At 55.7% G+C, this 57,372-nt stretch carries 54 protein-coding genes and 4 tRNA genes (1 of these 58 cut by a window edge); 35 read left to right on the forward strand and 23 right to left on the reverse strand.

The window, feature by feature from the left end; genetic code table 11:
- The first annotated feature begins 259 nt into the window (after positions 1-259).
- Both OEU85_RS09875 and OEU85_RS09880 read left to right on the forward strand, forming a co-directional pair.
- A complete protein-coding gene (locus OEU85_RS09875; protein WP_262691822.1) occupies positions 260-1,447 on the forward strand; it encodes an aminotransferase class V-fold PLP-dependent enzyme in 1,188 nt (395 codons plus the stop codon).
- The gene (locus OEU85_RS09880) at positions 1,444-2,013 is read left to right on the forward strand and encodes a regulatory protein RecX (RefSeq protein ID WP_262691309.1); all 570 of its coding nucleotides are present in this window, start codon (positions 1,444-1,446) and stop codon (positions 2,011-2,013) included. The genes OEU85_RS09875 and OEU85_RS09880 overlap by 4 nt, the downstream gene beginning before the upstream one ends.
- Here the strand turns inward: OEU85_RS09880 and OEU85_RS09885 are convergent.
- Positions 2,010-3,593 carry a molybdopterin-binding/glycosyltransferase family 2 protein gene (locus OEU85_RS09885; RefSeq protein ID WP_262691310.1) on the reverse strand — a complete coding sequence of 528 codons (1,584 nt, stop codon included), beginning with the start codon at positions 3,591-3,593 and terminating at the stop codon, positions 2,010-2,012. The two genes, OEU85_RS09880 and OEU85_RS09885, sit on opposite strands and share 4 nt — an antisense overlap.
- Positions 3,583-4,530, reverse strand: a complete 948-nt coding sequence (locus OEU85_RS09890) for an XdhC family protein (RefSeq protein ID WP_262691311.1) — start codon at positions 4,528-4,530, stop codon at positions 3,583-3,585. The genes OEU85_RS09885 and OEU85_RS09890 overlap by 11 nt, the downstream gene beginning before the upstream one ends.
- Before the next feature lie 188 nt (positions 4,531-4,718).
- Between OEU85_RS09890 and nhaB the strand changes: the two genes are divergently transcribed.
- The 8 genes from nhaB to OEU85_RS09930 all read left to right on the forward strand — a co-directional run bounded on the left by nhaB (position 4,719) and on the right by OEU85_RS09930 (position 9,199).
- The gene (nhaB, locus tag OEU85_RS09895; protein WP_262691312.1) at positions 4,719-6,308 is read left to right on the forward strand and encodes a sodium/proton antiporter NhaB; all 1,590 of its coding nucleotides are present in this window, start codon (positions 4,719-4,721) and stop codon (positions 6,306-6,308) included.
- Between the two features lie 137 nt (positions 6,309-6,445).
- Positions 6,446-6,997, forward strand: a complete 552-nt coding sequence (locus OEU85_RS09900; protein ID WP_262691313.1) for a cold-shock protein — start codon at positions 6,446-6,448, stop codon at positions 6,995-6,997.
- A 40-nt stretch (positions 6,998-7,037) separates the two neighbouring features.
- Positions 7,038-7,505 carry a DUF192 domain-containing protein gene (locus OEU85_RS09905; protein ID WP_262691314.1) on the forward strand — a complete coding sequence of 156 codons (468 nt, stop codon included), beginning with the start codon at positions 7,038-7,040 and terminating at the stop codon, positions 7,503-7,505.
- 10 nt (positions 7,506-7,515) lie between these two features.
- Positions 7,516-7,965 (forward strand): PaaI family thioesterase, encoded by a 450-nt coding sequence (locus OEU85_RS09910; protein WP_262691315.1) that lies wholly within the window; start codon positions 7,516-7,518, stop codon positions 7,963-7,965.
- A gap of 31 nt (positions 7,966-7,996) precedes the next feature.
- Positions 7,997-8,425, forward strand: coding sequence for a hypothetical protein (locus tag OEU85_RS09915; RefSeq protein WP_262691316.1), 429 nt, complete (start codon positions 7,997-7,999; stop codon positions 8,423-8,425).
- An 82-nt stretch (positions 8,426-8,507) separates the two neighbouring features.
- A tRNA-Pro gene (locus tag OEU85_RS09920) sits at positions 8,508-8,584 on the forward strand.
- Between the two features lie 232 nt (positions 8,585-8,816).
- Positions 8,817-9,095 (forward strand): ETC complex I subunit, encoded by a 279-nt coding sequence (locus OEU85_RS09925; protein ID WP_262691317.1) that lies wholly within the window; start codon positions 8,817-8,819, stop codon positions 9,093-9,095.
- A 27-nt stretch (positions 9,096-9,122) separates the two neighbouring features.
- Positions 9,123-9,199 (forward strand) — tRNA-Arg (locus OEU85_RS09930).
- Here the strand turns inward: OEU85_RS09930 and OEU85_RS18620 are convergent.
- Positions 9,158-10,324, reverse strand: a complete 1,167-nt coding sequence (locus OEU85_RS18620; RefSeq protein ID WP_394805411.1) for an ATP-binding protein — start codon at positions 10,322-10,324, stop codon at positions 9,158-9,160. The two genes, OEU85_RS09930 and OEU85_RS18620, sit on opposite strands and share 42 nt — an antisense overlap.
- Before the next feature lie 21 nt (positions 10,325-10,345).
- Between OEU85_RS18620 and OEU85_RS09945 the strand changes: the two genes are divergently transcribed.
- The 3 genes from OEU85_RS09945 (at position 10,346) to OEU85_RS09955 (ending at position 11,641) form a co-directional block, all read left to right on the forward strand.
- On the forward strand, positions 10,346-10,675 hold the full coding sequence (locus OEU85_RS09945; protein WP_262691320.1) for a hypothetical protein: 330 nt from the start codon (positions 10,346-10,348) through the stop codon (positions 10,673-10,675).
- Between the two features lie 21 nt (positions 10,676-10,696).
- Positions 10,697-10,981 (forward strand): hypothetical protein, encoded by a 285-nt coding sequence (locus tag OEU85_RS09950; RefSeq protein WP_262691321.1) that lies wholly within the window; start codon positions 10,697-10,699, stop codon positions 10,979-10,981.
- A gap of 423 nt (positions 10,982-11,404) precedes the next feature.
- Positions 11,405-11,641: a hypothetical protein gene (locus OEU85_RS09955; RefSeq protein WP_262691322.1), complete on the forward strand. Its 237-nt coding sequence runs from the start codon at positions 11,405-11,407 to the stop codon at positions 11,639-11,641.
- 200 nt (positions 11,642-11,841) lie between these two features.
- Here the strand turns inward: OEU85_RS09955 and OEU85_RS09960 are convergent, their stop codons facing one another.
- The gene (locus tag OEU85_RS09960) at positions 11,842-13,362 is read right to left on the reverse strand and encodes a bifunctional metallophosphatase/5'-nucleotidase (protein WP_262691323.1); all 1,521 of its coding nucleotides are present in this window, start codon (positions 13,360-13,362) and stop codon (positions 11,842-11,844) included.
- Positions 13,363-13,576: 214 nt separating this feature from the next.
- On the opposite strand from OEU85_RS09960, the gene OEU85_RS09965 reads away from it, so the two are divergent.
- From OEU85_RS09965 to OEU85_RS09980, 4 genes are all read left to right on the forward strand, one after another.
- Complete coding sequence (locus OEU85_RS09965) at positions 13,577-14,770, forward strand: amino acid aminotransferase (protein ID WP_262691324.1); 1,194 nt, start codon at positions 13,577-13,579, stop codon at positions 14,768-14,770.
- Between the two features lie 47 nt (positions 14,771-14,817).
- Complete coding sequence (locus tag OEU85_RS09970; protein WP_262691325.1) at positions 14,818-15,114, forward strand: DUF4031 domain-containing protein; 297 nt, start codon at positions 14,818-14,820, stop codon at positions 15,112-15,114.
- Positions 15,115-15,404: 290 nt separating this feature from the next.
- Positions 15,405-16,205 carry a DUF599 domain-containing protein gene (locus OEU85_RS09975; RefSeq protein ID WP_262691326.1) on the forward strand — a complete coding sequence of 267 codons (801 nt, stop codon included), beginning with the start codon at positions 15,405-15,407 and terminating at the stop codon, positions 16,203-16,205.
- Positions 16,206-16,379: 174 nt separating this feature from the next.
- The gene (locus tag OEU85_RS09980; RefSeq protein ID WP_262691327.1) at positions 16,380-19,283 is read left to right on the forward strand and encodes a TonB-dependent receptor; all 2,904 of its coding nucleotides are present in this window, start codon (positions 16,380-16,382) and stop codon (positions 19,281-19,283) included.
- A gap of 71 nt (positions 19,284-19,354) precedes the next feature.
- Here the strand turns inward: OEU85_RS09980 and pepF are convergent, their stop codons facing one another.
- Positions 19,355-21,247: an oligoendopeptidase F gene (gene pepF, locus OEU85_RS09985; protein ID WP_262691328.1), complete on the reverse strand. Its 1,893-nt coding sequence runs from the start codon at positions 21,245-21,247 to the stop codon at positions 19,355-19,357.
- 187 nt (positions 21,248-21,434) lie between these two features.
- Here pepF and OEU85_RS09990 point away from each other — a divergent pair, with 187 nt between their 5' ends.
- Genes OEU85_RS09990 through OEU85_RS10000 form a run of 3 tightly spaced genes read left to right on the forward strand, consistent with a single transcriptional unit; the run spans position 21,435 to position 25,664 of the window.
- Positions 21,435-22,076: a carboxypeptidase regulatory-like domain-containing protein gene (locus OEU85_RS09990; protein WP_262691329.1), complete on the forward strand. Its 642-nt coding sequence runs from the start codon at positions 21,435-21,437 to the stop codon at positions 22,074-22,076.
- 2 nt (positions 22,077-22,078) lie between these two features.
- Positions 22,079-24,409 carry a putative bifunctional diguanylate cyclase/phosphodiesterase gene (locus OEU85_RS09995; protein ID WP_262691330.1) on the forward strand — a complete coding sequence of 777 codons (2,331 nt, stop codon included), beginning with the start codon at positions 22,079-22,081 and terminating at the stop codon, positions 24,407-24,409.
- Positions 24,396-25,664, forward strand: coding sequence for a hypothetical protein (locus OEU85_RS10000; protein WP_262691331.1), 1,269 nt, complete (start codon positions 24,396-24,398; stop codon positions 25,662-25,664). The genes OEU85_RS09995 and OEU85_RS10000 overlap by 14 nt, the downstream gene beginning before the upstream one ends.
- Here OEU85_RS10000 and OEU85_RS10005 read toward each other — a convergent pair.
- From OEU85_RS10005 to hspQ, 5 genes are all read right to left on the reverse strand, one after another.
- Positions 25,661-26,779 carry a molybdenum ABC transporter ATP-binding protein gene (locus tag OEU85_RS10005; protein WP_262691332.1) on the reverse strand — a complete coding sequence of 373 codons (1,119 nt, stop codon included), beginning with the start codon at positions 26,777-26,779 and terminating at the stop codon, positions 25,661-25,663. The genes OEU85_RS10000 and OEU85_RS10005 overlap by 4 nt on opposite strands.
- Complete coding sequence (gene modB / locus OEU85_RS10010) at positions 26,737-27,423, reverse strand: molybdate ABC transporter permease subunit (protein ID WP_262691333.1); 687 nt, start codon at positions 27,421-27,423, stop codon at positions 26,737-26,739. The genes OEU85_RS10005 and modB overlap by 43 nt, the downstream gene beginning before the upstream one ends.
- Positions 27,420-28,619, reverse strand: coding sequence for a cystathionine beta-lyase (gene metC / locus OEU85_RS10015; RefSeq protein WP_262691334.1), 1,200 nt, complete (start codon positions 28,617-28,619; stop codon positions 27,420-27,422). Before metC ends, modB begins: the two co-directional genes overlap by 4 nt.
- Positions 28,616-29,491: a 3-mercaptopyruvate sulfurtransferase gene (gene sseA / locus OEU85_RS10020; RefSeq protein WP_262691335.1), complete on the reverse strand. Its 876-nt coding sequence runs from the start codon at positions 29,489-29,491 to the stop codon at positions 28,616-28,618. Before sseA ends, metC begins: the two co-directional genes overlap by 4 nt.
- Before the next feature lie 239 nt (positions 29,492-29,730).
- Entirely contained in the window at positions 29,731-30,051 is a 321-nt protein-coding gene (gene hspQ, locus OEU85_RS10025; protein WP_262691336.1) for a heat shock protein HspQ, read from the reverse strand.
- Positions 30,052-30,336: 285 nt separating this feature from the next.
- Between hspQ and queF the strand changes: the two genes are divergently transcribed.
- Both queF and OEU85_RS10035 read left to right on the forward strand, forming a co-directional pair.
- Positions 30,337-30,801 (forward strand): preQ(1) synthase, encoded by a 465-nt coding sequence (gene queF / locus OEU85_RS10030; protein ID WP_262691337.1) that lies wholly within the window; start codon positions 30,337-30,339, stop codon positions 30,799-30,801.
- Between the two features lie 13 nt (positions 30,802-30,814).
- On the forward strand, positions 30,815-31,681 hold the full coding sequence (locus tag OEU85_RS10035) for an ATP-grasp domain-containing protein (RefSeq protein ID WP_262691338.1): 867 nt from the start codon (positions 30,815-30,817) through the stop codon (positions 31,679-31,681).
- On the opposite strand, the gene queE is transcribed toward OEU85_RS10035, so the two are convergent.
- From queE to OEU85_RS10050, 3 genes are all read right to left on the reverse strand, one after another.
- Entirely contained in the window at positions 31,678-32,313 is a 636-nt protein-coding gene (gene queE, locus OEU85_RS10040) for a 7-carboxy-7-deazaguanine synthase (protein WP_262691339.1), read from the reverse strand. The two genes, OEU85_RS10035 and queE, sit on opposite strands and share 4 nt — an antisense overlap.
- 2 nt (positions 32,314-32,315) lie before the next feature.
- Positions 32,316-33,014 (reverse strand): 7-cyano-7-deazaguanine synthase QueC, encoded by a 699-nt coding sequence (gene queC / locus OEU85_RS10045; RefSeq protein ID WP_262691340.1) that lies wholly within the window; start codon positions 33,012-33,014, stop codon positions 32,316-32,318.
- A 90-nt stretch (positions 33,015-33,104) separates the two neighbouring features.
- Positions 33,105-34,349 (reverse strand): dicarboxylate/amino acid:cation symporter, encoded by a 1,245-nt coding sequence (locus OEU85_RS10050; protein WP_262691341.1) that lies wholly within the window; start codon positions 34,347-34,349, stop codon positions 33,105-33,107.
- Positions 34,350-34,592: 243 nt separating this feature from the next.
- On the opposite strand from OEU85_RS10050, the gene OEU85_RS10055 reads away from it, so the two are divergent.
- Both OEU85_RS10055 and OEU85_RS10060 read left to right on the forward strand, forming a co-directional pair.
- On the forward strand, positions 34,593-36,101 hold the full coding sequence (locus OEU85_RS10055) for a S10 family peptidase (protein WP_262691342.1): 1,509 nt from the start codon (positions 34,593-34,595) through the stop codon (positions 36,099-36,101).
- Between the two features lie 265 nt (positions 36,102-36,366).
- Entirely contained in the window at positions 36,367-36,870 is a 504-nt protein-coding gene (locus OEU85_RS10060; RefSeq protein WP_262691343.1) for a hypothetical protein, read from the forward strand.
- Positions 36,871-36,985: 115 nt separating this feature from the next.
- On the opposite strand, the gene OEU85_RS10065 is transcribed toward OEU85_RS10060, so the two are convergent.
- The 6 genes from OEU85_RS10065 to OEU85_RS10090 form a co-directional block, all read right to left on the reverse strand.
- The gene (locus OEU85_RS10065; RefSeq protein WP_262691344.1) at positions 36,986-38,095 is read right to left on the reverse strand and encodes an OmpA family protein; all 1,110 of its coding nucleotides are present in this window, start codon (positions 38,093-38,095) and stop codon (positions 36,986-36,988) included.
- Between the two features lie 209 nt (positions 38,096-38,304).
- Positions 38,305-38,730 carry a DUF2336 domain-containing protein gene (locus OEU85_RS10070; protein WP_262691345.1) on the reverse strand — a complete coding sequence of 142 codons (426 nt, stop codon included), beginning with the start codon at positions 38,728-38,730 and terminating at the stop codon, positions 38,305-38,307.
- A gap of 201 nt (positions 38,731-38,931) precedes the next feature.
- A tRNA-Asn gene (locus OEU85_RS10075) sits at positions 38,932-39,006 on the reverse strand.
- Between the two features lie 325 nt (positions 39,007-39,331).
- Entirely contained in the window at positions 39,332-40,480 is a 1,149-nt protein-coding gene (locus OEU85_RS10080) for a serine hydrolase domain-containing protein (protein WP_262691346.1), read from the reverse strand.
- Positions 40,481-40,660: 180 nt separating this feature from the next.
- Positions 40,661-40,909 (reverse strand): ParB N-terminal domain-containing protein, encoded by a 249-nt coding sequence (locus OEU85_RS10085; RefSeq protein ID WP_262691347.1) that lies wholly within the window; start codon positions 40,907-40,909, stop codon positions 40,661-40,663.
- Positions 40,910-41,036: 127 nt separating this feature from the next.
- Positions 41,037-41,110: transfer RNA gene (locus OEU85_RS10090), tRNA-Cys, on the reverse strand.
- Between the two features lie 166 nt (positions 41,111-41,276).
- Between OEU85_RS10090 and OEU85_RS10095 the strand changes: the two genes are divergently transcribed.
- The 5 genes from OEU85_RS10095 (at position 41,277) to OEU85_RS10115 (ending at position 46,427) form a co-directional block, all read left to right on the forward strand.
- Positions 41,277-42,194 (forward strand): GGDEF domain-containing response regulator, encoded by a 918-nt coding sequence (locus tag OEU85_RS10095; protein WP_262691348.1) that lies wholly within the window; start codon positions 41,277-41,279, stop codon positions 42,192-42,194.
- Positions 42,195-42,287: 93 nt separating this feature from the next.
- Positions 42,288-43,265: a diguanylate cyclase gene (locus OEU85_RS10100; RefSeq protein ID WP_262691349.1), complete on the forward strand. Its 978-nt coding sequence runs from the start codon at positions 42,288-42,290 to the stop codon at positions 43,263-43,265.
- A gap of 200 nt (positions 43,266-43,465) precedes the next feature.
- Entirely contained in the window at positions 43,466-44,119 is a 654-nt protein-coding gene (locus OEU85_RS10105) for a protein-L-isoaspartate O-methyltransferase family protein (protein WP_262691350.1), read from the forward strand.
- A gap of 157 nt (positions 44,120-44,276) precedes the next feature.
- Entirely contained in the window at positions 44,277-45,644 is a 1,368-nt protein-coding gene (locus OEU85_RS10110) for a TolC family outer membrane protein (RefSeq protein ID WP_262691351.1), read from the forward strand.
- 186 nt (positions 45,645-45,830) lie between these two features.
- The gene (locus OEU85_RS10115) at positions 45,831-46,427 is read left to right on the forward strand and encodes a DUF2497 domain-containing protein (protein WP_262691352.1); all 597 of its coding nucleotides are present in this window, start codon (positions 45,831-45,833) and stop codon (positions 46,425-46,427) included.
- A 34-nt stretch (positions 46,428-46,461) separates the two neighbouring features.
- Here the strand turns inward: OEU85_RS10115 and OEU85_RS10120 are convergent, their stop codons facing one another.
- Positions 46,462-47,499 (reverse strand): pepsin/retropepsin-like aspartic protease family protein, encoded by a 1,038-nt coding sequence (locus OEU85_RS10120; protein ID WP_262691353.1) that lies wholly within the window; start codon positions 47,497-47,499, stop codon positions 46,462-46,464.
- Positions 47,500-47,738: 239 nt separating this feature from the next.
- Between OEU85_RS10120 and OEU85_RS10125 the strand changes: the two genes are divergently transcribed.
- Positions 47,739-50,405, forward strand: coding sequence for a valine--tRNA ligase (locus OEU85_RS10125; protein WP_262691354.1), 2,667 nt, complete (start codon positions 47,739-47,741; stop codon positions 50,403-50,405).
- Between the two features lie 240 nt (positions 50,406-50,645).
- Complete coding sequence (locus OEU85_RS10130) at positions 50,646-51,404, forward strand: type 2 periplasmic-binding domain-containing protein (RefSeq protein WP_262691355.1); 759 nt, start codon at positions 50,646-50,648, stop codon at positions 51,402-51,404.
- 46 nt (positions 51,405-51,450) lie between these two features.
- Here OEU85_RS10130 and speB read toward each other — a convergent pair whose 3' ends face one another.
- Positions 51,451-52,359, reverse strand: a complete 909-nt coding sequence (gene speB, locus OEU85_RS10135; protein ID WP_262691356.1) for an agmatinase — start codon at positions 52,357-52,359, stop codon at positions 51,451-51,453.
- A 306-nt stretch (positions 52,360-52,665) separates the two neighbouring features.
- Here speB and ilvD point away from each other — a divergent pair, with 306 nt between their 5' ends.
- From ilvD to panD, 4 genes are all read left to right on the forward strand, one after another.
- Complete coding sequence (gene ilvD / locus OEU85_RS10140) at positions 52,666-54,516, forward strand: dihydroxy-acid dehydratase (protein ID WP_262691357.1); 1,851 nt, start codon at positions 52,666-52,668, stop codon at positions 54,514-54,516.
- 5 nt (positions 54,517-54,521) lie between these two features.
- The gene (locus OEU85_RS10145; protein ID WP_262691358.1) at positions 54,522-54,959 is read left to right on the forward strand and encodes an acetyltransferase; all 438 of its coding nucleotides are present in this window, start codon (positions 54,522-54,524) and stop codon (positions 54,957-54,959) included.
- A gap of 72 nt (positions 54,960-55,031) precedes the next feature.
- Complete coding sequence (locus OEU85_RS10150) at positions 55,032-55,910, forward strand: hypothetical protein (RefSeq protein ID WP_262691359.1); 879 nt, start codon at positions 55,032-55,034, stop codon at positions 55,908-55,910.
- 122 nt (positions 55,911-56,032) lie between these two features.
- Entirely contained in the window at positions 56,033-56,494 is a 462-nt protein-coding gene (gene panD, locus OEU85_RS10155; protein WP_262691360.1) for an aspartate 1-decarboxylase, read from the forward strand.
- A gap of 3 nt (positions 56,495-56,497) precedes the next feature.
- On the opposite strand, the gene xth is transcribed toward panD, so the two are convergent.
- On the reverse strand, positions 56,498-57,286 hold the full coding sequence (gene xth, locus OEU85_RS10160) for an exodeoxyribonuclease III (protein WP_262691361.1): 789 nt from the start codon (positions 57,284-57,286) through the stop codon (positions 56,498-56,500).
- 42 nt (positions 57,287-57,328) lie between these two features.
- Positions 57,329-57,372: the 3' end of an iron-sulfur cluster insertion protein ErpA gene (erpA, locus tag OEU85_RS10165; protein ID WP_262691362.1), read on the reverse strand. Its footprint extends 298 nt past the window's final position; the window shows 44 of its 342 coding nt (coding positions 299-342); its start codon lies off the right edge, out of view; the stop codon is at positions 57,329-57,331.

Genomic DNA, 57,372 nt, shown 5'->3' on the forward strand with positions numbered 1-57,372 from the left:
TAGCAAGCCTTGGAACGTCCGAGGCTATGACTAAAACTCAAACCGGCACGGTAAGCCTATGGCCAAAAAACTCTTGCTTTCGACCAGCTTTACCCTGTTCACTCACGAACGGTCGCGTGCCTGGATATTAGGGCTGAATTACATTCTGTATGCGGGCTGCGCAAGTTAATTCTGGCCTAAATCGCACGCGGCAGGGCTGGATAGGGTAGGATTGCGGCCAAAAAATGACAACTGAAAGTGCGAGGATACAGTGGTGGATATGGGGTTTGGCGAAGATGCGCTAAATTGTGTGAGAGCGGAAACACCGGGTGTTTTGAGGCGGTTACACTTGGATAACTGCGGTTCCTCTCTAATGCCCACACCTGTCCTTGCGACGCTAAGGCAGCATCTGGAACTTGAGCAAAATGTTGGCGGATATGTGGCTCATGAGCAACAGTCTGTTGCGCATGAGCAAGTATATGCCTCTCTCGCCAAACTTTTGGGGGGCACTTCCGATAATTACGCGCTGACAAGTAGCGCGGTTGACGCCTGGAATAAGGCTTTTTACAGCGTGCCTTTTGAGACAGGCGACAATCTGGTCACCGCATTTAACGAATATTGCAGCAACTATGTCGCGTTCCTGCAGTTGTCGAAGCGACTTGGTATTGAAGTACGGGTTGCAAAAGCTGGCCCCGATGGCAAACTGGACCTCAAACACCTCGAAAATCTTGTCGACAAGCGAACAAGGCTTATTGCTGTCGCACAGACTCCGTCTTCCAGTGGGCAGATCAACCCGGTCGCCCGGATTGGCCGCATCGCGCAGGCTCATAACATCCTTTATCTGTTGGACGCCTGCCAGGCAGTGGGGCAGTTGCCAGTAAATGTGCATGAGATTGGCTGTGATATGCTCACCGGTACTTCGCGAAAATTTATGCGGGGCCCACGAGGTGTTGGCTTCCTTTATGCCAGTGATAAAGCGCTTTCAAGGCTTGAGCCTGCCATGTTGACAAACCAGTCCGCAGCGTGGGTAGCAAATGATCGTTATGAACTGCGCCGCGACGCCCGGATGTTTGAAGATTGGGAGCGCGGTGTCGGGAACCAGCTTGGTTTTGGTGCTGCGGTTGATTATCTCCTCCATCTGGGGCCAGCGCGCGTGTTTGAACGCACACAGTCTGTGGCTGCTGATTTGCGATCGAAGCTCTATTCTATAAAGGACGTTGCGGCGACATGTCCGGCGGATGCATCAGCCGCCATTATCACTTTCAATAAAAAAGGCCTGACAGCCGCTGAGGTCAAAAAACGGCTTGAGGAGCAGGATATCGCTGTTCAGGTGGCAAGTGTGGTGCACACCCGGCTTGACCTTGGCGCGCGCGGCGTTGAGACAACAGTGCGGGTTTCCCCACACTATTATAATACCCATGAAGAAATAGACCGTTTTGTTGGGGCGGTTGACGCGCTCACCGCATGAAAAAGCAGGGCAAGAGTTATAAACCAAAGAAAGTAAGTGCCGGATATCTTGAACGCGCGGCCCTTCACTATCTGGGGCGCTTTGCGAGCTCGGAAGAAAACCTGCGCCGGGTGCTGGAGCGTAAGGTGAGGCGCCGCAATGAAGAGAATGCCCCGCCGACGGATGAACAGGTGGGCTGGATTGATGATGTAGTCAAAAAATGTGCTGGGTATGGCTATGTGAATGACGAGAGCTATGCCCGACAACGCGCAGAAGGATTGCTCAGGAAAGGCAAACCCACCCGCCAGATTATGCAGGACCTCCGTTACAAAGGGGTGGAGCAAGAGGTGGCTGAAACCACCGTCAATAACCTTGTCGACGAAGAGAGAGACGCTAAAGCAGATGAACTGGCCGCGGCGGCCTATGTGCGGCGGCGCCGCTTTGGGCCATACAGGCGGCAGGGGCATGATATTGAGGGCAGGCGAGAGAAAGAGATCGCGTCCATGATGCGTGCTGGTTTTTCTTATGGCTTGACGACACGCACCCTTGATTCCAGCCAGGATGAACTTGAAGCGTTGCAGCCCTAGTCGTCCTTAATGCCAAACTGTGCCATTGCCGACGGGGTGTCGAGATCAATCAGGATGCCCGGGTCGGTGACGGGAACCTCGCAGACAAGACTTTCGTTTGCGTGGATGACCTCGCGCCCGCCTTTGTCTCCTGAAATGGCCATCAGATCGGGGAACAGGGAGCGATGCCAGAGTATAGGGTGGCCACGTTTGCCATTGAATGTCGGGATGAATATACGCGCCTCGCTCATTTGGGCGGCGGTGTTCACCAGCGCGGAGACCGTTTCGGACCGCACAAATGGCATGTCCCCCAAGCAGATAAGACCGAATGTTGGTTCGGCCCCAAGTGTCTCAAGGCCGCATTTGAGACTTGAGGCCATACCATGTGTATAAAAAGGGTTGTTGGTGATAGCGACGGTATAGCCGCTGAGCGCTTTTTCAATATCAGCCTGATTGTGGCCGGTAACGACGATGGGAGGCATGTCTGTGGCGGCACTGATGACCGACACAGTTTCCATGATCACCGTCTTACCATTGAGGGTGCGGAGCAGCTTGTTTGTTCCACCAGCCCGGCTTGAACGACCTGCAGCAAGGATAACAGCCTGCACGCCCGTATTGTTTTTATGTCTGGGCGCTCGGGGCTCAGGCCGTTGAAGCGCCTCTTTTAAAAGGCCTCCAAGCCCCATGTTCCTGATAACGCGCGGGCCAAGCGGCAGGCGTGCGGCGAAACGCTGCAGTACCCAGTCAAGCCCATTCAGGGCCGGGGACCGGGCGCAGCCGGGCAGGCCCAGGACTGTTTTCTCGTCCAGACGCCCCAGCATCAGCAGATTCCCGGGGTCAACCGGCATGCCAAGCTGGGTCACTTCGCCACCCGCTTTTTCGAGTGCTGCGGGTAATACGTCCCGCCGGTCACTGATGGCGGACATGCCAAGCAACAAAATCAGGGACCCCGGCCGGGAGGCCAATCCGCACAGGGCTTTGCTGACATCATCCACCGTATGTGTACATTGTTGATAGCTGTCTATCCTGCCTTTCACCTTCGCCAGCCGTTGTTCGGTAAGCCTGCGGAGCTTATCGGGCAACTCCGAGCCACTGAGCAGAAAGTGTGCGGTGAAGGGTGTGAATGGCGCGACCGATATATGGGCACGGTTTTGTTGGGCCTGGTCGAGCAGGCGGCGCGTGACCGCGTAAGGGATAACCTTCGTCGTGGCAACAAGTTGGCCTTCGAGAACGGGGTTGAAATTCGCGAGGGTCGCGACAGTCAGCGTTTCGTCAATCTCGTTGAGAGAATTGATCTCGTCGTTCACAAGCAATAGGCCATCCGACTTGGAATGCAAGTTACAGCGTCCTCTGTGGGTGTGACCCACGCGTATATTCTTGCCCGCCAGATGATTGGCCAGTTCGCCCGCGGCTGTGTCTTCTTTTACATCTCCCGGTTCAAGACAAAAAACATGGACCGATCCGATGTGGTGCTGCTGCAGGATTGTCAGGTCTTCCACATCAAGTGTTGTTCCCTTGGCAATGCGGCGTTCTCCGGCCTCGACGCTGTGTGCGAGCGTCCAACCTTGGGCGTCAGGTGTCGGGCGTTCTTCAAATCGCATCTGGATAAACCTTAGACCGCCGGACGTGAATCACTTGCGACAAGATGGAGACGGCGATTTCCGCCGGAGATTTTGATCCGATATCAAGCCCCACCGGGCCATATATCCGCGCGAGACTGTCAGCCTTTATGCCTGTCTCGCGCAAGCGCGTCAGCCGGGAAGCATGAGTTTTTTTACTGCCCAAGCAACCAATATAAAAGGCCGGGCTATTAAGGGCGGGGATAAGGCCGGCATCATCAAGTTTAGGGTCATGCGTCATGGTGACAACTGCTGTGGCTTGATCGGGCATCTTGCGGTTAAAGTATTCGTCAGGCCAGTCGTTGACCACGGAAGCTCCGTCGAACCGGCGCGCCTCTGTAAAAGCCTGTCTTGGGTCGATCACAGTGACATCGAAACCGCATAGCGTTGCCATTGGCGCCAGCGCCTGCGCAATATGGACTGCTCCTAAAATGTCCAGGCGTGGTCTCGGCCGGACCGGCAGGCGTAGCGAACCTTCTTCATCGACCAAGTTGCGGCACGAGGTTGACAGGAACTGTGTACTGCCGGTTTTGTAGAAGAGCTCAAGGCAGCCACTGCACCTTGCCTGAATAGCGTTCGCTGTTGAGGCTATTTGTTTTGCGTTTTCGGGGCGGATCGCAAACAAGGAGACGGCAATAGTGCCGCCGCAAGCGAGGCCAACAGCAAACGCATCGTCGTTGGAGACGGAAAAATTGAGACGCTTGCTACTGCCCTTGTGGAGGAGGGTGCCTGCCTCCGCTATGACGCTGCCCTCTACACAGCCGCCGGAAACCGAGCCTTCGAAGCTGCCGTCCGCCCGGACAAGCATCAAGCTGCCCGCTTGCCTCGGCGCAGACCCCCATGTCCCGGTTACCACAGCCAGTATGGCAGACCGCCCAGCGTGAAGTTCCTCAAGAAGGGGATTTAGGATATCATTCATGCGCTTATTCTTTGTTCGCTGCCGGATAGTTTTAAAAACGGTAACCGGTGCGTCACATAGTTGCAAGCATCGGGCAATTCGTCGCAGTGCGCTTTTCCCCGGTTTGGCTTGATTTGGCCTGCTGCCACCTTTAAAAGCATGCGGAGTACTGCCTAAACATGGGGCTAAATAGTCAAGAGGGATATATTATGGCGTCGCTGTTTGCGAATCCGGCCGGGAGGAATTTCCTGGGGAACTCCGCCGAGTGGTACAAGCTTACCATTCTGGCCTTTCTTATCATCAACCCGATCCTGTTTTTTGCTGTCGATACATATGTGGCAGGTTGGGCGCTGGTACTTGAATTCATCTTCACACTCGCAATGGCGCTTAAATGTTACCCGCTTCAACCGGGTGGCCTGCTGGCCCTTGAGGCCGTTGCCATAGGCATGACATCGCCTGATACCGTGTGGCACGAACTTGAGATGGGGCTACAGGTTATCATGCTGCTTGTCTTCATGGTGGCCGGCATCTATTTCATGAAAAGCATGCTCTTGTTTGTCTTTACCAAGATCTTGGTGAAAGTACGCAACAAGGTATTGCTTTCCTTACTGTTCAGCTTCATGGCAGCTTTCCTGTCGGCGTTCCTTGACGCCTTGACAGTCACGGCTGTTGTGATTGCGATTTCGGTTGGTTTCTACTCGATCTACCACAAAGTGGCATCAGGCAAGGATTTCCATCATGACCATGACCACATGCATGATGGAGAGTTGGACAAGCTGAGCGAGGATGACCTTGAAGGTTTCCGGGCATTCCTGCGCAGCCTGATGATGCACGCCGCTGTTGGTACCGCACTTGGTGGTGTGATGACCCTGGTGGGTGAGCCCCAAAACCTCATGATCGGCGACCGTGCGAACTGGGAGTTCGTTGAGTTCTTCTGGCGGATGCTGCCAGTGACACTGCCGGTTCTTATTGCGGGCCTCATCACTTGCGCGATGCTTGAGGTAACAGGTATCTTGGGCTACGGTGCCAAGATCCCGCCGAAAGTGCTGAATATTCTTCAGGACTATGACGTCTATCAAAGCGAACGCCGTACCTCTCGCGATAAAGCGGCACTTGTCGTTCAGGGCATTGTGGCGGTTTGGTTGATCGTTGGTCTGCTGTTTCACATGGCAGAGGTTGGTCTGATCGGCCTTTCCGTTATCGTACTTGCTACGGCGTTTACTGGTGTGACGGAAGAGCACCAGATTGGCCACGCGTTTGAAGAGGCACTGCCGTTCACGTCGCTCCTCGTTGTGTTTTTTGCCGTAGTGGGCGTTATCAGTGATAATGGCCTCTTCACGCCGGTTACCGAGTTTGTCTTGGGGCTGGACGGCCATGGTCAAATTACTGCGCTGTATGTAGCGAACGGTGTCTTGTCTGCGATCTCGGACAACGTATTTGTTGCAACGGTGTATGTCAGTGAAACTGCGAAAGCCCTTGCCGATGGTATTATTACGCGTGACGCGTTTGACCTGATGGCGGTGGCGATAAACACCGGCACCAACATCCCGAGCGTAGCGACGCCAAACGGGCAGGCAGCGTTCCTGTTCCTGCTGACCAGTGCGCTTGCACCGCTTATCCGGCTTTCTTATATGACGATGGTGAAAATGGCTCTGCCTTACACCATTGTGATGTCGATTGTCGGTTATCTCGGCGTGGCCTATCTGCTTGAGCCGATGACGGATAAGTTGTACGAGTCGCACTTTATCGAGCATCATCATGAGAAAGTGGGTGAGCCAAAGGATGCTGGCGAGCACTGAAAATCGCCAGCTAAACAATAGCTTGACCAATGGCGCCCGCGACAAAACAGTTGCGGGCGCCAATTTTTATGACTAGCATTACGAAAAATTTACCTTTGTAGTGAGCTAGTGCGTGAAATTCCTAAGGGGGGAATAGTATGGACGGCCGTAGTACGATCTGTTCTGAGGAACGGCCCGAGGAAATTGGCCAGCAGGTGACTGGCAGGGTCAAATGGTTTGATGCAGTCAAGGGGTATGGCTTCATTGTCCCGGATGACGAGGATGGTGACGTGCTGCTGCACTTCTCTGTTCTGCGCAATGTCGGCCGCCGTTCCGTGCCTGAGGGCACTACCGTGATTTGTGAAGCTGTGCACCGTGATAAAGGCCGTCAGGCTATCCGAGTGCAGTCGCTTGACCTTTCTACCGCGGTCGCGCCGGAAGACCTTGGACGCTCTTCATTTTCTCACCCCGGTATGGAAATCGACGTTTCTCCCGAGTTCGAGGACGTTGTGGTAAAGTGGTTCAACCGCACCAAGGGCTACGGGTTTGTGTCCCGCGGGGAGGGGACCCAGGATATCTTTGTGCATATTGAAACCTTGCGCCGGGCCGGACTGACTGATCTCGAGCCAGCACAAGAAGTGCGTGTGCGTATCGGGACCGGAGAGCGTGGCCCGCTAGTTGCGCAAATAGCGTTACCCGGTGACGCGTAGGCAAAAGCGCAATGCACACCCGGCATGGGAGACAACAGTGATGTCAAAAGCACGGATGATGATAACAGCCGTGCTTTTGTGCTTTCTGGCAGTCCCTGCCTGCGCAGGACCTGCCAGCGATGACCAGACGGTTACTGTCGAGACATCATCCACCTCACACCGCTTCACTGTCGAACTTGCACTCAATGATCAGGAACGCGCGCGCGGCCTTATGTACCGTGAGGAACTTGAGGCTGACAAAGGCATGTTGTTCATCTTCGACGACTCGGCCCCTCGCTCCTTCTGGATGCGAAATACCTATATCCCGCTTGATATTATTTTTATACGCGCCGACGGCAGGATATTGAATATTGTGCGCGAGGCGCGGCCGCGCACGGATACGCCCCGTCAGTCCGTCGGGCGAGCGATCGCTGTGCTCGAGATCGCTGGCGGCCGTGCGGCTGAACTGGCTATCAACGCGGGTGATTATGTACGCCATCCGCTGATTGACGGCTGGCAGGCCCGGTGAGGCCACTCCTATGACAGCCAACGCCAGAAAAGCGACCGCCGAAATGGTCGCCGATGCCAACCCGCCCGATGGCTATGAGGCGATATTGTCCAATAGCCCCTTTGGGTGGGAAAATGGTCCCATCTTTGAGCGTATAACCACCGACGGCAAGCAGCGGGGGTTTCGTGTAGCGGAAAAGCACATCAATGCAGGCGGAGCCTGCCATGGCGGCATGATCATGACATTTGCCGACATCTTGCTGGCGACCGCTGTTTTTGAAATTTCAGAACCTCCCTTCGTGACTGTGCGCATGACCACAGATTTCATTGGCCCGGCCTTCAAGGGCGAATGGCTGTCGGGTACCGCATCGGCGGTGGTTGCCGGTGACGGAATGGTTGCGGTGAAAGGTATAATGAGGGTAGATGACCGTGTTGTTGCGGCGGCAAGCGGCCTTTTTAAGGCGCTTCGGTTCCGGGGCTGACGTTTCTGACATCCAATAAGGTAATAGTTTCATGGCGCATCATAAAATTTATCAGGACTTCCTTGGCGTTTGGGAACTGGAACCGGAAACATGTATTTACCAGCAGAGTGAGCCTCCCAGGGCTGGTTATTATATCATTAGCGAGGTGCGTGAGGGCTTGCATTTTGAAATGAGCTGGACCGACGCGGAAGGTGAACAACATACCCACAGCTTTACCGGTGTTCCCGATGGCACTGCGCGGCCGTTTGCAGGCGGGGAGCTTGCGGATTCTCTTTCGGTAACAGCACTCTCGGTCACGGAATTGAATACAGCGGCCTATTTCAAGGGACGGGAATTGATGTCGGCGAAGCGCCTTTTGCTGCCGGGCGGAAACCATATGGAAGTGTTGCAGGCAGTGCATTTGCCAGATGGTACGACACCAACCAACATCGCGCGATATTGCCGTAGACTGCACTCCTGAGCAGGGCGGATTTTATGTTGCGATAAAAATTTCATTTTTCTTCTTGCATTCATGCGGACGCAACATTAGAAAGCGCGGGCGTCGGGGAGTGGCGCAGCCTGGTAGCGCACCTGTTTTGGGTACAGGGGGCCGGAGGTTCGAATCCTCTCTCCCCGACCACTTAACCGCCAAGTGGTTCAGAAGACGGTCCGGCCTTATGGTCGGGCCGCTTTTCGTTTCAGGGCGGGAAAAGTTTATTGCTGCTTTTCTATGTTCCATTTCCGAAAAGTTTGGGATAGTGTGCGCTTCCGTTTGGCAGGGTATATTGCCCGTCACGCACACAGGATTTAACACGCCTGAGCATCCGCTGATGCGGGACCGGCTCAGACAAAGGTTGGAAGGATAGAAGCCCGTGAAAGCGCGCATTTATCAACCCGCAAAAAACGCGATGCAATCTGGTACCGCTAATACTCAGAAATGGGTGCTGGAATTTGAGCCGGAACTTGCGAAAGATATTGATCCCCTGATGGGCTGGACCGGCTCGCGTGATATGCGCGGCCAGATCCGTATGACGTTCGCTACCCAGCATGAGGCGGAAGCCTATGCACAGCGCAACAGCCTGCCATTTGAGGTGCGGCCTGTTCATCGGAAAAAACGCCATATCCAAGCGTATTCCGACAATTTCAAGTAAGGTCGGTTTGACCGTCCTTGACGATGCGGTCCCGTAGCTCAACTGGATAGAGCAGCTGACTTCTAATCAGCAGGTTGGGGGTTCGAGTCCTCCCGGGATCGCCATTTTAATTCGCGTTGCCGGCCAACGTGGCTTTCCAGACAGCGCCGGACGTCTTCAATCTTTATTGGCTTGGTCAGGAACGCATCGATCCCAGAGCGGGCGCTTTCGTCGCGGGCTTCTTCCATTGCATCCGCCGATACGGCGACGATAGGCATGTGATTTTCGCCGTCTTCTCCGTCACGAATGGCACGTGCCAGCGCGAAGCCGTCCATATTCGGCATGCGAAGGTCAGTCAGTACAAGGTCATATCGGTTCTTTCCAAACTTATCGAGGGCCAGAATGCCGTCGTCCGCGGTGTCATAGCTGCAGCCCAATTCACGCAGAATTTTCCCGATCACAATTTGGTTTATGTGGTTATCTTCCACGACGAGAATATGCAATTGCGCGCCTTCAGGCTGGCGAAGGTCAACGGACGTGTCATGGTCTATGTTGCTTTTTCTGATGTCATCCGGCGTTTTTGCCAGCGGAAGCGAGATAGTCAGTGTGAAGGTGGAGCCATGCCCTTCTTTACTTGAGACACTGATTTCACCGGCCATAAGCTGCGCTAGCCGTCTGCATATGCTAAGCCCGAGGCCGGTCCCGCCATACTGCCGCGCGACGGAAGAGTCCGCTTGTTCAAATGGCTGGAACAGGCGATCAAGAACCTCACGGTTGATTCCAATCCCGGTGTCGGTAATTACCAGATCGATTGTGGCTTCATTGCCGTCAAGCTCAGTTGAGGTTGCTGTTAGGGTGGCTCCGCCCTGCTCGGTAAATTTGGCCGCGTTTCCAAGGAGGTTAAAAAGAATTTGCCGTATGCGGTTGGCGTCGCCATGCACGAAACGGGGCAGGTCAGGCGAGAGGTTGAGATTAAGGCTCAGGTTCTTCTGGTGAAAACTGGGTGCGAGCAGGTCTGCAACACCGGTAATCACGGCAGGCAAGTCAAAGTCGAATCTATTGATTGCAAGCTTGCCTGCTTCAATCTTGGACAGGTCCAGTATGTCATCGATGATCGTCAGCAGGGTTTCAGCGGACTGGTTGATGACGCCGACCAGTTGTTTCTGTTCCTTACCTAGTTTCCCACGATCCAGTATCTCTGCGACGGAGATAATGCCGTTCATTGGCGAGCGTATCTCGTGGCTCATCATCGCAAGGAAGCTTGACTTGGCTTGCGCGGCCGCTTCGGCCTTTTCGCGCGCGGCACGCAAGGTCTCTTCAATTTGCACTTGGTTGGTCACATCGACGAGAATCAGTTGCCGCGCCTTTTTCCCGTCCCATTCCACCGGGCTCGAGGCAAGGTCAAACCAGCGCGCCCTGTCGCCAGTCAAGTTGATCTGATGCCGGTCGACAACGGCAGTTTCTCCTCTGGCATCAAGGAGGTCTGCCGGGATGTGGGCCAGAATATCGGAAAAATGACCGCCGGAAGGCCACATGTCTTTGAAAGCTTCGTTGTGAAAGAGAACATCGGTGTTGGTGGTGATGCACATCGCTTGCGGTGACAACCGGATAACATCTTTAACTTGCTCGGCGCTGGCCAGCAGTCTTTGCTGGCGGTGGTCAATCTCGGTGATGAAGTATTTGACCGCCTCAGAGATTTCGGTGATTTCATCGTTATCTTCAACCGGTATTACGGCGGAAATACCGTCAGACTGAGCGTTTACTGCCTCCTTCAGATTGGTGAGGCGCCTTATGACCCGTCGGTCGATATAATAGATGCTGGCACCCGCAACAAAGATCGCGGTCAGCACAGTCAAAATAAGCCAGGTGATATCTTTTTCGGCCCGGATAATCAGGCTTTGTGTTGACATTTTGGCTCGTTCGCTCTCTTCGGCTGACAGCGTATTGGTTTCCCGTAACAATTCGCTGGCCAGGACACGCATCTGCCGCGCAAGTGCCTTGGAGCGCAGGTCAAGCTGATTGAAGGTGGAGAGCGTCGTAATAAGGCCACGATCTCCCGTCAGGCGAACTTTCAGTTGTCCCAGCCTGTCGGTAGCCGTTGGTCGTAAGACCGCAGGCAGTTGTGCAATGTCGCCCTCAAGAGCAGTCAGTTGGCGGTTGATCATCAAGATATCGCGGCGTTGCATGCGGACGTTGCTGCCTGGGGAAAGGGACGCTGACTGCAATACAAGCGCACGGACTGAATTTACCCAAAGCAGATATGCTGATCCGTCGCTTGGTGACGCCTGAAGATCATCAACGGCCCATTCGTTCAGTTTTTGGCGCTGGAAATGAAGGTCGTTTCCAGCATTGAGCTTGTCGTTGATGAGGTCATTCAGGTCATCAGCGGTGGTGGACAGGATCGACAGAATAGCCCGCAAGTCCTTTGTCGCCGCCACGGTCTCGCCTTCATTCACCAGCGTTGTTCCAACTTCGATACTGTCTTTGGTGGCGTCGTAAGCGATACGCCGCGCGGCCTGCACCTCGGCGGTCATCAAGCGCTCTGCGTTCTGGAGTATGTCTTCTAGCAACGTGGTAAGCTCCATCGTTGCAGCCAGCGACGGCAAGGCCTGATCAGACAGAATGTTTACCTGATCAGTGAATCGGCGTAGCGATGCGTAGGAGAGAACAGAGACGAACACCAAAAGCCCGAGCAACAGGCCAATCACCCCCTTTACCCGAAGACCCAGATGGCGCCGCTTATGGGTTTTATTTTTCCTCTGGGTGCTCATTCGGGCCTTGGCGCTGTATTATCTATCATTCGCCCCTCCACCGTTGGGGCAATCTGGCCGAGTTTCTCCGCATATTCGGCCACAAGGTCCCACATCGCGCGGTTGGTGCTGCGGTTTGACACGCGTTCCACATTTTTCAGCATCCCATAGCCGTCATTTCCTGCCGCCATAAAATCAGAAACACCAACAAGATAGTATTTTTCCGCTTCAAGCGGCTTGCCTGCGATCGCGATTTTTTGGATACGCTGGTCTTTTGGCCGGCTGCTGTCAAATATGATGCGCAGGTTTGATACCTGCAGCGCACAACCATCCGCCCTTCTTGCGCACTCCAGTCCGTGCTCAAGCGCCTTTTGAAGGGTAGCGCCTTTTATGTTCAGGAGGGTCGTGCGGTTGCCGAAGGGCAGTTCTCGCTGAATATTCCCTCGGCTTATCTCGGTGCCGGACGCGTATTTCCGGTTGCCTCTGATGGCGCCGCTATTGATAAGGACGGCCTCCGCTGCCAATTGATCGCGCAGGGCATCCGCAATGAAGTTGCCGAATGCGTTTTCACGCGACCGAACGCTGGTTCGCAGGGTATCAAACGAGGTGATAACTTTGGCGATGGGCGGGCTCAACCGCTCGCTCAGTCGTGTTTGGTATGATGTGATAAGGTTTGCAACCGATGGATCTGGCGAAAAGGTGGATATGTCGAGCATGGAAGCCTGACTTTGAAGTTTGCCCTCACTACTATGCCAGAGGTCGAGAACAAGGATCTTGCCGTCCAGCGCCCCTTCTGTATGCATTACGCCCTGATGATCGAGCGAGTGCGGGTTGCCAAAATTGTGGGTGTAGAAGATACCGTCAACTAATCCGGCGGCACGGTATTCGCTAAGATCGTCATAATCGGTATCAGCCATCAAGAACACTGCGTCAGCCCCCAGTTCCCGCAATTCTTTGCTGAGATCACTGACGGTTTCACTTGTGTCGCGGGGGTGGGCCTGATTGGCGCCATACTCAAAGATGGCGTTGTGGGACGTTAACGCAATAAAGCCTACCTTAAGGTTTGCGCCTTCGAGGAGGAAATAGCGGTCCGTGCCATCGATTTGCCGGCCCGTTTCGCGGTCGATGAGGTTCGAGGTTACAAAAGGAAAGGCGCTGGCGAGCGCGTTGACAATCAATTCATCGTAACCGTATGAGAACTCTTTTTTCCCGATGGCCATGAACTCGGGGCCAATTGCATTCAGAATATCGACCATATGGGCGCCTCTATCGAGGGCGCCAAGCACGCTAGGGCCAAGGGAGGCCCCGCCATCGATAAAATATGTTTCAGGGTGGGCGCGCTTTTGTTCAGCGATGGCCGTTGCCAGTTCGGCGAGTCCTGCGTTGTCCTCTGGCTGGACGATTTCAGGGAATGAGGAGAAATACAGGAGCCTGATGCCGTTATGCGGCTCTTCAGCCGTGACAGGGACAGCAACCCTTGTGCACAAGAAGACGACAAGCAGAAGCTTGAGCGCGGAGTGGGGTAGAGAAGCCATCATAAGGTTCATCCAACTGGGTTTTCCGCATCTTTTCAATGGAATATTAAATTTAGTTTAATTCTGACAGGATCGCAGAAATTCTTGTCGTAGATGGACGCTAAAAGCTTGAACGATGGCGCGGTATGGCTAGTGTACAGCCTTGTATATTGTATGAGCTTCATTTAGTTTCATTTGTAACAAAATGAAGCGAGTTAATTTCAGATGCAAGGGGCTGATGATGTTTTCCCACCTTACCAAGCTGCCAGCTGACCCGATCCTCGGTCTTTCCGCGCTGTTCAAGGCTGACAGCAATCCGGAGAAAGTCGATCTTGGTGTTGGCGTCTATAAGACGGCGGATGGCCGGACACCTATTCTCGGTGCGGTGCAGCAGGCGTTTGCGCGTCTATCCAAGGAGGAAGGGAGCAAGGTTTATATCGCTCCAAGCGGCTGGCCTGGGTTCACCGATGCTTGTGCGAAGCTGGTGTTTGGGGAAGACCTTGTGTCTGACCTCGGTGATCGTCTTGGTGCCATTCAGACACCAGGCGGCTGTGGGGCATTGAGGTTGGCATTTGAACTGATCGCATTCTCGAAGCCGGACACCACCATCTGGGTAAGTACACCGACATGGGCAAATCATGTGCCAACACTGGCTGCTGCCGGTCTTAGCCACAAGCCATATGCCTATTATGACCAAAAGACAGCGACCGTTGATGTTGATGGCATGCTGGCGTCACTTGAAGGTGCCAAGCCTGGCGATGTGGTGCTGCTGCATGCGTGTTGCCACAATCCAACGGGGGCCGACCTGTTGCTGGCTGACTGGAAACGGGTGGCTGAGCTTTTGCGCGCCAGAGAACTGGTTCCCTTTCTTGACATGGCATATCAGGGTTTCGCCGCCGGACTGGAGGAAGACGCGGAGGCAGTGCGGATGATTTTTGCGTCCCAGCCTGAGGCTCTGTTGTCTTACTCGTGTTCGAAAAACTTCGGCCTGTACCGCGAACGCACAGGCGTCCTTTTCGCCAAAGGTGAGCAAGCTGCCGCACGGGACGCCTTTGTCACCAATCTGGCGCAGCTCGCGCGCGCCAACTATTCCATGCCGCCCGCGCACGGTGCAGCACTTGCGACGACGGTATTGGAAGACAGTGATCTTCGGGCTGACTGGATCATGGAATTGTCGTCGATGCGGGACCGCGTCAACGGCCTACGCCGTGGTCTCGCGGACGCGTTTGCACGTGAAGGCTTTGGGGACCGTTTTAGCGGCGTAGCGCGGCAAACCGGTATGTTCTCTCTTTTGAGTTTGTCGCCCGAACAGGTCGCGATGGTTCAAAAAGACAAGTCGATCTACTTCCCGGCGAATGGCCGTATCAATGTTGCAGGCCTGACTGACGAGAATATCCCATATGTGGCGCGCTCCATCGCCAGCGTGCTTTAGCAACGGCCTGCCTTGTGTGGGGCAGCGTTTTTGGGCATCGTTGACCCATGGCCGTTTTCATTGATCCACCATGGGATTGGGGGCACCGCTTCGGGCCGTCGTCGCATCTTCTGTCTGACTTGGCGGGGGTGGATGGAACCTGCGAACTTACAGCCTTCGGCTACGATATAGGCCTGATGCCTGCATGGTTGCAGTATGCTGGCAGCGCCAAGGAACATTTTGACCTGTTTGGACCGCGTATTGAATGGGCTTTGGATGCAGGCGCCGTTCTTGTCCACCGGCGGGAGTTGGTGAAAATCATCAGGCTGAAACGTGTTTTCTATTTGCCCGGGTCGCCACAGTAATCGGACGAGATCCTTGGGAGCCAGGCGATCAGGTCGGGGCGATCGTACAAGCTCCACAAGGGAGTGGAATGCCATGTGGGAGCCCTGACCAAATTTTTTTGTTTCAAAGATAAAGGTATTCAGTCCTGCCGGGGGCCCGTTTCCTGTGCGCTTGATCAGATATGCGCGGTCGGTTGCGTTTCGGACGCCACGAAATGACATGTGTGTACCAGCGGCAACATGGGTGATAACCATGCTGAATAAAACAGCCAAAACGCGCATGCCTTTTTTCCCTGCTTACGGCGAGGGGTATGTTAGCTGCAGGCGGGCGGCATTGCTCAGTCGATGTCAATTTGGCCTTGCCGTTTCGCGGTACGGCTGCTGTTATAGAGCGCAAGCGGCCAGAGGATGAGATGATGCATTTCTTCGACTATATGAGCAACATGGATGTTATTGCGCTGGGCTTCTTCCTCATTATGATCGGGGTGTATACCCTGGTCACGGATCATAGCGCGCTGAGAGCCAGGTCTATCTCCGCCGCGATTGACAGGCAGCGCGAAAACTGGATGCAGGAAGCCAGACGGCGTGAGTTTCGCATGCTGGATAGCTCCATCCTTGGCGTGTTGGTGTCAGGTGTCAGCATTTTTGCCTCTACCAACATCTTTGTCATTGGTGGTTTGATCGCAGGCCTGGCGTATAATGAAGAATTGAGCGCAGCCTTCTCCTCCGTACCCTTCGCGGCCCCGATTTCACCGGGGCGCTGGTCGATCAAACTCACCTTGCTACTGGGTATTTTTGTTTATGCCTTCTTCAAGTTCGCCTGGGCCATTCGGCTTGCGAATTATTGCGCCATATCAGTGGGGGCCATGTGTGACCCCGCTGACGCAGGGACCGATATAGCCTTGGCGCGCGCCAAGGCGGCGTCAAGGCTGGCCGCTCTGTGCGGGCACCACTTTAACCGAGGCTTGCGCGCCAATTTCTTTGGCCTTGCCGTGTTGGGCTGGTTTTTCAGCCCCACGCTATTTATGGCCGGCACGCTGTTTGTAGTGTTGATACTGCTGCGGCGTGAGTTTTTCTCAGGCGCGCTTGCCGCCGTTAAAGACACGCCCTGAACCCATGCTTGCGTTACCGCGATGCCACACCCGCGGTATAGTCTGCGGGCGTTAAAAAACGTTAATCATGGCTTAACCCTACGGTCACAATTGAGGCTGATCAAAAGGCGAGCCGTCACTCATGAAGTGTGCGGACACATACTCATAACCAATTTACAGGTTCAGGGAAAAGCCATGTCTTTTGATACGCAACGCACCAATTTGCGCCAGGCAGTGATGGCATCAGCCAGCGCGCTCGCGCTTCTCACCGCCACCGCTGCCCACGGTGCCGATGTCACCGGTCAGGTGAAAACCAGGAATTCCGCAACGTCGCTTGAAGGCGCGGTGGTCAAAATTGAGGAACTGAATCGTCGGGCTTCTACGGGCAGTGACGGTACGTTCCGCTTTGCCAACGTCCCGGCTGGCGAATATACCGTGATCGTTTCCTATGTGGGTGCCGAACCGCTGATGCGGAAAATCACAGTTACAGAAGAGGGAGGCAAGCTGGAATTTACCGTTGCTGGCAACGAAAAAGATATTGAGGAAATTTTTGTCCTCGGTCAGCGCGGCAGCCTCAACAGCTCCATCTCCAAGCAGCGCGCGTCTGATAATGTGGCCAACTTCCTCTCGGCGGATGCTGCTGGCAACTTTCCGGACCAGAACGTCACAGAAGCTGTGCGGCGTATCGTCGGCCTGTCGGTTGAAAATGACCAGGGGGAGGGGCGCTACGTCATTATTCGTGGCCTTGCCCCGAACCTGAGTTCATCGTCGGTTGGCGGTGTGCGCTTGCCGTCACCGGAAGGTGGTGACCGCAAGGTGGCCCTTGATGTTATCCCGTCTGAACTGCTTGAAACCGTTGAAGTCACCAAGTCCTTGACCCCTGAAATGGACGCAGACGCTATCGGCGGTAACGTTGATATCAAAACGCTTTCCGGATTTGATAAGGACGGCTTGTTTGTCAAAGCCAAGGCCGAAGGTAGCTATAACCGCCAGCAAGATGAGATCAATCCGAAATTTGGGCTGACAGTCGCCAACGCCTTTAACGAGCGCTTCGCCGTCGCGGGGTCTTTCAGCTTCTATAACCGCAAGTTCGGGACCGATAACATTGAGGTCGATGGCGATTGGCTGAACGAAGACGACGAAGATCAGGAAATCACCGATTTGTACCCGGAGGAACTGGAGTTCCGCGATTATGTGGTGGAACGTCGCCGCATTGGTGCTGCGCTGAACCTCGACTTCCGCCCAAATGAAGATCATGACCTTTATGTTCGTGGCCTTTATTCGGACTTCAAGGATACTGAACGTCGTAGCCGGATGGAACTGAAGCTCAGCGACGGTGAATTTGACCTTGATGCGTCCGATGTTGATAGCGGCTATGTTTACATGAACGGCATTGAAGCCGACCGGGACATGAAGGACCGTATCGAGACACAGAAGATCCTCAGTGTTGTTGCGGGCGGCGAAAGCCGTTTCAACGCACTGACGGCGACATACTCGGTCGCCTACTCTCGCGCTGAAGAAGCTGAACCGGACCGGGTTGATACCGATTTCCAGGGTGAAGATTTCAACGCGGGCATCGTGTTTTCTGACCGTATGATGCCAGGTTCCACATTCCAGTCGCAGGCCGACCTTGAAGGCCTTCGCGACCTAAGCTCTTATGAACTGGACACCATCGAATATACGGATAACGTCACCACGGATAAGCAACTCGCCTTCAAATTTGATCTCGCCTACGACACATATTGGGGCGACAATCCGGTGCAGTTGAAGTGGGGAGCCAAGGCCCGCTTGCGCGACAAGATGCTGGACGCGACCTTTATCGTTTATGAGGATCTCGGTGATTACACGCTCGCGGACTTCTCCACTACCATCGATTACCCACTTGATTATGCCATGGGTAACGTTGGGCCGAATACCGTTGCGTTGCGTGACTTCTTTGCGGCCAACCGTGGCAACTTTGAAGTGAATGATATCGACAGTGCGCTTGGTGATGAAGCGATCGAATATGATGCCACCGAAGACATCTATGCGACCTATGTGCAAGGCCGCATTGATGTCGGTAGCCTGCGGGTTGTTGGTGGCCTTCGCTACGAGTTCACCGATTTTAAAACCAACAGCAACTTCGTTTTCGCCGGTGAAGAGGTTGTGATCGACCCAGATACAGGTGTGCCTGTGTTGGATGAAGATGGTGATCCGGAAACTGATGACGTGCTGAATGTCAGCCCGGTCAGCCGCGCCCGTACCTATGACTATTTCCTGCCCAGTGTGAACCTGCGTTGGGAAGCCCGGGAAAACCTTGTGACACGTCTGGCTTACTTCCGCTCGGTCGTGCGGCCAAATATCAGCAAGGTCGTACCTACAGGCGTGATCGAGTATGAAGAAGAGGTTGAAGACGGCGAGGTAGAGCGTACGACAGAGGGCGAAATTGGTAACCCCGGGCTCGTGCCGATGTGGGCTCACAACTTTGATGCCAGCGTCGAATGGTACCCCAACAATGACGCGGTGATCTCCGTTGGCGTGTTCTACAAGGACATCCACAACTTTATCGTTGATCGAACGCTTGAAGAGGTCACCATCAACGGTGTGTATTTTGACGAAGTTGTGCGCCCCTATAATGGCGACAAGGGCACCATCAAGGGCGTGGAGCTGAACTACCAGCAAGCGCTGACGTTCCTGCCTGGCCCCCTTGACGGCCTGATTGTTGGCCTGAACTATACCTATGTGGACAGCGAAGCCGAGATTTTTGACGGGGAAGAAACACGGGTTATTCCGATGCCGAAAACATCCAAGAATATCGCCAACGTTGTTCTCGGGTACGAAAAAGGCCCGATCAGTGTGCGGGTGGCGATGACCTACCGTGATGAATATCTGGATGAGCTGAACGCCGGTGGCTTTGGCGACCGTTATGTGCTTGACCACACACAGTGGGATTTCTCGGCGGCATATTCGGTGACGGACAACATCAAGGTCTATGGTGAAGTTTCAAACGCCAACGACGCCCGTTTTCGGGCGGTTTACCGTAACGAGGACGGTGACTTCCTCATGCAGCATGAACAGTATGACTGGACAGCCAACATGGGCGTGAAGGTTAAGTTCTAGGATTGCGGGATTGAATGAAAAGAGAAAGGCGGGCTGAGTGGCCCGCCTTTTTTTGTTGGGATGGCATGGCGCTATTTGCCCATGCGGTCGAGGATTTTCTCCGCTTCATCCATCAACCGGTTCATACGGTTGATGAGCGTGGTGTAGGGTACCTCGGACGCGAGATCGATCTTGGCGCTTTTCAACAACTCGTACGGATATTCAGAACCGCCCGCTTCAAGGACGCGGATATAGTCATCTCGCGCGGTATCGTCTCCCGCCAGCATGCGCTCCGCAAAGGCGGTGCCGCCCGAGATCGAAGTCGCGTACTGATAGACATAGAAGTTGCGGTAGAAATGCGGGATGTAGGCCCATTCAACGCCATAGGTGTCGTCGATCTGCATCACGCCTTCTTCCTCGCCGTGATACTTGCGCAAAAGCTCCAGATACAGCTCGGTCATCTTCTTGCCTGAGAGGGCTTCGCCTTTCTCAGCCATCTCGTGAATGCGCAGCTCAAACTCCGCGAACATGGTTTGGCGGAAGAAGGTGCCGCGGATGCCTTCAAGCGCGCGGTCAATGTAATACAGCCGCTCAGCGTCCGGCAGGTCCTTGGCCAGCATATGCTCCTGCAGCAGTACTTCGTTGGTGGTGGAGGCAAGCTCCGCCGTGAAGGTGGTATAGCTGAAGTTCTCATACGGCTGGTTTTCACGACTTAACATGGTGTGTACCGCATGTCCCCACTCGTGGCTGAAGGTTGAGACATCTTCAAACCCGCTGTTATAATTGAGCAAGAGGTAGGGGTGTACATCGTAAGCCGAGCCAAACATATAGGCGCCCGGGCGTTTACCCTGTTGTGGGAAGACGTGCATCCACTGGCCTTCAAATCCCTTTCGCAGATGGCTCAGGTATTTCTCACCAAATGGTTCAAGTGAGACGAGGGTCATTTCCTTGGCGTCATCAATGGTGAACGTGCGGTCAAGCTGGGTTACTTCTGGATAGATGTCATAATAGTGCAGGTCATCGAGGCCCAGGAGGCGCTGACGCAGCTTGAGGTAACGGTGCATGGAGGGCAGGTTGTCGTTCGCGGCTTTGACAAGCGCGCGGTAAACAGCTGTCGGAATGTTGCTGCCTGATACAGCGCTTTCGAGCGCGTTATCATAGCCGCGTGACTTGGCGGTGAAAATATGCCCTTGCACGTGGGTCGAAAGCGTCGCTCCAAACATGGCTTCATAGGTCTTCCAGGCACCCCAGAATGTATCGAACACCAGCTTGCGGTCGTCGCGGTTCCCGACAGCGCGGTACTTGCTGTAAGCCGATTGGTTAAGCATCACCTCTTCGCCCGTCGACAGGGTTGCTGTGGGCCATGGCAGGCTGGCATTGGTCATCAGGCCATAAATCTGGCCAGGACCAGACAGCACATCACCGGCATTTGCCAGCACACTTTCGGCTTCCTCACCCAAGGTGTATTTTTCCTGCCTCAATGTGTCGCGCAGGGCGAAAGCGTGTTTTTCAAGGCCCGGTTCCTTAGCGATGAATTTTTCGATCTTCTTGCTGCCGACCTTGATCAACTCGGGCGAGACAAAGGCCGTTGCCTGGCTTAAGGACGAAAGCAGCGACTGCGCAAGGGTGCGGTGTTCCTGTTTTTCTGACACGCGCAGGTCTTCATCAGCGGCTAACACAGCATATACCAAAAGCCGGACAGCCTCTTTCTGCAGTTTGGAGATCTTGTCAGCGGCAGCCAGCAAGGTTTTCGCGTCCTGGCCCAGTTTGCCTTTGAATTTTTCGATTTCCTTCATTTCCGAGAGTACACGCTGGCGCTCCGCGTCCCAGGCTGCTGGGTCGGCATAAAGGTCGGTCAGATCCCATTCTATTTTTGCAGCATCGTCGGCAAGGGTGGCTTGAGTTGGTGCCAGTGCGGCTGTCATCAACGCTGTGGACGCAGCCAGCGCTATAAATGAGCGTTTAAAGCTTTTGGTAATCCCCATTGGTATATCCTCCCATTATTGTCGTGTTTAGCTTCGCTAATTGAACCACTTGGTACAAGATGCACAAAAGTTCACGCGCATTCTAAAACCAAACACGGTCCGCTTGCCATAACCAATAATTGATTGGTAGGCTGGCGGCAGATTTTGTAGTGATTATCTACTGTTGGGTGCAAATGGGGAGCAGCCTGTGGTGCGTTTTTTTCTGATACTGGTTTTGTGTTGTGCCTTTCGGTCTGTGGCAAGCGCGGCTGAACTGCGAGTTAGCGTCACCGCGGGCAGCGACGAGGCCGTAGGAAATGCCGTGATCAGCGTCAAGCCGCTTTCACCAAATCTGGAGATGCCGGAACCGGTAAATGCCGCGGTTATGGCTCAGCAGAATACCATGTTTGCCCCTTTTGTCCTGGCGGTGGCGGTGGGTACGGAAGTGACCTTTCCCAACATGGACGAGTTCCGTCACCAGGTGTATTCATTCTCCAAACCCAAGCGGTTCGAACTGCGCCTATATGGTCAGGACACGACCAACAAAATTATGTTCGATAAGCCCGGAGTGGTGGCATTGGGCTGCAATATCCACGATAATATGCTCGCCTTCATATATGTAAGTGAGCACCCCGTGGTGGGAAAGACGGACGAATCTGGCGACGTGGTCTTTTCAAATCTTCCGCCAGGTGGTTATGAGGTGCATGTCTGGCATCCTGACGAGCTACGTGGCGGGGATGACATGAAAATGGTTACACTCAGGGCGGATGAAGCCTCGGACATTGCCTTTTCAGTCAAGCTTCGGCCAGTGCGGCGGCAGCAACAGCCGCCTGCCGACGAAGGATACTGAGCATGCCCAAATTTAAGTTTCAAACCAAACTGACCATTGTCTATCTGGCACTTTTCCTTGTGGTGATGGGGGTGATCGCGCTGTTTTTCTATCGGTCTGTCACCCAAAATGTGCGAGACCAGATTCAAAATCAACTCGGGGCGTCGGCCCGTACCTTTGAACGTATTCTTGATGACAGGGTTGAGAAGCTATCAGGGAGCGCACTCTTGTTGTCGCGCGACTACGGCTTCCGGGACGCCATCAACAACCCTGACGATCAGGCCACTGTCACATCGGCGCTGCGCAACCATCGCGCAAGGCTTGGTGCAGACCTCGCCTACATTGTTGATCTGGATGACGAGTTGCTTGCCAGTGTCGGCGCTGAGGGCACTACTCTCACTGCAGCCCCCATTCCTGATGCCATGAAAATGGAGGCGGAGGAGAACGGCTCCGCGTCCCGTATGGTCGAGATCGGGGGCAGAGTATATGAACTTGTTGTTGTCCCCGTACTTGCCCCCATACCCACAGCGTGGATCGCGTTCGGGATGGAGCTTGATGAAGTTACTGCACTTGAAATCAAGGGGCTGTCACCGATCGATCTTGAAATCGCCTTTGTTTATCAGAATGACAGGGGGGAGTATTCTCTCGCTGGGGCGACGTCTGAAAGGGCGGCCCTCGAAGCGTTTCTGGCTGATAACCCTCCTGTTGATCCAGTCTTCAGCGCACAGTTCAACGGTCAGGACCATCTGTTTTGGCGGCTGCCGCTTCACGCCGTCGGCAGCGAAGCGGAAATCAGTGCGTTGCTCTACTACTCCATTGATGTCGCGCTGGAGCCGTTTGACCCACTGGTTGTCGCCATGGTTGGTATCCTCATTGGCGGTTTGCTGCTGCTGATTAGCGGCAGCGTTATTGTTTCGCGTGGTGTAACCCGCCCGCTGCGTCGCCTTGCAGACGCTGCGCAGCGCATTATCGCGGGAGAATACCAGGAAGTTGATGCCCCGATCGAAGGTGACGAAGTCGCTGACTTGACCATGAGTTTCAATCAGATGGTCAGCGCGGTGCAGGAACGGGAGAGCAAGATCCGCTTTCAGGCCTTTCACGATAATGAGACTGGCTTTCCAAATCGCCTGATGTTCGAGGAGATGCTTGATGAAACCATTGGCAAGAGCGAATCCTTTGTCGTGATTGTTGCCGAAGTTCAGCAGGTTCCGGAGCTGAGAAGCGTGCTGAACCATAGCAATGTGAACGATTTGATGGTCTGCGTCGGGGAACGGCTGCAACAGGTTGCCGATACCGGCATTGCGCGGCTGTCTACCGAAAGCTTTGCCTTCATCCTGGAAGATGCAAGCGAAGCTGAGACAGTTGCGTCGCTTGTCATGAACTCTTTCCTGACGCCGTTTGATGTGGCGGGGATCATCATTGACGCGCGGGCGAAGCTTGGCTTGGTGAAATACCCGGGTGACGGTGAAGACACGGCGCTGTTGCTCAGGCATGCCAATGCGGCTCTTGATAAGGGGCGCACAGTGCAAAAGGGTTATGCCTGGTATGATCCCGACAGTGACAAGTCGCAAACCCGGCGCCTGTCGATGATGAGTGAACTGAGAGTTGGCCTGAAGAACGGCGAGGTGCGTTTTGCCTATCAGCCAAAGCTTGATGTTGCGACGGGCAAGATTATGACGGCAGAAGCTCTGGTGCGGTGGATCAGCCCCACGCGGGGCTTTGTGCCGCCCGACGACTTTATTCCGCATGCGGAACGCACAGGTGACATCAGGCACTTGACGGAATGGGGCCTGCGCGCAGCGATCATGCAAGTGGCAGACTGGCGTTCCAAGGGCTTGGGCCTTGGTGTGGCGGTCAACCTGTCAACCAGCGACCTTATGAACCCTGGATTGCCGGGGCAAATATTGGTGTTGCTCAAGGAATTCGACGTTCCCGCGGGCAGCCTCAAGCTGGAGGTGACCGAGAGTGCTGTGATGCACGATATGGAACGGGCGCTTGAAGTGTTGAATATGTTGGCCGCGATGGGGCTGACCTTGTCGATCGACGATTATGGCACCGGCTACTCATCGTTAAGCTATATCAAACGCCTGCCCGTGAGCGAAATCAAGATCGACAAGTCATTTGTGATGAACCTTGCCAAAAGCGAGGAAGACAACATCCTGGTGCGGTCAACCATTGAGCTTGGGCACAACCTTGGTCTCAAGGTGACGGCAGAGGGTGTCGAAGACGAAGAGTCGGTCCGGCGGCTCAAGGACTTTGGTTGCGATACACTGCAAGGTTACCATATTTCACGCCCTATCCCGGCGTCGGAACTTGAGAAGTTTCTCAAGGAGGGTGGGTATGAAACGGTCTAATGTGACCGCACTGGCATTGTGGCCCCTGCTGATGAGCGGGGGTGCGGGCGCAGATGACCCATTCCCATCAATACGCTTCGATTTTTTGGCGGACGCGCGTGTTACGCTGGCGGATGGCGAGCCCAGTTGGTTCAAGGACTGGCTGGGTAAGGGGCGTTATGGTGGCACGCACTGGGCTGGCAACGACGTTGAGGGGTTGCGTCTGGCTGAGGCCTCAATCCTCGCCAAGGCAGAGATAAGCTGGGATCTCTCCGGCTTTGTGCATGCTAAGTTTGACCATGAGCAGGGCAAACCGCTTGACCTGGTTGAAGCTTATCTGGAGTACAAGCCCGCCCCGCGGTCGGCGATCAGTTATGAAGGCCGTTTGGGTCTGATGTTCCCGCACATCTCACGCGAGAATGTGGGCATGGCCTGGACCAGCCCCTACACAATAACGCCATCCGCTATCAATAGCTGGGTTGGCGAGGAGATACGGGCGCTTGCACTTGAGGGCAAGGCAAAATACCGATCCGGAGCGCACAGCCTGTCTCTCACCGCTGCCCTTTTCGGTTTTAACGACCCCGCGGGCACGTTGCTGGCGTTTCGGGGGTGGGCGCTCAACGACTATAAGGTCGGGGCGTTCAGTCAACTGCCGCTCGCAAACCTGCCTTCCATTGGCGCGGATAGTGACTTTCTCAACAAGCAACCGTTGTGGGTGCATCCGGTCAACGAAATAGACGGGCGGCCTGGCTATTATGCGTCGCTTGATTGGGATTACGCCAAGCGCTTGAAAGCCGGTGTGTTTTACTATGATAACCGCGGCGACCCAGAGGAACTGAAGCGCAAGCAATATGGCTGGGATACACGGTTCTGGAATTTTTACGCCGAAGCTGAGCCATTGCGGGGCATGAAGCTTATCAGCCAGTATATGACCGGGAGCACCAAAATGGGGCGTCAACGTTACAGGGGCATGTACCCGGTAGATGTTGATTTTGAGGCTGTCTTTGTGCTTTTGAGCCAGAAGTTTGAACGGAACCGCGTCAGCGTGCGGTACGACTGGTTTGCGACCGATGACAATACCTTCGTGGAGGAAGACAACAATAATGAATGGGGCCACGCGTGGACCGTGGCGCTATCACGGGAATTTCGCAAGCATGATCAGTTGATCCTCGAGTATCTGCAGCTTGATAGCTGGCGACCGGCCAGGAAAACCATCGGCTATGCAGCAGACCAGGAACAAAGCATTATTCAGATCAGTTACCGCTTGCGATTTTAGCCCGTACTCGCTTCGGAAATAAGCTCCTTTACGGCAACCGCCTTGATAAGCGCATACACGGTCATGCCCTCCTTCAGGGAAAGAGCGTTGAGCGAATGCGCTGTTATACGGCTTGAAAGCTGCAGGTCGGTCCCCTCAGGCACAAGCATCAGGTCGAAGCCACCCCGCGCGGGCGCGGCATGAACGAGGCGGCATTCTATCTGGTTGACGATGCTAAGGCCTTTGGTGTGCTCCAGCGCAATGGCGACATCGTGGGCGAGTATACGCAGCCTCAGCAGGCTACCCACCGTTTCTCCATCGTCAGGAAGCCATAATCTCTGCGGTCCGAGTGTGCATGAGATCATGCCACTCTTACGTTCCGAAACTTTTGCCGAAAGCAATTGGCCGGCGTCATCAAGGTGCAGCAACGATGCTGTTTCGGGCCTGGAAAACACTTCTTCCAGTGGTCCGGTGATTGTCGCCCGCATATCCTGCATCAAAATAGCGCTGTCGGCGGTGTGCAGCATTTCGTCGGTCTGGTGAGTGATCATCAGAATGGGCAGGCTAGCTTTCCGGTTCAACTCGCGGATCAGTGCCATCATCTCCTTGCGGCGAAGGGGGTCCAGCCCATTCAGGGGTTCGTCAAGTATCAGTAAGGCAGGGTTGCACGCCACCGCGCGTATAATTGCCGCCCGCCTCGCTTCCCCGCCGGAGAGCGTATGGGGACGGGCATCCAGAAGCTGGCGGATGCCAGCCCGTTCGCAAAACATCATCAGGTCGGCTTCCGAGATACGGCCCATGAAGGTGATGTTTTGATAAAGTGTGAGATGCGGGAAAAGGGTGCTGTCCTGCGGCACCAGCGCTACCTCGCGCGCCTCAGGTTTGAGGTTTATGCGCCTGTCTGCGGCGAACAGGGTTTTCCCGTTGAGCGTGACGGTGCCACCATTCGGTCTCTCAAGTCCGGCTATCAGACGGGCGAGGGTGGTTTTGCCAGCCCCCGATGGGCCGATGAGTGCGGTGACACCGGGGGGGAGGGTAAAACGAGCCTCGCCGTCGTACTTGCCAAGCCTCCAGGTAATATCCACGTGGCTTTTCATGACAGGCCCCGTTTGCGTCTTGCGCGGCGTGTCAGCCATTCTGATATCATCAGGCTGGCAAAGGCGGGGACGAGGCAGAGAAGCGCAAGGCGCGCCGCCGCCGCTTCGCCGCCCGGTGACTGCGCGGCGCTATAAAGCGCCAACGGCAGTGTTTGGGTAAGGCCGGGGATGTTGGCGGCAAAAGTAATCGTGGCGCCGAACTCGCCGATGGCGCGCGCAAAACCAAGAGCAACGCCAGAAAGGATACCAGGCACCGCAAGCGGCAGGCTGATCCGCCAGAAACGCTGGCGGGCCGTGGCGCCAAGTGTTGCTGCGACTTCGCGGTAAGCCTTGGGTTCCGCTTCAAATGCCTGTCTGATCGCGCGGATCATCAACGGGAGCGCCATCAATCCGCTTGCAAGTGCGGCGCCTTGCCATTTGAAGGCCGGGCTCAGGCCAGTGGACGCAAGCCAGCCACCCAACACCGAATTGGGTGCCAGCAGGACAAGAAGCAGGTAGCCGACGACAACGGGCGGCACCACAAGGGGCGCATGCACCAGTACCTCGACCAGTGATTTCCCGTAGAAGTCGCGTCGGGCCATGGTGTGGCCGATGACAATCGCTAGCGGCAGGCTGACGACAGTTGCCCATATCGCAACTTTGAAACTGAGCAAAAGCGCCTCAATCTCAAAGTTGCTGATCATCCGGCAGCCTGTTTGTTGATATGCGCCGCGTAGCGCTCAAGGCCGGCTTCAAGCTCGGAAATCAGGTCGTCGGTGTCTTCAAGCCCGATGTGGAGGCGAACAACAGGGCCTTCTGCTTCCCATTTGGTCACACTGCGACTGTCGCGCGGGTCACTTGGCAGGATCAGGCTTTCATAGCCACCCCAGCTAAAGCCCATCTTGAATAGCGTCATCTCATCCACGAGGGCGGCGGTATCTGGATAATCTCCGCCCTTGAGGATAATGGAAAACAGCCCGCTGGAACCGGCGAAGTCGCGTTCCCACAGCTCGTGGCCGGGGCAATCTTCAAATGCCGGATGCAGGACTTTCGCCACCTCCGGTCTTCCTTTCAGCCACGCTGCGATCTTGAGTGCATTTTCCTCATGCACTTTTAGGCGCACCCCAAGTGTACGAATGCCGCGCGAGGCAAGGAAGGCGTCATCCGGTGAACAGGTCTGTCCAAGCTGGTATGCGGTGCGCTGCAGGGACCTGAATGTACGTTCATTCGCTGTGGCACTGCCGAGCATGATGTCGGAATGACCGCCGATATATTTGGTGACTGCATGAATGGAAATATCCGCCCCCATATCCAGAGGCTTCAACAGCAATGGGGTTGCCCACGTATTATCAACCACGACGAAAATATTGTTCTCTTTCGCCGTCTCGATAATGGCGGGGAGATCCTGCACCTCGAACGTCAGGGAACCGGGGCTTTCGGCCATTACCAGCCGGGTATTGTCGCGAAAGAGGGTTTTGATCTCATCGCCGATCAGCGGGTCATAATATTCCGCCTCCACACCCATCTGGCGTAACAGCCCATTGGCAAACGTGCGGGTCGGCTCATAAGCACTGTCGGTGATCAGGATGTGATCCCCGGTACGCACGAGCGACAGGATGGCACCTGTGATCGCAGCGACACCACTCGGGTACAGCATGGTCCCCGCCCCGACTTCAAGCTCGGTGATCGCTTCTTCCAGTGCCCATTGGGTTGGCGTGCCCTTGCGGCCATAAAACAGCTGTTTCGCACTTGGGTCTGCGCAGCGTTCACGAAGTTCGGCATAGGTTTCAAAAAGACAGGTGGAAGCCCGGTAAACCGGAGGGTTCACCACACCGTGGCTCCACTCCTTGCGGCGACCGCTTGTGATCAGTCGGGTGTCTGTCTTTTTTGTGTCTGTCATATGCTCTCCGCGGGGCCAGTCTCGATGGGCAGGCCGATGTCACTGCCCCATTCACTCCATGAACCGTCATAGATCGCTACATCCTGTTTGCCAAGGCTTGCAAACGCAAGTTTAAGGACACAGGCGGTAATGCCCGACCCACATGAGGTAATCACGGGTTTGGACATATCAACACCCGCAGCTTCGATTTTGGTGCGAAGCTCTTCCGTGGGAAGCAGGGTATTGTCATCCGCGAACAGGGCGGCAAACGGTATGTTGCGGGCATGGGGAATATGGCCTGACCGCAACCCTTTACGTGGCTCCGCCACTGTGCCTTCAAACCGGGCGCAGGCGCGGGCATCAACAACCTGCTCCTTGCGTGACTTAAGCGTCATCAGGATATCATCGGTTGTGCGCATCAGTGCCGGCATAAACCTGGCCTGATACATTGTTGGCTCGCTTGACGTTGGCGCGGATGTCAGGGGCCTGCCTTCGGCGTGCCATTTCCTGAGGCCGCCATCAAGTACATAAACCTCGCGGTGGCCCATCACGCGAAAATGCCACCAGACCCGGGCCGCAGAACGGACGTCACTGTCATCATAAATGACGAGAATATCGTCGTTGGAGATTCCCAGCTTGCGGACTGATTTCTCAAACTGGTCAACGCGCGGCAGGGTGTGGGGCAGGGATGAGGCTTTGTGAGAGTTTTCATCAATGTCGAAGAAAACAGCCCCCGGAATGTGGGCCTCATTATATTCTTTCTCGGCGTTCCTTTGGCTGTCAGGCATGTGCCAGGACGCATCTACCGGAATGATAGAGCCACTGGTTGATGTCTGCCCAGGGTCGCCAAGGCGCGACGCCAGCCATTCCGTTGAAACGAGGGGTGATGTCATACTGGTTTCCTGTTTCTGTCAGAAAGGCGTAACCCTATTGCGTCTTGCAGCAGCATACAACGGGTCATATGGCATGGCAGGCCTGCATTTATCTCATGGCTGTATGGCGCGGAATGCATGGTTTTAGAACTAAAGCATGATAAAGGCGCCTGCTGGGGGCAGACACCTTTACCTACTCGGCCCCGGAACTCTGGGGTCATGCTTACTGGGCCTCAAGGCTCAAAACGCGATTTCTGTGATCAGTTCACAATATGACGGCTCGCGAAGTCGCCACCATCTTGCGCGGTGAAGAGGCGGGATAGGAGCGGGTGGTCAAATGATTTCGTCTCCGAACAAACCTCGAGATTATCTTCCGCGACATAGGTTGTGTGGGTCTCACCGTCCACAAGGACGTGGTACCAGGGGCGATCTTTGGGGGGATGCGAGCTAGCCATGATGTCATACCATTCAGGAGACTGGCTATACACTGCATCCACATCAAAGATGAGGCCGCGATAACCGAACCGGCGGTGGCGAATAACCGTGCCGGGGGCGAAGCGGGCTTTGCGGACATGTGCCATTGTTCTTCTCCTACTTGTCGACCACTGTTTCTCAAATCTCTGTGCTTGCCTGAGTCGACCAGACCACTTCTTGGTCCGTTAACTACACCCTACACGAGGCGTATTAATAAATGCTGAACTAAAAATACAAAACTGTTAAGGCTTTGGTAATTATCTTACAAAGGTTAACGAGGTTCAGGGGTATGATCTGCGGCGGTTTTCTGCGCTTTTTGCCAAAATACTTTGACAAAATGGCCCTGTCGTCGCATAGGCAGGGCAACAGGAAATACATGCGGGATTTGTGACATGAGCAAGGAAATATATCAGGGTCTTGGGCAGCTTGGCTCGAAGGTGGATGCCCCCCAGACGCCGGAAGAAGCCGTGCTTGAATATGTGCCCAACCCGCGCCCCAAGGTGGATTATCTGGTTCGGTTCACCTGCCCGGAGTTCACTTCGCTTTGCCCTGTGACCGGGCAACCTGATTTTGCTCATCTTATGCTGGATTATGTGCCTGGTGAAACGTTGGTGGAAAGCAAAAGCCTGAAGCTGTTTCTGCAATCTTTCCGCAATCATGCCGCCTTTCATGAGGACTGTACGGTCGGTATCGCCGAGCGCCTCGTGGCAGAGATGACGCCAAAATGGCTCAGGTTCGGGGGATACTGGTACCCGCGCGGCGGTATTCCAATCGATGTATTTTTCCAGACCGGCGCTGTGCCGGAGGGTGTGTGGGTTCCCGAACAGGCGGTGCCAACTTACCGCGGCCGCGGTTAAGAGGTCATATCCCATGCATCTTGCCTATCTTGCCTGCCGGGCGACTTTGCCCGGATCAACCAACCGCCGTGTCGATGCCTTTGAGCATGACCAGATGATGGATTGCCTGCGTCCAGCCGTTGAGGCGCATGGCGGCAAGGTGACAGATGTCGCATGGGATGATGCGGACGTTGACTGGGTGGGGTTTGACGCAGCCCTTATTGGCACCACCTGGGATTATCAGGATAACCTGCCGGCTTTTCTGAGCACGCTTGAACGTATTGAGACGCATATACCGGTTTTCAATTCACGCGCGCTTATCAAATGGAATACCGACAAGCGCTATCTGCGTGACCTTGGCAAAAAAGGCGTACGCCTTATTCCGACCATCTGGCTGGACAAGGTTACCCCAGGCGCGGTTGACGAGGCGTTCGAGGCATTTGGCGTGGACACGCTCATTGCCAAGCGGCAGGTGGGTGCCGCAGCCGAAGGGCAGCACAAGCTCAACCGCGGCGAGCCGGTACCCGACATGCCGCATGCCATGATGATCCAGCCCTTTATGGCCTCGATCCTCGCGGAAGGGGAAATCAGCTTTATCTTCATTGGCGGTGAGTTCTGCCACGCGCTGCTGAAAACTGCCGCAGCGGGGGATTACCGAATCCAGTCATGCTATGGTGGTAGGGAGACCCCCCTGGAGCCATCAGCGCATGATATTGCCAAGGCTGGCGAGGTGCTGGCCGCGTGTGACGAGATGCCGCTTTACGCACGGGTTGACATGGTGCGTGCGGACGATGGCGGCCTTGTTCTGATGGAAATGGAGCTTGTTGAGCCCTTCCTGTATCCCCTGCAGGGGCCGGAGCTCGGCCCGCGGCTTTATCAGGCGATCAAAGCCAGGCTTTAGGGTATGCCGACAAATTTGTGGGTCTGTACGCTCAGGTGCCACTTTGGGTGGGCTTTGACATACGCCACCGCTGCCGCAGTGTTCTCTGCCTGCATGGGGCTGTCCATCGGCTGCAGGTAAAAATGTTTGAAGTCCAGCGCTTCGAACTGCGCCGGGTCACCACCCGTTTGCGGGTAAACCAGTTTCAGTTCTTCGCCCTTCTGCACAATCATGTCCGAGCCGATTTTAGGGCTGATACAAAGCCAGTCGATACCCTCTGGCGGTTCGACTGTGCCATTGCTTTCAACCGCGATCTCGAAACCGGCGTCATGAAGCGCCGCAATCGCCGCGTCATCCAATTGCAAAAGGGGTTCCCCGCCGGTGCAGACGATAAACGGGATGCCGCCTGCACCAGCAGGCCACAGGGCTTTAATAGCCTCGGCAAGGTCGTCCGCCGTCTTGAATTTGCCGCCGCCGTCACCGTCAGTCCCGACAAAATCGGTATCGCAGAACTGGCAGATGGCGTTGGCGCGGTCTTGCTCACGTCCGGTCCAGAGGTTGCAGCCGGAAAAACGGCAGAACACAGCCGGACGACCGGCATTCGCGCCTTCGCCTTGCAGAGTGTAGAACATCTCTTTGACCGTATAGACCATATCTAGTCCTGATACCGGGTTGGATCGGTCAGCCCGGCTTCCTTGAAGCCCTTGGCGCGCAACTGGCAGCTGTCGCAGTGACCACAAGCGCGGCCCTGAGGGTCAGGATCGTAACAGCTGATTGTCATGGCGTAATCCACGCCCAGTTTTGTACCCGCACTGACGATTTCAGCTTTTGTCATATCAATAAGTGGCGTCTGAATGCGGATTTTTTCGTCCTCTGTCACGCCGGCCTTGGTGGCGAGGTTCGCCATCGTCTCATAGGCCGCGATATAGTCTGGTCGGCAGTCCGGATAGCCGGAATAATCCAGCGCGTTCACGCCGATGAAGATGTCTTTAGCGCCGATCACCTCAGCGTAAGCCAGTGCAAAGGACAAGAAAATCGTATTACGGGCCGGCACATAGGTCACGGGGATGTCATGGTTCATGTCATCATCGGAACGGTCCTTGGGGACGTCGATGTCGGCGGTCAGTGCACTGCCGCCAAAGAGACGCAGGTCCAGTACTGCCGTTTTATGTTCTGTCACGCCAAGGTGCTCGACAACGCGGTCGGCGGCCTCAAGCTCAACGCTGTGGCGCTGGCCATAGCGGAACGAGATCGCGTGTACGTCAAAACCCTGGTCGCGCGCGATGGCGACAACCGTGGCGCTGTCGAGCCCGCCAGAGAGAAGCACCACTGCTTTTTTCTGCTTATTCATCATTTCACTCTTATAAATCAAAACTGCCGGGGGCCCTATAGCACCCGGCAGTCAAGATGATAAGAAAAAAACTGCCCATACAGGGCGCAGCCCCTAGTCGACGGGCTTGGCGCAGAAGGTTTCTTCGTCCAGTTCGCCTTCCCATTTGGCAACCGCCGTGCCAACAGCCAGGTCGCCGGTTACGTTGACCACTGTCCGGATCATGTCGAGGGGACGGTCAAACGGGAATACAAAACCCACAATAATGAAGGTTTGCGCGTCATCAATCCCCAGCACGCTCATGACCGTGGCCAGCAGGAACAGGGATGCGGACGGCACAGCCGCAGTGCCGATTGACACCAGTGTGGCAGACAGCGCCACCAGCAGGTATTCGGCAACGCCCATATCGACACCAAGCGCCTGCGCTGCGAATACCGCCAGAATGCCCACATAAATCGCTGAGCCATCCATGTTGATGGTGGCGCCAAGTGGCAGTACGGAACTGGCGACAGACTTTTTAACCCCGAGGTTTTCCTCAGCCACGGTCATGGTGACGGGTAGGGTGCCCGAGCTTGATGAGGTAGAGAACGCCACAAGCTGTGCGCTGGTGATATCGCGAAAGAAACGGCCAGCCGGTAGTTTCAGCAGAAATTTGATGATGCCGCCATGGGTGACAACCACATGGATCAGGCAGGCAGACAGAAAGGTAATGACAAGCGGCAGCACGTCCAGCAGAAGCCCCACGCCGCCTTGGCCAACCATGCCCGAAATCAACGCAAATACGCCAAACGGGGCAACTTCCATCACCAGATGGGTGATTTTAAGCATGATTTCCGAGCCGGAGTCGAAAAGGTCCGCGACGGGTCTGCCTTTTTCCTGGGTCAGCAGCACACCGGTGCCAAGGAGCAGGGCAAAAAATATGATTGCCAGCATATTACCTTCAACCAGCGCGCCAATCGGGTTCAGCGGGATGATGGTCAGCAGGCGGTCCTTAAGCGACTGGGCTTCGGCAAGGCCCTTGGCTTCCGCACCCGCAAGATCAACACCAATGCCTGGCTGGATAATAGCGGCAAGCGTGAGGCCGATGGTGATGGCGATCAAGGTGGTGCCAATATAAAGCGAGAGCGTCTTTATCCCAAGCGAACCAAGGCGTTTTGGATCGCCCATCGCGATCACACCAGAAACGAGCGTGATGAAAACCAGCGGCACGACAATCATGCGGATCAACCGCAGGAAAATATCGCCGATCCAACTGATGGCGAGCGCGTTTTCACCTGCTATGGCACCAAAGATAATGCCCAGCACCAGCATCGCCATGATGCGTTTCCATAAAGTGATTTTAAACCAAGTGGATACCATGGCGTGTTCTCTCCCCAGACAGCCTTCCTTATTTTGCGCCTAGGGTTAAGCTATTCTGGGCTCAAGGCAAGGATGAATTGCAGCTTTATGGTGAAGCCGTCCCGGCCAGTATATCGTTATTGTCTGTAATAACTGAAGTTTTTGGTGTTCAGCCCCCGGCCGGCATTTTGTATTGAATGCCTTGCTGTCTGGCAAAACTGCGCTAGGGTATCGCGCAGGCAACTAAATTGAAGGGGATATGGGGTGCGTATATTCGCGGTGTGGAAGCTGGCAACGGTCATGATGCTTGCCGGTGCAGGATCAGGCATGTTGAGGGCGGATGAAGAGGCCGATGGCGCGGACCTGCCGATCCCGGCGCCGATGCGGATCGAGACCAGCCATAAAGGTATCTTTGCGGGTGCCAGGGTGGACTATAAAGCCGTTGTTTCCAACCTGTTGCTCAAGAATGAAGCGGGCGAGGTTTATGCCGACGCGGTCACCACGGCCTATCTGTCGGACAAACGGGATGGGCGCCCCGTCACCTTTGTGTTTAATGGCGGGCCGGGATCTTCGTCGGTGTGGCTGCATATGGGGCTTGTAGGCCCAAAACGTGTGGTGGTGCCAAGCGACGCCCAAAACGCCGGACTGGCCCCTTACACGCTTGTTGACAACGAATATTCGCTGATCGGCACCAGCGACGTGGTGATGATTGACCCCATTGGCACCGGCTACAGCCGTCTGGCGGGCAAGGGCAAGCCTGAGGATGTTTACGGCCTCGCTGAAGATGCCCGTACCGTCGCGCAGATTATCCGGGAGTGGGTCCGCGTCAACAACCGCTGGAACACGCCGATCTATATCATGGGGGAAAGCTTCGGCACAACGCGAGCCGCCGCCATACTCCCCTATCTGGAGGATGGGCCGGAACCCCTGCGCGTGAACGGGCTTATCCTTATTTCTCAAGCGCTTGACTATACAGGCAGTTCGCCGTTCCCGAATAATCTGGTCGCATTTGTCACCTATCTGCCGACCGAAGCGGCGACAGCCTGGTATCACGGCAAGGTGGAAAAGACGGGCAGCCTTGAAGAGCACCTCAAGGAAGTACGGGCCTTCGCAATGAATGAATATCTGCCGGCGCTGTTCAAGGGATCAGCCCTTGGTAAAGCTGAGTTTGACAGCGTTGCAACCAAACTGGCAGGCTACCTTGGCCTTGATGTGGCTTACGTGAAACGTGCCAAGCTGCGTGTGCTTGGCGGTCGGTTTGTCAAGGAACTGATGCGCGACGAAGGCTTGGCGGTTGGCCGCCTTGACAGCCGTTACCTGCTTGACGAGATCGACGATACCGCCGACAGCCCGCGTGCCGACGCGGCGGACGCCGCCATCTCGGGTGCCTATTCGGCTGCTTTGCATAATTATCTGAGAAACGACCTTGGCGTGGACCTTGATCGGCCTTATTATATCTCCGGCCCCGAGGTGGGGCGTGAGTGGGTCTGGGCGCGCGATCCCGAGGGCTATTATGAGCCTTCCTATGTGAATACGGCACCGGATCTGGCCGAAAGCATGCGCTTTAATGCGGGCCTTCGGGTTTTGGTTGCATCGGGCTATTATGATTTTGCGACCCCGTTTTTTGATGCCGAATATACCTTCTGGCGTCACGGGATCGACATGAGCCGGGTGACGATGACATACTATGAAGCGGGGCATATGATGTACCTGCACAAACCGTCGCTTGAGGCGGTTGCCCGTGATGTGAAGGCATTTATAGAGGGGAGATAAAGCCTGCTGGCGTGGATTGCCCTGAAGGATCAGGCATGAAAGGTTAACGGCGGGCTGGGCGCTTGGACTGTTTTCAGCGTTCACTTTTTTTTTATATTCCCCTGCTAAAGTGCTCTAAATCGGCCCGAAACTGCGCCAGATGTGTGCGGGATGTGCTGGAAAGTGTGCGAAAACTGCGCGGAAACTGTGCGGAAAGTGTGCGGCGTAAATGGCATTGCGTATCTGCCTTTGCCGCAGCCCGGAAGTATAGCGGAAAAGTGGGGACATGATCAAAGAAACCTGGCAAAAATTTATTGGTGGAAGTGTACTGGCGGCCGTGATGAGTTCGGCGGCTTCAGCGGCGTGTGTGTCGGTTGAGGAACTGCGGGCTGATCAGATGCGGTTTCTTGACATGCAGTTGCGTGTGGCGGCCCTTCAGTGCCGCAACCGGGGCAATGGTTTCCCCGGGCTATATAACGCTTTTGTTCTGGTTCACAAAAAATCGATCCAGGCCAGCCGCGTGCCGGTGGAGCAATATCTGGCACGCCTCAGCCACATTAGCATGGATGGTTACACAACCAGCCTTGCCAACCGGGTTTCCTTTGAAAGCATCAAGGTAAAGAATTTCTGCGAAGAAGCGGCGCTATCCGCCGTTTTCCTGATCGAACTTGCCGACCCGCTTGACGGTCTGGACCTTATGCCGATCGACTACAGCCCGCCACGCGGCATGTGCGCTGACACCGCCATGGTACTTGGCCAACCCCGATTGGGCCCCGCCACCTTGCGCTGAGCCACCGCCTTCGCCAGGGCGCGATACCGATATCCAGTCAATAACATCCAGCCAATGAAAAAGGCCAGCCCCGGGGGACTGGCCTTTGTGTTGTGTGCTGTATGAGACAGCAAGCTTAACGGCGCTTGAGCACAATCTCGCTGCGGCGGTTTTGCGGTTCACGCACACCGTCACCCGTGGAGACGAGCAGGTCGCTCTCACCCTTGGCGTCGGTCATGATATTACCAGCATCAACACCTTCGGCGATCAGCGCGGCCTTGACGGCTTCTGCGCGGCGTTTGGCGAGGCGCATGTTATATTCCTGCGTACCTGCCGTATCGGTGTGGCCCGTTGCCATCAGGCGAACCGTTTTCTGGTCCTTGAAGGCTTTGGCCGCTTCACGGATGATGCGTGCGGCATCTGGCGTGATGTCGGATTTGTCAAAGTCGAAGAAGACCATGAACGGGCCGGGCAGGGGTGCCGGTTTTGGCTCGGGCTTGGGCTCTTCCTTGACTTGTGGTGTTACCACAGGCTCCGGTTTTGGTGTAGGGCGTGCAACTGGCGCCGGTGTCGGTTCAACGCGCTTCGGCTCGTCGCCACCGAATTTCCAGCCAAGGCGCACAAACACTTCGTTGTTGCGCACAGCGTACCCGACGTTGCCGTCTTCGGAATTCATGGTGTTGTCAAACGTGCGGAAGTGCCGTGCACCCAAACCCAGTTCCATACCGCCATCAAATTCACGAATAAGCTGAACCATGCCCTGACCGGCAGTTGTCCAGCCGCTGTCGTGGATGATGGTCCGGTTCGGACCATTGCGGAAATTGTTCACATCGATATTGGCAACACCGAGACCAAGGCCTGCGAACAGCTTCCAGTCTTCGTTGCCAGCAAGCTGGTACCAGGCGTTGGCCATCAGCGAGGTTGACTTCTGGTTGCCTGCTGCGGGCCGTTCACCCAGTGGCAGGCCTATGCCGCCACCATTGTCTACATCGATGCCGTCGATGCTGTTTTTGCGTACGGCCATTTCGCCTTCAACGCGCCAGCGGCCCATGGCTTTACCAAAGTAAAGACCCAGCATGCCGCCCATTTTTTTGTCGTCTTCCAGATCAAGGCCCGTCACCGTACGGTTGATTTCGGTGTCGCTTGACGATGTGAGGCCAGCTTCGAAGCCGCCATAGAGGTGATCATCCGCTATAGCCACAGTTGACGCCGTGCCAAGCAGGATGGGGAGTAGAATCTTGCGCATAATTTTCACCTTACAGATTGTGAGGTCGTATATATTTTTTTCGGCACTGGGGTGCCACTTGAAACAATCTTTGCTGGATTACCGTTAAATTGAGGCAGAAACAAGGAAAATGCCGCCCGGCGTTGGCTATTTGTGGCGCTAAAGTCGCACTTGTGTTGCAGATGTACCGCAAGAAAGAGCGCAGCCTGCATTGTGATATTTCAGGAGGGTTACGCCAGATATAACACGCGGTCCGGGCGTTGGCTTGGTGCCGTTTTGCCATACAGGCGGCATATCAGGGGCAGCATCGGGCGTATCAGCTCATCCTTCATGCCGGCTGTGCGTAACAGCACGCGCAAATTATTTTTAGCCGTTTTTTCAAGAATGTCGCGGATATCAAGAAGCGGCAACCCCGCGAGGATCGCAAGCGAGCTTTCGAGAAAGGCTTTTGAGCCCTTTTCGGTCATGGCGTAAACGAGCGGGCCGGTAAGACCGCCGCACACCTTGAGTTCAATTACCTGCGCATGAATGCGCCCGGGACTTGCGGCCCTGAGCTTGCCCCACAAGTGATCTGCCGTGGTTTCCGTCGCGCTTTCACCCGCGTCGTTGACCTTGGCGTGATTGGCGAAAGAAGGGGTCTTTGAGAGATGTTCCATGCTCCAATCTCCATTGGCTGGTCAATGCGCCGCCATGTGGTGACCCTCCGCAGGGGCGTTGTCTGATAACTCTTTACTACGCCCCTCTAACTCCCTGACAAGAATGTAGGCGAGCCGTGGCAATTGTGCGGCAAATGGAAGGAGATGTGAGGGCGGGAAAAGAAGAAAGCCCGGACGCTCAGGTGTCCGGGCTTTCAAAATTGGCTCCCCAGGGCGGATTCGAACCACCGGCCAAGCGGTTAACAGCCGCTTGCTCTACCACTGAGCTACTGGGGATCATGGTAGATGTCCGCGGGGCGTCTGCGCCGCGAATGGGTGCCTTTATACTGAAAATTTTTCGCCTGCCAAGCCCTAATTTCATTTTTCTGAAATGTAGCGTTAAAAAGCGCGCGGCGCTGCGGTTTCACTGGATTGCCCGCGATTGCGATGCCGTAAAGCCGGGCGGAATTCAGTGTCAGACATGCCGCTGGCATACAGGGGCAGGTCGTTGCCCAGTTCAGACCGGTACCACCTGCTTGCCGCCCCAAAGGTTTATCTCGTGAGTGTACGTCGGTGTTTTGGTCGGCCCCGGTTTTGCTTCTATTCAGGATTTTGCTTCTGTTCAGGGTTTTGTTTCTGTTTCCTCGATATGCAGGAAAGTATTGACGAATTTATTGTTCACATCACGAATGCCGCGGGCGCGGTAGCGGTTGACAAACAGCATGGTGGAAATGCCCTGTTCTGGGAAGCGCATGTAAACCGAGGTAAAGCCACCAACCTGGCCGGTATGGGACCGTGTTTTATGGTTGTCGTCATAGGGGGTGACGTCCCAACCGTAGCCATAGCCGGTTTCAGAGCCATCGGGCAGGGTGCCGGATGTCCACATCTCCGCCTTTGCCTTGGCCGACAGCAGCGTGGTGCCGTTCAGCGCAGCGTCCCACCTGGCCATGTCGGCGGCTGATGTCAAAAGGCCACCGGCGGCAAGTGTTGACGAATATTCCGTCGGGTTACGGTTGATCAGCTCACCAACCTTGTTTTCCCAGTAACCTTCCGCCCGGTGCTTGATAATGGCAGCGGGGTCGGCAAAGCGGGTTTGTGTCATGCCCAGCGGCTTGAATATCCGGGCCTGGAAGACCTCCCGCAGCGGTTTGCCCTCAACCCGCTCGATGATCATGCTGAGAAGATAATAGCCTGTGTTGCTGTAATAATAACCGGTGCCGGGGGTAAAATCCATCGGCCGGGAATGGCCTATTCTGATCACTTCCTCCGGCGTCAGGCGGTAGCGGTATACATCATAACTTCTGATTTCCTCATAGTCGGGAATGCCGGACTGATGTTGCATCAGCTGTTTGATGGTAACCGCGGTCCACTCACTGGGCAGGTAGTTCAGATATTTGCTGATCGGATCACCGACATCCAGCCTGCCTTCTTCGGCCAACATCATCACGGTCGCGGTGGCGAACTGCTTGCTGATCGAGCCTATCTCAAAAACACTGTCGTCGGATACCGGGACATCCAGTTCCACATTGGCAAGCCCAAAGGGTTTGAGGTGCAGGATTTTGCCGTTCTGATACACAGCGATCAGGCCGCCGGGGATGTTGTTTTTTTCAAGTGTGTCGGCGAAAGCGGCATGCAGATCGGTCAATTCCTTGTCGTCCGGCATCTGGTATGGGGCCGAAGCCTCGCGCGCGCCCTGGTCGTGGGCCGCCACTGACAGGCCCGTTATTGCCAAGGTCGCCGCTGCCAGCAAAGGCCTGAGTGTCCGTATCATCCGCTATCCCCCGAATGGTTTCATCGTATGGTTTCATCATATGGTTTTATCGTGGCCAAAACCTTGGCACATCGTACTGGCGGGGCCAAAGAGTTTTAACCGCGAGGGGCACAGGCGGGTTACACATCTCGCCCGCCGACGGCGGGGCGGATCAGGCCTAAAGCGGTTTGAGAAGCTCTGCTAGAATTTTCTGGCCTGAACGATATAGGCGGGGATGGTCTCGTCCCCCACGGTTTTGCAGGCTTCCAGCCGGTTGACACCTTCAATCAGCACATACCGGCCCTTGCCCTCACGGACGCGGACGGGCTTTCGCTGCGCACCATCCATCATCTCGGCGACGATGGTGTCAATCTCGCTTTGTTTGATCTCCTTGCGGCGATCGGTGGGGACATAGATTTCGGCAATTTTGATGGGGGCGGTTTTGAGCATGATGTGTCCTCTCAGGCATGCAGCCTATGCTGCCGCATGCGGCGCGTAAAGCGGATCTTTTACGCATGAGGATATGATGCGTTTTTAAACGCGGACACCGGCGAAGCTCAGGAATTCAAGGGAAAGTTGGAGGCGCGGACCGGAATCGAACCGGTGTACACGGATTTGCAATCCGCTGCGTCACCACTCCGCCACCGCGCCTCTCATGGTGTTCGCACCGTATAGAACCCCACTCAGGGGTGGTCAAGGGACTTTTTGTTGTATGCTGTCGCCATTGCCTATTATAAGGACGGTGAGGGCAGGATGGTGGTGGGGCATCTCCTGAGATACGTGGCTGGTACGTAGCTGATGGTTATGGGAGATGTGGGTGGCTTTTGAAGAAAAAGTGCTGGTGATAGATGACAGCGCTATCGTGCTGGAGATGATCGAACGCACCATCGGCGACATTGTTGAAGTGATCACGGCGAGTACCGGCAAGGCCGGTCTGGTGAAGCTGCTGGAGCATAAGCCCACGCTTGTACTGCTTGATGTCAAACTGCCGGACATTGATGGCATGAAGGTATGCAAGGCCATCAAGGCCGACAATCGCACCAAACATGTCCCTGTGCTTTTGATCACCGGAGAAGAGACCGATGCCGATGCGGAGGCGGCAGCTTTTGCCACAGGCGCGGCAGACTTTATCCGCAAGCCGATGCATCCGGCTGTGGTGCGGGCGCGCGTGAAGTTGCAGCTTGAGCTTGAGATGCGGGCGCACGCGCTCAATGCGGTCAATATAGAACTGCAGCGTCTGGCCAGCACGGACATGCTCACCGGCTGCCTGAACCGGAATTATTTTATCAACTCCGCCGACGCGGAGCTCAGCCGCATGAAACGGCATGATTTTGCTGTCTGTGTCGCGATCCTTGACCTCGATCATTTCAAAAACGTCAACGATAGTTTTGGCCATGCAGCGGGTGACGAGGTGCTGCGCCTTGCTGCCGCCTGCATGAAAGACGCGGTACGTCATGAGGATACCGTTGGTCGGCTGGGTGGGGAGGAGTTCGCAATTCTGCTGCCGGTCGCCGATGCGGGCGGTGCGTTGATTGTGCTTGAGCGCCTGCGGGAGCGGTTGAGCGAACTGCGCTATCAGGGCACGCGGCCGGACTATAGCGTGACGACCAGCATTGGCCTCGCCGAGGTGTATCACCGCGACCTGAAAATCGAGGACGCGCTGCAGCGCGCCGACGAAGCTTTGTATCGTGCAAAACGGGAAGGGCGGAATCGAATTTGTGTGGCAAATACATAAATGCGGCCTTTGGGCTGATTGAGGGTTGCACTTGCGGGACTGCGCCGCAATACTCCCGGTGGGTGTGATTGGGTATGACGCGCGAGTAATCCTATGTCTGATGATAGTGTATTAATCGTTGAGGATATTCGCGTAATGGCGAAACTCCTTGAATCGACGATTTCTGACCTCGCGGAGGTGCGGGCGGTGGATTGCGGCACCGACGCACTCAGGGTTGCCAGGGACATTCAGCCCAGCCTCATTCTTCTTGATATCGTTTTGCCGGACATTGATGGCTTTGAAGTATGCAAACGCCTCAAAGCCGACGATGCCACGCGGCACATCCCTGTCATTATCATCACCGGTCTTCACACGGAAACCGAGGATGAGACCTCAGGTTTTGCGCTGGGGGCGGTAGATTATATCCTGAAGCCGTTTGAACGCGAGATTGTGCGGGCGCGGGTGAAAACCCAGCTGGAGCTGGTGCGCGGCAGGCGCGAGCTTGAAGCCGCGAACAAGGAACTGGCCTATCTGGCCGCCGTGGACCCGCTGACCAAATGTTTCAACCGCCGCTACTTCCTCAGTGCCGCCGAAAGTGAAATCGCCCGTATGAAGCGACACGGCACCGAGCTGGCGGTGGCGATGATTGACATTGACCGGTTCAAGTCAATCAACGACCGGTTCGGCCATGAGGCAGGGGACAAGGTGTTGGCCAATGTTGCCGAAGTGTGTGAGCACAGCTTGCGCCGCGAAGACACGCTCGGTCGGCTCGGGGGCGAGGAATTTGGCATTATCCTGCCAGCAACCGATCATGACGGGGCGATGGAGGTTCTGCAGCGGCTGAAAAGCCGGATCAGTCATCAGGTCTCTGTGATTGCCCGGGAGACGGTGTCGCTGACGATCAGTATCGGGTTGACGGATGTGTCCGGCGACGACGGGAGTGTCGATGATGCGCTCAGGCGCGCTGACAAGGCGCTCTATACCGCGAAAAAACTGGGCCGGAACCGTATTGTGTATGAGCCCAGCACCCCTGCGGACCTGCCGCCAAGTAGCTTTCCCATGCATGATCCGCATGATGGTGATTTTAACTGACAGTGCCGCGGCAGCCGGGCCATCAGTCGGTCGTGTTTAAGCGTCCTTTGGTCGCAGTGGGGTAGGGGCAGGCAGGGCGCTGTGGCAAAAAGCCTCTCGGAAACATGATTTTTTGCATGAAAACGCGTTGCCTATGGACGCCAGCGTATTTATAAAGCGGCAAAGCCGTATATAGATTTATTGAGATAGAGGTTCTGACCGTGACCGAATCAGCCGTTGCCCGCAGCCATATGATCGATTGTCAGCTTCGTGTGAACGAAATGAATAACGAACGTGTGATCGACGCCATCCGCGCCATCCCGCGTGAGCAGTTCGTGCCAAAGGCAAAACGGGCTGTGGCCTATGTCGATGAAGACCTGCCGATTGGCGATGGCCGTTACCTGATGGAGCCGATGGTCTTTGCGCGGCTTCTGAACGCAGCGGAGATCGGCCCGCGTGACCTTGTGCTCGATATCGGCTGTGCGACCGGCTATTCGACCGCCGTGATCGCAGGCCTTGCAGACGCGGTTGTCGCGTTGGAAATGGACGCGGACCTTGTGATCAAGGCGGAGAAGAAGCTGGCGGCGCTTGAGGTCATGAATGCGGCGGTGGTGCAGGGCGCCCATGCCGCCGGTGTGGCCAAGCAGGGCCCGTTTGATGTGATTGTGATCGAAGGTGCGGTCGAGGAAGTGCCCGCAGACCTCGTGAAACAATTAAAAGAGGGCGGGCGCCTTGTGTGCGTAAAACTTGAAGGTGGGCAGGGTCGTGCCCATATCGTGACGATGGAGGCGGGCATTCCGTCCGGCAGGGACCTGTTTGACGCAAATACACCGCTCTTGCCCGGCTTCATGAAAGAAAAAGGTTTTGTATTTTAAGTCCACGCTGGAAAATGATGCCACCCGGGAGTGGATCTGTAATCTGGGTGGAGTTGAATTTAAAAAGGTGATAAAAACCACCAACCCCTTGGTGTAAAGGCCTGCAAGAAGGCTTGAAGCCAAATAATAACTACAGCGAGGAAACAAGGAGACGCAGATGAAAAAGGGGATCGTATCACTGTTGGCTATGGCAACAGTGATCTCAGGGACATTCACGGCAAGTGGCGAAACGCTCGAAGAAGCGCTCGCGGCTGCCTATGAAAGCAACCCGCAACTGATGGCGCAACGGGCAGCACTGCGCGGCATTGACGAAAGTATTTCCCGTGCGAAGTCCGGCTTTTTGCCGTCGCTTCAGGGCGAGTACAGTTATGGCGAGAGTGATACCAAATTGGGAGATGACCCCAGCGTATCAGGTAGCTCGGAATCTTATGGCATTACGGCCAATATGAACGTTTTTCGTGGCTTTCAGGACCGCAACTCCGTCAAGGGTGCGCGCAATAACGTGATGGCCGGTCGGGCGCAATTGCAGTCGGTCGAACAACAGATTTTACTGGATGCCGTGTCGGCGTATATGAACGTTGTGCGCGACGAAGCCGTTGTGCGCCTTAACGCCAACAACGTGCAGGTGCTGGACCGCCAGCTTCAGGCCAGCCAGGACCGTTTCCGCGTGGGGGAAGTTACCCGCACGGACGTGGCCCAAAGCGAAGCCCGCCTTGAAGGTGCAAAATCGCAACTGCTGACCGCAGAGGCAACCCTGGCGTCAAGCCGCGCGCAATACCGCCGCGTGGTGGGCCGCGCGCCAGCAACGCTTGAGACACCAGACGGTAAGCCTGACCTGCCAAGCAACCTTGATGCCGCAATCGAGCTTGCCATGGAGCTGAGCCCCGGTGTGATTGCCGCGCAATATAGCGAGCGTGCTGCGGATTATTCCGTCAAGCAGGCCAAAGGTGCGCTGTTGCCAACAGTTGGAGTTCAAGGCAGTTGGAGTGATACCACAAGCACAGGTGTATCGCGCGATACCGGTAACCCGCTTTCAAACTCCACTGAGCAGAAAAGCGTTGGCGTACAGGTCACCGTACCACTTTATGCCGGTGGCGCGCGCTATTCAGACATTCGCAGGGCCAAGCAGTTGCGCAGCCAGCGCTTGATGGAAATCCGTCAGGCCGAGCGGGTAGCGCAGGAAAATGTCTTTGTCGCGTGGGATCAGTACCGTGCTGCCGTCGGCCAGATCACCTCATCCGAGGCACAGGTTCGCGCAAGCGAAATCGCGCTGGAAGGTGTACGGCAGGAAGCCTACGTTGGCTCGCGTACCACGCTTGACGTACTGAACGCGGAGCAGGAGCTTCTGAACGCCCGTGTGGCGCTTGTGCGTGCACAGCGCGACGAGTTTGTGGCTGCCTACAGCCTTGTATCGGCAACCGGTCGCCTGACCGCCAAGGACCTCGGCCTTGGTGTCACCCGCTATGACCCGGACGCCTATACCGACAAGGTGGATGACAAATTCTTCGGCATGGGTGTCGACTAGGGTTTGACAGAAATATCATGATTAAAGGGGCCTTTTGGCCCCTTTTTCTTTGGAATTTTAAGGTTTTTCACCGGCATTGCTTTTTCAGTGTGTTGTTCGTAACTTCCTTTGCTAGTTTAAGAATTATTGACACCTGACTCTCTTAACGGTACCTCTGGTCTAGGGAGTTTTAACAGTGGCTGGTCTATGAGCGATAACGCATCCGAAGACGAACCGACAATGGAAGAGATACTGGCGTCTATTCGCCGGATCATTTCTGACGAGTCGGATGACGAGGCAGCTGAGCCGGAGGTTGAAGAAACCTTCGACGAAGAGCCCGAGCCACAGCCCGAGCCGGAACCTGAACCGGAGCCGGAACCTGTTCCTGAACCCGAGCCGATGCCGGAACCTGAGCCGGAACCAATTCCGGAACCGGAACCAATTGCTGAGCCGGCGCCGATGCCCGAGCCACAGCCCATGCCTGAGCCAGAGCCATGGCCAGAGCCGGAACCCGTCTACGCGCAGGAGCCCGAGGAAGAGGACGTCTTTGAACTGACGGACCTTGCAAGCCCGGGCGACGTGGAAGCGATTGTGTCGCCGCCGGTGGAAACCCGCACGGCCGAGAGCTTTGCCCACCTCACACAGATGATGGTGGCAGGGTATGCGGGGGCGGATAACACGCTGGAAGCGCTCGTGCGCGCCATGCTCAAACCCATGCTGCAGGGCTGGCTTGACGAGAACCTGCCCAGCATTGTGCAGGACGCGGTTGAGCGCGAAGTGGCACGGATATCCCGCCGTAAATAAACCGGTCCATCAGTGGTCATTTGCGCGCGGCCCCTTATTCCGGCACGATTTCCGTATTGTTTTTCTGGTAGGTGTCCTTGGGTGTGGCGGAGGGCCGTGGGCGTAAGTCTTTGATAATAAAGTCTTCATCGCCGGGGGTGTAGATCACTTCATTGCTGATGCGGTAGCCGATGCCCCCGGATTTGACACGAGGTTCCAGCAACAGGCGTTCGCCAGATAGGTCAATCACATAACGGAACGGCAGGAACATGCTGGCGCCAATCAGGCCATCACGGTCATCCAGCTGGCCGTCCCGTGATGGTCCGACAAAAACGGGGATGTTGCGATAAAGGAGTTTGGAGAAACGGATCAGGCCAAAAAATACCACGCCCTTGTCCTCTGCCGTCAACTGGCTTTTTTCTTCCGCCGTGGTCACGCGCTCAAAATGCCGATCATGCCACAGCACCACACCGCCGGGGTATCCCGTATCCAGTAGCAGCTTTTTGGTGGTGGGCCATTGTTCCCACGGCAGGCGAAAACGCTGTGTGAGATAGGGGATGCCGTCCTCCAGGATCAGGTCATGCTTGACGCGGTAGCCTGCTGTTAGGTCAGTGCCGGGCGCATAAAGCTTCATGATTTTTTCTGACGGAACGACCTCCACCACAAATCGGGTCAGGAAGTCGCGGCCCAGAATACCGGAAAACTTTTTGCCAATATCGCCGATGATGCTCTCATCCGCGCGGATATAAAGCGTGGTTTCGCTGGTGAAACTAAAACCACCTGCCGTGACCACAAGCCCCGTGAGGCGCCTGCCGGTTGCTGCTGTTGCAAAGGCAGGGAAGCTGATCCTGGCCTCAGGGCCCAGTTGTAAATCATGGCTGTTCAGGCCTTCACTTTCAAACAACAGGGACACAGACGCACCCGTATCAAGCAAAAGGCGCTGTTCCACTCCGCCAATGCGGAAGGTGGCATGGATGCGATTATCGCTCAGGTCAATCGGGATGCTTGCAAGGGGAGACGATTTTGCGAGACCCTCTGCGCGGCTGGCGGAAAAGGCAAGCAGGCAACACAGCAGTATCGCAAGCGATCGCATAATCGAGGCACTCCTTCTTCCCTTTGGGGAGCCTATCACACCGGTGCCGTACCCGCCAATTGCACTTTGGTCGGTCCGGTGGCAGCGCCATACACTGTGTCGAGGCGGAAATGTGAGCAAAATGACGAGTTCTGGCTTTTGTTTTGCGCCAGAATTGTGCATTGTGCGGCCCCGGATTGCCCGGCAATATGAAGGTGCTGCAACCGATGCGGCATATGTGTGACAAAACGGAATAGAAGATGCTCGACAAGACATACACCCCGGCGGATATTGAAGCCAAATGGTACGAACACTGGGAAAGCACTGGCGCGTTTGAATGTGGCAAGCGCAAGGATGCCGAGCCCTATGTCATTGTCATGCCGCCGCCGAATGTCACCGGCAATCTTCATATGGGCCACGCGCTGGATAACAGCCTGCAGGATGCGCTGGTGCGCTTTGAACGCCTGCGCGGCAAGGATGTGCTGTGGCAGCCGGGCACTGATCACGCGGGTATCGCCACCCAGATGGTGGTCGAGCGTCAGATGGACGCCGAAGGCAGCAATGTTAGCCGTCAGGACATGGGCCGTGAGGCCTTTATCGAGCGCGTGTGGAAGTGGAAAGCGGAATCCGGCGGTGCCATCACCACCCAGCTTCGCCGCCTTGGTGCCAGCTGTGACTGGTCGCGCGAGGCCTTCACCATGGATGAGCCGCGCTCAAAGGCGGTGCTGAAGAAGTTTGTCCAGCTCTATAAGGAAGGCCTGCTTTACAAGGACCAGCGCCTTGTAAACTGGGATCCCAAGCTCAAAACCGCCATTTCTGACCTTGAAGTTGAGCAAAAGGAAGTGGACGGCCATTTCTGGCATTTCAATTACCCGATTGCCGAGGAAGAAGGCCGCTTTATCGAGATTGCCACCACCCGGCCCGAGACCATGCTGGGCGATACGGCCGTTGCCGTGCACCCCGAAGACGAGCGTTTCAAGGACCTGATTGGCAAGCATGTCAAGCTGCCGCTGGTGGGCCGGCTGATCCGCATTGTAGGTGATGAACACGCCGACCCCGAGCAGGGCACAGGTGCCCTGAAGGTCACGCCTGCGCATGACTTTAACGACTTTGAAATCGGCAAGCGCCACGACCTTGAAATGATCAACATTTTCGACCGTGACGCGGCGGTGAATGAAAACGCGCCTGAGAAATATCAGGGCATGGACCGCTTTGAGGCCCGCAAGGCTATTGTGGCCGACATGGACGCCGCCGGTTTCCTCGTCAAGGTGGTGCCGCACAGGCACATGGTGCCATATGGTGACCGTGGCGGTGTGGTGATTGAGCCCTGGCTGACAGAGCAGTGGTATGTGGACGCAGCCACGCTTGCGGCGCCTGCCATTGAAGCGGTCGAGACCGGCAAGACCAACTTTATCCCCAAGAACTGGGAAAAAACCTATTTTGAATGGATGCGCAACATCCAGCCGTGGTGTGTATCGCGCCAGCTTTGGTGGGGCCACCGTATCCCGGCGTGGTATGCGGCCGATGGCAGTGTTTTCGTTGAAGAAACCGAAGAAGCGGCCTATGAGGCCGCCCGCGCCAAGCTGGGTGAGGGTGTTGAGCTGACACAGGACCCGGATGTGCTCGACACGTGGTTCTCCTCCGCCATGTGGCCATACAGTACGCTTGGCTGGCCTGAGGACACCGCTACGGTCAAAAAATATTACCCCAACAGCACGCTCATTACCGGGTTTGATATCATCTTCTTCTGGGTAGCACGCATGATGATGTCCGGCATTCACTTCATGGCCGACCCGGAGAATCCGGAAGAAATCCGTGTACCGTTCAAGAATGTGTATATTCACGCGCTGGTGCGTGACGAACACGGCGCCAAGATGTCCAAATCCAAGGGCAATGTGATCGACCCCCTTGAGTTCATCGAAAAATATGGTGCGGATGCGCTGCGTTTCACGCTCATTGCGATGGAAGCGCAGGGGCGGGATATCAAGCTCAGTGAAAAACGGGTGGAAGGTTACCGCAACTTTGCCACCAAGCTTTGGAATGCCGCCCGCTTCTGCGAGATGAATGAGATTGCCGGCTCAGACAGTGCTGAGGCACCCGACGCAACCCTGGCGGTGAACAAGTGGATCATTGGCGAGGTTGCCAAAACCACGGCAGCGATCACGCAGGCGTTTGACGCTTTCCGTTTCAATGATAGCGCCGACGCCATCTATCACTTCACGTGGGGTACCTTCTGTGACTGGTATGTGGAGCTGATCAAACCGGTCTTCTGGGGCGACGACGAAGCGGCCAAGGCAGAGACCCGCAAGGTTGCTGGCTGGGTGCTGGATCAGATTCTGGTGCTCTTGCACCCCTTCATGCCCTTCATCACCGAGGAACTTTGGCACGCCACCAAAGCTGACCGCCCCTATGACCTTATCCACGCGGCATGGCCAGTGGTGGACGAGGCCAGCGCGACCGCAGGTGAGGATGTCAACTGGTTGATCCGATTTATTGGTGAGATCCGCTCAACCCGCGCCGAGATGAATGTGCCAGCGGGCGCCAAGGCAACCGCGCTGGTGGTGGGCGCGAGCGAGGGTACCAAAGCGCGCTTGACCGAGTTTCAGGACATGCTGTGCCGTCTTGCGCGGCTTGAAAAAGCCGAAGCTGTGGACGCGGCAGACAGCAAAGGGGCTGCCCAGCTTGTGGTGGACGAAGCGACGGTGTATCTGCCGCTTGCCGACCTGATGGACCTGGATGCCGAGAAGGCCCGGCTTGAAAAGAACCTGGAGAAGCTGAGCAAGGAAGCGGGTGCCCTTAAAGGGCGGCTGGGGAACGAGAAATTTGTTGCGAAAGCGCCGGCGCATGTCGTTGCGGAAGCGCGCGAGCAGCTTGTCGATCTGGAAGCGCAGGCGGAGAAGGTGAAGGCCGCCTTGGCCCGACTTTAATTCGCTGCCGAAACAAGTTGATGCAGGGCGCCCTTCGTGGCGCCCTTTGTCGTTTGTGCAAAAGGGCATTAACTTCTTGCTGCTATGATGTCGTTCAAGCAAAACTTTAAGGGGAGTCCGCAGACGGGCTTTTTCGCTGTGCCGCGAATCTTTTTATTAGGATGGCTAACTATTCATGAAAGCTTGTAATTACGCGCTAGGTGTGTATAACACGCGCCCGTGGAGTGATGTGGGATGAGCATGGGGCGAAACTTTGCACAGTTTGTCGTTGGACTGTGGGTGACGGTATGTTGCCTGCCAGCGCCAGCGCGTGCGGACCATGCGCTGCGTATTGCTGGGCCATCGATTGAAGGTGTGTTTGAGCTTGGCAAACCTGGCCCCTATTGGAACTTCTATGTGGATATTGCATCGCACAGCCCGGTAGAAGTTGAGCTATATATGTTGCCGGTCAAACGGTTTACCCGCGCTTTTTTCCGCCATGAGCATGACTGCATCTACATGGCCTCGGACGATGAAATCTTCTATGAAGAAAACGGCAAACCGTTGACTGACTTCCTGTACACACCTGCCTTTAGCCGCATCAACCTGCATGCCTATACCGCGCTGTCAGCACCGGTTATCCATTCGCGCGCCAAAATGGAAGGGAAGGCGATTGCCGGGGATGAAGGCCTGCATGTGAGTTCCATCGTGCAGCGGCGCCTTCCCTTTGCGAAATCCATCCTCTACGCCAAAACAGTCGATGATGCTTTTTCGCTGATCGTGAGTGGCCGCGCGCAGGTGGTGGTGGCCTATTCAATTGACGCCGCACAGTATTTTGACCGTGCCGGGGAGACCAGCTTCCATACGGACCCCGATTTTGTGTTGATGAGCCTTGGCGAAGGCATGACCTGCTGGCCATCGGCAGATGCGGAGGTGTTTATCGCTTACGCGTCCGAGCGCATCAAGGCGCTGAACGCAAGCGGCGAGCTTAAAACCCGTTTTGGTTTCATGAGAGAATAAGCACGGTTACGGCACCGTAACTATGGCACCGTAACCACTTGGGTTGTCAGCGTTTCAGTTTGCGCGCCTCGGCCATCAGATAGAGAATATCACAGGCGATGGTTGCCCCGGCGAGCGCTGTGATCTGGCTTGCCGTCTCATAATGCGGTGCCACCTCCACCTGGTCACCCCCCACAATGTTCAGGCCTTTGAGGCCTTGCAGTACTGCGCGGGCATAGGCTGTGCTGGGCCCGCCCACCACCGGCGTACCGGTTGCCGGTGCGTAGGATGGGTCAAGGAAATCGATATCGAAGGTGACATAGGCTGGTCGGTCGCCCACGCGGGCGCGGATCGCTGCCGCGACCTCCTCAGCCGGGGTCGCGAGACATTTGTTGGCATCCCAGATATCAATGCCGTGGGTGTCCGGGTTCGGTGTGCGCAGGCCCACGTGTACGCTGTGCTCAGGCAGGATGATGCCTTCCTTGAGCGCATGATAGAACATGGTGCCGTGGTTAAGGTCCTCGTCCACCCAGGTGTCTGAGTGTGCATCGAAGTGTATCATCGCCAGGGGCCCGTGTTTTTTTGCGTGCGCGCGCATCAGGGGCAGGGCGATAAAATGGTCACCACCAATGCCAAGCAGGGATGCGCCCGCATCTAGAATTTCAGCCGCCTTGGCTTCCACGACAGGGCACAGGCGTTCAGGGTAGGCGATGAAACCGTTCACGTCCCCCATATCTCGCATGGTGAAAGCTTCGCGGATGTCATAGTCCCACGGCCATACCCCCCATGGGAATTCCGCCATGGTAGTCGACAGTTCCCGTACCGCACGCGGGCCGAACCGTGCGCCGGGGCGGCCCGTTGTGCCCAGGTCATAAGGAACGCCCAGCACAGCAAGCTCAACGCCCTTGGGGTTTTCCGCGTATCCGCAGCGATAAAAACTCAAAATCCCGGAATATGTGTCGGACCAGTCAGTCACGATTTGCTCCAATCCTTAATGACGCCAGCACCCTATCATATATTTTGTGATCACAAAATAGGGCGCCGGTGCAGCCGTGGCCAGCACCTTGGCCGGTGAAATGATTTATCTGGCCGAAAAATACAAGGGTTTTTGTATCGCACCGCGACAGAAATGCCTGGATGGCCGTGATATGACTTTATAATATTATTACAATATGGCGGCTATTTTTGAACGATTAATGATCGACACAGGCAAGGTGTGGCGCTAAAGTCCGGCGCGAAAGCAGGGCGTTGCCCACAGTTTGATAGACCAAGAGGAAGTTTTATGCCTGAGTATCGCTCCCGTACCTCCACCCATGGCCGCAATATGGCGGGCGCTCGTGCGCTGTGGCGCGCGACCGGCATGAAGGATGACGATTTCAGGAAGCCGATTATCGCGGTTGCCAACAGCTTTACCCAGTTTGTGCCGGGGCATGTGCACCTGAAGGACATGGGCCAGCTTGTCGCGCGAGAGATTGAGGCGGCGGGCGGCATCGCCAAGGAATTCAACACCATCGCCGTTGATGACGGCATTGCCATGGGTCATGACGGCATGCTCTATAGCCTGCCAAGCCGCGAGATCATCGCCGACAGTGTGGAATATATGGCTAATGCGCACTGTGCGGATGCCCTTGTCTGTATCTCCAACTGCGACAAGATCACACCGGGTATGCTGATGGCGGCCATGCGCCTCAATATCCCGGCGGTGTTTGTCTCTGGCGGGCCGATGGAAGCGGGCGAGGATGATTATGATGGCGAGGTCAGGAAGCTTGACCTTGTGGACGCCATGGTTGACGCCGCAAACCCGAATGTATCGGACGAGGATGTTGCGCGTATTGAACGCAGCGCATGCCCGACATGCGGCTCGTGCTCTGGTATGTTCACCGCCAACAGCATGAATTGCCTTACAGAGGCGCTGGGCCTCAGCCTGCCGGGCAATGGCACCACGCTGGCGACACACGCCGACCGGCGGGAACTGTTCCTGACCGCCGCGCGGGTCATCGTACAAGCCACCAAACGATACTATGATGAGGGCGACCAAAGCGTGCTGCCGCGCAACGTAGCCAGTTTCGGTGCGTTTGAAAACGCCATGGCGCTGGATATTGCCATGGGCGGTTCCACCAACACGGTACTGCACATCCTCGCCGCCGCGCAGGAGGGTGAGATTGATTTTACCATGGCAGACATTGACCGGCTGTCGCGCAAGGTGCCGAACCTGTGCAAGGTGGCACCCGCAACGCAGAAATATCACATTCAGGACGTGCACCGCGCAGGCGGCATTTTCTCTATCCTTGGTGAGTTGAACCGTGCCGGGCTGATCAACGGCGAATGCACGACCGTGCATACCCGCACGATGAATGAAGCCATCAGCCGTTATGACGTGCGGCTGAGCAACGACCCGGACCTGCACCAGTTTTTCCGCGCGGCGCCCGGTCGTGTGCCCACCCAGGTGGCCTTCAGTCAGAACAAACGCTATGAGGAACTGGACCTAGACCGGCACGAAGGCTGTATCCGTGATGCAGAGCATGCCTACAGCCGGGACGGCGGCCTCGCGGTGCTGTACGGCAATATTGCCGAAGAAGGCTGCATCGTCAAAACCGCCGGTGTGGACGAAAGTATCCTCAACTTCACCGGTCGTGCGCGCATTTTTGAAAGCCAGGACGCCTCGGTCGCGGCAATTCTGGGCGGCAAAATCGAAGCCGGAGACGTTGTGGTTATCCGCTATGAAGGACCGCGTGGCGGGCCAGGCATGCAGGAGATGCTCTATCCCACCAGCTATCTCAAGTCCATGGGGCTTGGCAAGGAGTGTGCCTTGCTGACCGACGGTCGGTTCTCGGGCGGTACCAGTGGCCTTTCCATCGGGCATGCGAGCCCGGAAGCCGCCGAGGGCGGAGCCATTGGCCTTGTGGAAGAGGGGGATGTCATCGAGATTTCGATCCCCAGCCGCAGTATCAATGTCAAGGTGGATGCCGCAACCCTTGCCGCCCGTCGCGAAGCGATGGAGGCCAAGGGCGACAAGGCATGGAAACCTGAACACGCGCGGCCCCGCAAGGTATCAAAAGCGCTTCGGGCCTATGCCGCGATGGCAACCTCGGCCAGTCGCGGTGCCGTGCGTGACGTTTCAAAATTTGAGTAAATCCAGTGGCTTTCCGATCAGCGACAGCGGCCGACCTTGGCCGCTTGTATGAGATTTGGCTCGCGGCCATACTCATGACCCATGGTTTTCTGAACGATGATGCTCGTGCAGAGATTGGAGCAGTTGTCAAAAATGACTATCTGCCCAATGCCGAGTTCGAGGTCTACGCCGACAGCGATGACCGGCCCCTTGGTTTCATGGGCTGTAGCGGCAATAATATTGACGCGCTTTTTATTGACCCCGCCGAGCACGGCAAGGGCATCGGCCGCCAGTTTATTGACAGGATGAAAGCAGAATTTCCCCGCCTGACCGTTCAGGTGAACGAGCAACAACCGCAGGCGCATGCCTTCTACCGGTCGTGTGGTTTTACCGATATCCGCCGCGATCCGGTAGATGATGCAGGCCGGCCGTTTCCCACCGTCCATATGGAATGGAGGCGATAAACGCGGCTGTTTACGCTTTTCAAACCTGCCCTGCTACGGTAGCGTGCAGGCATGCTATTGAGGGGGACAGCCATGAGTGAAAAATTTCCAGTTATCTCGATTGCCAAACAGGCGTATTCACAAGCGCTTACCTACCGCAAGGGCCTTGCTTATACGGCTCTCCTGACCATGGGCCTTTTTGCACTGGGTTATGGGCTGATCTATGCTGTTTTCGGCAGCGGCACAGCCGAGATGCTGGAGGTGGCCAGTCATGGCGGCAAAATGCCAATGCCTGCCGCAAACGGCGCGACCATACTGTGGGCGTTGTTGGCTCTTGCTATCGTCTTTTTCTTTTTTTCAATGATCTTCAACATGTGGGTCAGGTACGGCTCATTGGGGGAAGACGGTGTTGCTTATTCGTCGACAGCCACTGCGTTAAAAGCTGGCTTTATCACCATGGTCAAATTCTTTTTTATCGGGATTTTGCTTGTGATTGTCGCCGGGGTGGTAAACGCGGTACTGATGATTACCGGTGTTATGCCGCCCGCTCCTGAAGGTGAGATGCTGGTGCCGACCGCCAGCAATGTTATCCTGAGCACGCTTGTTTTATACGGTGTGATTAGCGGGATCTATTCCTTGTTCTCAAGCAATCTTACCCAGACAGCCCTTGGTTCTGACAAGGAAGAGGTCGGCCCGGCACATGTGGCTGAATTTGCCGTGGTGCTGTTTCTGATCAATGTCGTCTTGCTGCTGCCGGTTGGCTTGCTCGGCCTTGTGTTGCCGTTCTGGCTTGTCTGGTTTGTGCAATGTATTGCCTATGTATTGCTGACCGCCGCAATCCCGGTTGCGCATGGTTTGCGCTATGACTGGCAGCGCCAGGTGTTTGCCGGCGAAAGTGCGCGGGATCAGTTTGGTATAACTGAGGCCGAGGCACTATCATCGTCAGATGATGGTGGCGAAGAGCCAAAATGATCCGGTGGAAGCCGGGTTTCCGCCCGGCTTTTTAGTTGTGGTCTTGACGCCTGGCCGAGCCTAAGTCATATCCGCTGTTCAGTTGCCGATGTTGAGGCAACCAAGATGAAAGGATAGGTCGCTTGAGCAAACCACATCTCGATGGCGCACTGCGCCCCTTCATGTATGGCAAACTGCACCGCGTAACCGTAACTGGTGCGGAACTGAATTACGTGGGCTCGATCACGGTTGATCCATTACTGCTGCGTACGGCGGGCCTGTTGCCCCATACCGCTGTTGATGTGGTGAACATCACCAATGGCGAGCGCATTACCACTTATATCATTGAGGGCACGGAAGGCTCTGGCGTTATATGCCTCAATGGTGCGGCGGCGCATCAGTTCTCGAAAGGCGACCTTGCCATCATCATGGGGTATGAGCAGGTGCCAGCCTATGACCTGCCGGGCCGCATCTCGCGCGCGGTGCATGTGGACGGCAACAACAGCATTGTTGCGGTGGACGAATATATTACGCCAGGCCTTGATGAACTGGGCAACCCAGCCAATAACCGTGAAGGTGAAGTTTACGAGACCGTGGACGCCTGACGGTTAGTCGATATCCAGCTCAACCCACACAGGCGTGTGGTCGCTGGCTTTTTCCTTGGCCCGGGGCAGGCGATCAACCTGTGCATCCTTCAAGAGATCGGCGGCTTGTGGTGACAAAAGCAGGTGATCGATCCGGATACCATGATCCTTGGGCCATGCGCCGCGCTGGTAATCCCAGTAGCTGTACATCGGGCCGGACGGTGTGATCTGCCGGATGGCATCCAGATAGCCAAGATTGAGCAGGCTTCTGAGCCGTGCGCGGCTTTCCGGTTGTGTTAGTGCATCATCGACCCACGCTGCCGGGTTATGGCAGTCTTCATCATGCGGGATGACGTTATAGTCGCCCGCCAGCACAACAGGGACCTCAAGGGCGCGCAGCTTTTTGGCGTGCTCTATCAGGCGGTCCATCCAGCCCAGCTTATAGTCAAACTTGGGCCCTGGTTGTGGGTTGCCGTTCGGCAGGTAAATAGATGCGACGCGCACCCCTTTGATCGTCCCCTCAATATAGCGCGCTTGCTCATCCTCGGCGTCGTTGCCACCATCAAGGCCGGGCAGGGCCCGTTTCACGTCCTCGATCGGATGTTTGGACAGCAGGGCAACGCCGTTGAAGGACTTCTGACCGAAAGTCTCGACGTTCCAGCCCTTGTCTTCAAGCTCAAGGCGCGGGAAATTATCGTCAATGCTTTTGATTTCCTGCAGGCAGGCAACATCCGGTGAAAACTCGTCCAGCCATTCGAGAAGGCGTGGCAGGCGTGCCTTCACGCCATTGATGTTGAAGGTCGCTATTTTCATAAACAGGTGGCCTTTAAGGTCGGGCGCGTTCAGGCCGCGCGGTCAGACAGCAAAAGAGGAACCGCAGCCGCAGGACGACGTGGCGT

Source organism: Kordiimonas aestuarii (assembly GCF_025574465.1).
GTDB classification, from domain to species: domain Bacteria; phylum Pseudomonadota; class Alphaproteobacteria; order Sphingomonadales; family Kordiimonadaceae; genus Kordiimonas; species Kordiimonas aestuarii.

Coding starts and splice junctions, on each gene's coding strand:
- OEU85_RS09875 (WP_262691822.1), top strand. CDS start 260: ATGGGGTTTGGCGAAGATGCGCTAAATTGTGTGAGAGCGGAAACACCG.
- OEU85_RS09880 (WP_262691309.1), top strand. CDS start 1,444: ATGAAAAAGCAGGGCAAGAGTTATAAACCAAAGAAAGTAAGTGCCGGA.
- OEU85_RS09885 (WP_262691310.1), bottom strand. CDS start 3,593: ATGCGATTTGAAGAACGCCCGACACCTGACGCCCAAGGTTGGACGCTC.
- OEU85_RS09890 (WP_262691311.1), bottom strand. CDS start 4,530: ATGAATGATATCCTAAATCCCCTTCTTGAGGAACTTCACGCTGGGCGG.
- nhaB (WP_262691312.1), top strand. CDS start 4,719: ATGGCGTCGCTGTTTGCGAATCCGGCCGGGAGGAATTTCCTGGGGAAC.
- OEU85_RS09900 (WP_262691313.1), top strand. CDS start 6,446: ATGGACGGCCGTAGTACGATCTGTTCTGAGGAACGGCCCGAGGAAATT.
- OEU85_RS09905 (WP_262691314.1), top strand. CDS start 7,038: ATGTCAAAAGCACGGATGATGATAACAGCCGTGCTTTTGTGCTTTCTG.
- OEU85_RS09910 (WP_262691315.1), top strand. CDS start 7,516: ATGACAGCCAACGCCAGAAAAGCGACCGCCGAAATGGTCGCCGATGCC.
- OEU85_RS09915 (WP_262691316.1), top strand. CDS start 7,997: ATGGCGCATCATAAAATTTATCAGGACTTCCTTGGCGTTTGGGAACTG.
- OEU85_RS18620 (WP_394805411.1), bottom strand. CDS start 10,324: ATGATGAGCCACGAGATACGCTCGCCAATGAACGGCATTATCTCCGTC.
- OEU85_RS09955 (WP_262691322.1), top strand. CDS start 11,405: ATGAAGGTCGTTTCCAGCATTGAGCTTGTCGTTGATGAGGTCATTCAG.
- OEU85_RS09960 (WP_262691323.1), bottom strand. CDS start 13,362: ATGATGGCTTCTCTACCCCACTCCGCGCTCAAGCTTCTGCTTGTCGTC.
- OEU85_RS09965 (WP_262691324.1), top strand. CDS start 13,577: ATGATGTTTTCCCACCTTACCAAGCTGCCAGCTGACCCGATCCTCGGT.
- OEU85_RS09970 (WP_262691325.1), top strand. CDS start 14,818: ATGGCCGTTTTCATTGATCCACCATGGGATTGGGGGCACCGCTTCGGG.
- OEU85_RS09975 (WP_262691326.1), top strand. CDS start 15,405: ATGTTAGCTGCAGGCGGGCGGCATTGCTCAGTCGATGTCAATTTGGCC.
- OEU85_RS09980 (WP_262691327.1), top strand. CDS start 16,380: ATGTCTTTTGATACGCAACGCACCAATTTGCGCCAGGCAGTGATGGCA.
- pepF (WP_262691328.1), bottom strand. CDS start 21,247: ATGGGGATTACCAAAAGCTTTAAACGCTCATTTATAGCGCTGGCTGCG.
- OEU85_RS09995 (WP_262691330.1), top strand. CDS start 22,079: ATGCCCAAATTTAAGTTTCAAACCAAACTGACCATTGTCTATCTGGCA.
- OEU85_RS10000 (WP_262691331.1), top strand. CDS start 24,396: ATGAAACGGTCTAATGTGACCGCACTGGCATTGTGGCCCCTGCTGATG.
- OEU85_RS10005 (WP_262691332.1), bottom strand. CDS start 26,779: ATGGCTGACACGCCGCGCAAGACGCAAACGGGGCCTGTCATGAAAAGC.
- modB (WP_262691333.1), bottom strand. CDS start 27,423: ATGATCAGCAACTTTGAGATTGAGGCGCTTTTGCTCAGTTTCAAAGTT.
- metC (WP_262691334.1), bottom strand. CDS start 28,619: ATGACAGACACAAAAAAGACAGACACCCGACTGATCACAAGCGGTCGC.
- sseA (WP_262691335.1), bottom strand. CDS start 29,491: ATGACATCACCCCTCGTTTCAACGGAATGGCTGGCGTCGCGCCTTGGC.
- hspQ (WP_262691336.1), bottom strand. CDS start 30,051: ATGGCACATGTCCGCAAAGCCCGCTTCGCCCCCGGCACGGTTATTCGC.
- queF (WP_262691337.1), top strand. CDS start 30,337: ATGAGCAAGGAAATATATCAGGGTCTTGGGCAGCTTGGCTCGAAGGTG.
- OEU85_RS10035 (WP_262691338.1), top strand. CDS start 30,815: ATGCATCTTGCCTATCTTGCCTGCCGGGCGACTTTGCCCGGATCAACC.
- queE (WP_262691339.1), bottom strand. CDS start 32,313: ATGGTCTATACGGTCAAAGAGATGTTCTACACTCTGCAAGGCGAAGGC.
- queC (WP_262691340.1), bottom strand. CDS start 33,014: ATGATGAATAAGCAGAAAAAAGCAGTGGTGCTTCTCTCTGGCGGGCTC.
- OEU85_RS10050 (WP_262691341.1), bottom strand. CDS start 34,349: ATGGTATCCACTTGGTTTAAAATCACTTTATGGAAACGCATCATGGCG.
- OEU85_RS10060 (WP_262691343.1), top strand. CDS start 36,367: ATGATCAAAGAAACCTGGCAAAAATTTATTGGTGGAAGTGTACTGGCG.
- OEU85_RS10065 (WP_262691344.1), bottom strand. CDS start 38,095: ATGCGCAAGATTCTACTCCCCATCCTGCTTGGCACGGCGTCAACTGTG.
- OEU85_RS10070 (WP_262691345.1), bottom strand. CDS start 38,730: ATGGAACATCTCTCAAAGACCCCTTCTTTCGCCAATCACGCCAAGGTC.
- OEU85_RS10080 (WP_262691346.1), bottom strand. CDS start 40,480: ATGATACGGACACTCAGGCCTTTGCTGGCAGCGGCGACCTTGGCAATA.
- OEU85_RS10085 (WP_262691347.1), bottom strand. CDS start 40,909: ATGCTCAAAACCGCCCCCATCAAAATTGCCGAAATCTATGTCCCCACC.
- OEU85_RS10100 (WP_262691349.1), top strand. CDS start 42,288: ATGTCTGATGATAGTGTATTAATCGTTGAGGATATTCGCGTAATGGCG.
- OEU85_RS10110 (WP_262691351.1), top strand. CDS start 44,277: ATGAAAAAGGGGATCGTATCACTGTTGGCTATGGCAACAGTGATCTCA.
- OEU85_RS10115 (WP_262691352.1), top strand. CDS start 45,831: ATGAGCGATAACGCATCCGAAGACGAACCGACAATGGAAGAGATACTG.
- OEU85_RS10120 (WP_262691353.1), bottom strand. CDS start 47,499: ATGCGATCGCTTGCGATACTGCTGTGTTGCCTGCTTGCCTTTTCCGCC.
- OEU85_RS10125 (WP_262691354.1), top strand. CDS start 47,739: ATGCTCGACAAGACATACACCCCGGCGGATATTGAAGCCAAATGGTAC.
- OEU85_RS10130 (WP_262691355.1), top strand. CDS start 50,646: ATGGGGCGAAACTTTGCACAGTTTGTCGTTGGACTGTGGGTGACGGTA.
- ilvD (WP_262691357.1), top strand. CDS start 52,666: ATGCCTGAGTATCGCTCCCGTACCTCCACCCATGGCCGCAATATGGCG.
- OEU85_RS10150 (WP_262691359.1), top strand. CDS start 55,032: ATGAGTGAAAAATTTCCAGTTATCTCGATTGCCAAACAGGCGTATTCA.
- xth (WP_262691361.1), bottom strand. CDS start 57,286: ATGAAAATAGCGACCTTCAACATCAATGGCGTGAAGGCACGCCTGCCA.